General features: G+C 36.4%; 42 protein-coding genes, 3 tRNA genes and 1 pseudogene (2 of these 46 cut by a window edge). 27 read left to right on the top strand and 19 right to left on the bottom strand.

Annotated features, from left to right (window positions below; genetic code table 11):
* The 4 genes and pseudogenes from nusG to rplS form a co-directional block, all read right to left on the bottom strand.
* Window positions 1-29, bottom strand: partial view of a transcription termination/antitermination protein NusG gene (gene nusG / locus BC008_RS14520; RefSeq protein ID WP_027841815.1) — the start only. It extends 610 nt beyond the left edge of the window; only the first 29 of its 639 coding nucleotides appear in the window; the start codon lies at window positions 27-29; its stop codon lies beyond the left edge, outside the window.
* A 74-nt stretch (window positions 30-103) separates the two neighbouring features.
* Window positions 104-322 (bottom strand): annotated as a pseudogene (secE, locus tag BC008_RS14515) (preprotein translocase subunit SecE); the annotation flags it as partial.
* 198 nt (window positions 323-520) lie between these two features.
* Window positions 521-593: transfer RNA gene (locus tag BC008_RS14510), tRNA-Trp, on the bottom strand.
* A 179-nt stretch (window positions 594-772) separates the two neighbouring features.
* On the bottom strand, window positions 773-1135 hold the full coding sequence (gene rplS / locus BC008_RS14505) for a 50S ribosomal protein L19 (RefSeq protein WP_027841816.1): 363 nt from the start codon (window positions 1133-1135) through the stop codon (window positions 773-775).
* A gap of 171 nt (window positions 1136-1306) precedes the next feature.
* On the opposite strand from rplS, the gene BC008_RS14500 reads away from it, so the two are divergent.
* On the top strand, window positions 1307-2287 hold the full coding sequence (locus BC008_RS14500; RefSeq protein ID WP_027841817.1) for a glycosyltransferase family 2 protein: 981 nt from the start codon (window positions 1307-1309) through the stop codon (window positions 2285-2287).
* Between the two features lie 702 nt (window positions 2288-2989).
* Window positions 2990-4360, top strand: coding sequence for a PrsW family glutamic-type intramembrane protease (locus tag BC008_RS14495; RefSeq protein WP_027841818.1), 1371 nt, complete (start codon window positions 2990-2992; stop codon window positions 4358-4360).
* An 18-nt stretch (window positions 4361-4378) separates the two neighbouring features.
* Here the strand turns inward: BC008_RS14495 and BC008_RS14490 are convergent, their stop codons facing one another.
* Together BC008_RS14490 and BC008_RS14485 are read right to left on the bottom strand one after the other, a co-directional pair.
* On the bottom strand, window positions 4379-7606 hold the full coding sequence (locus BC008_RS14490; RefSeq protein ID WP_027841819.1) for an efflux RND transporter permease subunit: 3228 nt from the start codon (window positions 7604-7606) through the stop codon (window positions 4379-4381).
* Entirely contained in the window at window positions 7603-9129 is a 1527-nt protein-coding gene (locus tag BC008_RS14485) for an efflux RND transporter periplasmic adaptor subunit (protein WP_235595865.1), read from the bottom strand. The genes BC008_RS14490 and BC008_RS14485 overlap by 4 nt, the downstream gene beginning before the upstream one ends.
* A gap of 1092 nt (window positions 9130-10221) precedes the next feature.
* Between BC008_RS14485 and BC008_RS14480 the strand changes: the two genes are divergently transcribed.
* The 8 genes from BC008_RS14480 to BC008_RS14440 all read left to right on the top strand — a co-directional run bounded on the left by BC008_RS14480 (window position 10222) and on the right by BC008_RS14440 (window position 24065).
* Entirely contained in the window at window positions 10222-11577 is a 1356-nt protein-coding gene (locus tag BC008_RS14480) for a P-loop NTPase family protein (protein WP_058183627.1), read from the top strand.
* A 1852-nt stretch (window positions 11578-13429) separates the two neighbouring features.
* The gene (locus BC008_RS14470) at window positions 13430-13912 is read left to right on the top strand and encodes a HetP family heterocyst commitment protein (RefSeq protein WP_027841821.1); all 483 of its coding nucleotides are present in this window, start codon (window positions 13430-13432) and stop codon (window positions 13910-13912) included.
* Between the two features lie 1909 nt (window positions 13913-15821).
* Window positions 15822-16037, top strand: coding sequence for a hypothetical protein (locus BC008_RS48350; RefSeq protein WP_153009589.1), 216 nt, complete (start codon window positions 15822-15824; stop codon window positions 16035-16037).
* 947 nt (window positions 16038-16984) lie between these two features.
* The gene (locus BC008_RS14460; protein ID WP_027841823.1) at window positions 16985-20062 is read left to right on the top strand and encodes an ABC transporter transmembrane domain-containing protein; all 3078 of its coding nucleotides are present in this window, start codon (window positions 16985-16987) and stop codon (window positions 20060-20062) included.
* A 195-nt stretch (window positions 20063-20257) separates the two neighbouring features.
* Window positions 20258-21850 (top strand): HlyD family efflux transporter periplasmic adaptor subunit, encoded by a 1593-nt coding sequence (locus BC008_RS14455; RefSeq protein WP_082650555.1) that lies wholly within the window; start codon window positions 20258-20260, stop codon window positions 21848-21850.
* A 52-nt stretch (window positions 21851-21902) separates the two neighbouring features.
* Window positions 21903-22685, top strand: coding sequence for a peptidylprolyl isomerase (locus BC008_RS14450; RefSeq protein ID WP_027841825.1), 783 nt, complete (start codon window positions 21903-21905; stop codon window positions 22683-22685).
* A 430-nt stretch (window positions 22686-23115) separates the two neighbouring features.
* Window positions 23116-23412, top strand: coding sequence for a hypothetical protein (locus BC008_RS14445; RefSeq protein WP_036264874.1), 297 nt, complete (start codon window positions 23116-23118; stop codon window positions 23410-23412).
* A gap of 341 nt (window positions 23413-23753) precedes the next feature.
* Complete coding sequence (locus tag BC008_RS14440) at window positions 23754-24065, top strand: hypothetical protein (protein WP_027841826.1); 312 nt, start codon at window positions 23754-23756, stop codon at window positions 24063-24065.
* 534 nt (window positions 24066-24599) lie between these two features.
* Here BC008_RS14440 and BC008_RS14435 read toward each other — a convergent pair.
* Window positions 24600-24905 carry a hypothetical protein gene (locus tag BC008_RS14435; protein WP_058183626.1) on the bottom strand — a complete coding sequence of 102 codons (306 nt, stop codon included), beginning with the start codon at window positions 24903-24905 and terminating at the stop codon, window positions 24600-24602.
* Between the two features lie 1338 nt (window positions 24906-26243).
* Between BC008_RS14435 and BC008_RS14430 the strand changes: the two genes are divergently transcribed.
* A complete protein-coding gene (locus BC008_RS14430) occupies window positions 26244-26528 on the top strand; it encodes a hypothetical protein (protein WP_036264875.1) in 285 nt (94 codons plus the stop codon).
* A gap of 169 nt (window positions 26529-26697) precedes the next feature.
* On the opposite strand, the gene BC008_RS14425 is transcribed toward BC008_RS14430, so the two are convergent.
* Together BC008_RS14425 and BC008_RS14420 are read right to left on the bottom strand one after the other, a co-directional pair.
* The gene (locus BC008_RS14425) at window positions 26698-28194 is read right to left on the bottom strand and encodes a M16 family metallopeptidase (RefSeq protein ID WP_027841827.1); all 1497 of its coding nucleotides are present in this window, start codon (window positions 28192-28194) and stop codon (window positions 26698-26700) included.
* Window positions 28195-28263: 69 nt separating this feature from the next.
* Complete coding sequence (locus tag BC008_RS14420) at window positions 28264-29844, bottom strand: M16 family metallopeptidase (RefSeq protein WP_027841828.1); 1581 nt, start codon at window positions 29842-29844, stop codon at window positions 28264-28266.
* A 228-nt stretch (window positions 29845-30072) separates the two neighbouring features.
* On the opposite strand from BC008_RS14420, the gene BC008_RS14415 reads away from it, so the two are divergent.
* On the top strand, window positions 30073-30687 hold the full coding sequence (locus BC008_RS14415; RefSeq protein WP_027841829.1) for a TetR/AcrR family transcriptional regulator: 615 nt from the start codon (window positions 30073-30075) through the stop codon (window positions 30685-30687).
* Window positions 30688-30819: 132 nt separating this feature from the next.
* Here BC008_RS14415 and BC008_RS14410 read toward each other — a convergent pair whose 3' ends face one another.
* Complete coding sequence (locus tag BC008_RS14410; protein WP_027841830.1) at window positions 30820-31269, bottom strand: DUF4332 domain-containing protein; 450 nt, start codon at window positions 31267-31269, stop codon at window positions 30820-30822.
* A gap of 218 nt (window positions 31270-31487) precedes the next feature.
* Here BC008_RS14410 and BC008_RS14405 point away from each other — a divergent pair, with 218 nt between their 5' ends.
* Window positions 31488-31856, top strand: a complete 369-nt coding sequence (locus BC008_RS14405) for a hypothetical protein (protein ID WP_058183625.1) — start codon at window positions 31488-31490, stop codon at window positions 31854-31856.
* A gap of 35 nt (window positions 31857-31891) precedes the next feature.
* Window positions 31892-33280, top strand: a complete 1389-nt coding sequence (locus BC008_RS14400) for an aminopeptidase P family protein (protein ID WP_027841831.1) — start codon at window positions 31892-31894, stop codon at window positions 33278-33280.
* Between the two features lie 542 nt (window positions 33281-33822).
* Here the strand turns inward: BC008_RS14400 and BC008_RS14390 are convergent.
* The gene (locus BC008_RS14390) at window positions 33823-34962 is read right to left on the bottom strand and encodes a pentapeptide repeat-containing protein (protein WP_058183623.1); all 1140 of its coding nucleotides are present in this window, start codon (window positions 34960-34962) and stop codon (window positions 33823-33825) included.
* Window positions 34963-35484: 522 nt separating this feature from the next.
* Between BC008_RS14390 and BC008_RS49490 the strand changes: the two genes are divergently transcribed.
* From BC008_RS49490 to BC008_RS14365, 6 genes are all read left to right on the top strand, one after another.
* On the top strand, window positions 35485-35640 hold the full coding sequence (locus tag BC008_RS49490) for a hypothetical protein (protein ID WP_161938119.1): 156 nt from the start codon (window positions 35485-35487) through the stop codon (window positions 35638-35640).
* A gap of 762 nt (window positions 35641-36402) precedes the next feature.
* On the top strand, window positions 36403-37860 hold the full coding sequence (gene ffh, locus BC008_RS14385) for a signal recognition particle protein (RefSeq protein WP_027846070.1): 1458 nt from the start codon (window positions 36403-36405) through the stop codon (window positions 37858-37860).
* A 298-nt stretch (window positions 37861-38158) separates the two neighbouring features.
* Complete coding sequence (gene rpsP, locus BC008_RS14380; RefSeq protein ID WP_027846071.1) at window positions 38159-38419, top strand: 30S ribosomal protein S16; 261 nt, start codon at window positions 38159-38161, stop codon at window positions 38417-38419.
* The gene (locus BC008_RS14375) at window positions 38382-38822 is read left to right on the top strand and encodes a KH domain-containing protein (protein WP_153009588.1); all 441 of its coding nucleotides are present in this window, start codon (window positions 38382-38384) and stop codon (window positions 38820-38822) included. The genes rpsP and BC008_RS14375 overlap by 38 nt, the downstream gene beginning before the upstream one ends.
* A gap of 526 nt (window positions 38823-39348) precedes the next feature.
* Window positions 39349-40305, top strand: coding sequence for a PhoH family protein (locus BC008_RS14370; RefSeq protein ID WP_027846072.1), 957 nt, complete (start codon window positions 39349-39351; stop codon window positions 40303-40305).
* A gap of 25 nt (window positions 40306-40330) precedes the next feature.
* The gene (locus tag BC008_RS14365; RefSeq protein WP_027846073.1) at window positions 40331-40735 is read left to right on the top strand and encodes a ChuX/HutX family heme-like substrate-binding protein; all 405 of its coding nucleotides are present in this window, start codon (window positions 40331-40333) and stop codon (window positions 40733-40735) included.
* Window positions 40736-41202: 467 nt separating this feature from the next.
* Here the strand turns inward: BC008_RS14365 and BC008_RS52715 are convergent, their stop codons facing one another.
* Together BC008_RS52715 and BC008_RS14355 are read right to left on the bottom strand one after the other, a co-directional pair.
* Window positions 41203-41649 (bottom strand): roadblock/LC7 domain-containing protein, encoded by a 447-nt coding sequence (locus BC008_RS52715; protein ID WP_407657059.1) that lies wholly within the window; start codon window positions 41647-41649, stop codon window positions 41203-41205.
* Window positions 41650-42506: 857 nt separating this feature from the next.
* Window positions 42507-43058, bottom strand: coding sequence for a GTP-binding protein (locus BC008_RS14355; RefSeq protein ID WP_027845798.1), 552 nt, complete (start codon window positions 43056-43058; stop codon window positions 42507-42509).
* A gap of 563 nt (window positions 43059-43621) precedes the next feature.
* Between BC008_RS14355 and BC008_RS14350 the strand changes: the two genes are divergently transcribed.
* From BC008_RS14350 to BC008_RS14330, 4 genes are all read left to right on the top strand, one after another.
* Window positions 43622-44485: a DUF6816 family protein gene (locus BC008_RS14350; RefSeq protein WP_036267544.1), complete on the top strand. Its 864-nt coding sequence runs from the start codon at window positions 43622-43624 to the stop codon at window positions 44483-44485.
* Between the two features lie 799 nt (window positions 44486-45284).
* A complete protein-coding gene (locus BC008_RS14340) occupies window positions 45285-47105 on the top strand; it encodes an ABC transporter ATP-binding protein (protein WP_027845801.1) in 1821 nt (606 codons plus the stop codon).
* A gap of 202 nt (window positions 47106-47307) precedes the next feature.
* Window positions 47308-47389: transfer RNA gene (locus BC008_RS14335), tRNA-Tyr, on the top strand.
* A 190-nt stretch (window positions 47390-47579) separates the two neighbouring features.
* Window positions 47580-47651: transfer RNA gene (locus BC008_RS14330), tRNA-Thr, on the top strand.
* A 91-nt stretch (window positions 47652-47742) separates the two neighbouring features.
* Here BC008_RS14330 and BC008_RS14325 read toward each other — a convergent pair.
* Window positions 47743-50904 carry a tetratricopeptide repeat protein gene (locus BC008_RS14325; protein ID WP_058183621.1) on the bottom strand — a complete coding sequence of 1054 codons (3162 nt, stop codon included), beginning with the start codon at window positions 50902-50904 and terminating at the stop codon, window positions 47743-47745.
* Window positions 50905-50908: 4 nt separating this feature from the next.
* On the opposite strand from BC008_RS14325, the gene BC008_RS51335 reads away from it, so the two are divergent.
* Window positions 50909-51088 (top strand): hypothetical protein, encoded by a 180-nt coding sequence (locus BC008_RS51335; RefSeq protein ID WP_027845656.1) that lies wholly within the window; start codon window positions 50909-50911, stop codon window positions 51086-51088.
* Window positions 51089-51110: 22 nt separating this feature from the next.
* Here BC008_RS51335 and BC008_RS14315 read toward each other — a convergent pair whose 3' ends face one another.
* The 3 genes from BC008_RS14315 to BC008_RS49485 all read right to left on the bottom strand — a co-directional run bounded on the left by BC008_RS14315 (window position 51111) and on the right by BC008_RS49485 (window position 53886).
* The gene (locus tag BC008_RS14315) at window positions 51111-52193 is read right to left on the bottom strand and encodes a tetratricopeptide repeat protein (RefSeq protein ID WP_027845657.1); all 1083 of its coding nucleotides are present in this window, start codon (window positions 52191-52193) and stop codon (window positions 51111-51113) included.
* Between the two features lies 1 nt (window position 52194).
* A complete protein-coding gene (locus BC008_RS14310) occupies window positions 52195-53472 on the bottom strand; it encodes a tetratricopeptide repeat protein (RefSeq protein ID WP_027845658.1) in 1278 nt (425 codons plus the stop codon).
* 237 nt (window positions 53473-53709) lie between these two features.
* Entirely contained in the window at window positions 53710-53886 is a 177-nt protein-coding gene (locus tag BC008_RS49485; protein ID WP_161938118.1) for a hypothetical protein, read from the bottom strand.
* Between the two features lie 622 nt (window positions 53887-54508).
* On the opposite strand from BC008_RS49485, the gene BC008_RS14305 reads away from it, so the two are divergent.
* Window positions 54509-56011, top strand: a complete 1503-nt coding sequence (locus BC008_RS14305) for a hypothetical protein (protein ID WP_027845659.1) — start codon at window positions 54509-54511, stop codon at window positions 56009-56011.
* 235 nt (window positions 56012-56246) lie between these two features.
* Here BC008_RS14305 and BC008_RS14300 read toward each other — a convergent pair whose 3' ends face one another.
* Together BC008_RS14300 and BC008_RS14295 are read right to left on the bottom strand one after the other, a co-directional pair.
* Complete coding sequence (locus BC008_RS14300; RefSeq protein WP_027845660.1) at window positions 56247-56639, bottom strand: type II toxin-antitoxin system VapC family toxin; 393 nt, start codon at window positions 56637-56639, stop codon at window positions 56247-56249.
* Window positions 56636-56866 (bottom strand): type II toxin-antitoxin system Phd/YefM family antitoxin, encoded by a 231-nt coding sequence (locus BC008_RS14295; RefSeq protein WP_027845661.1) that lies wholly within the window; start codon window positions 56864-56866, stop codon window positions 56636-56638. Before BC008_RS14295 ends, BC008_RS14300 begins: the two co-directional genes overlap by 4 nt.
* A 352-nt stretch (window positions 56867-57218) precedes the next feature.
* Between BC008_RS14295 and BC008_RS14290 the strand changes: the two genes are divergently transcribed.
* Window positions 57219-57671, top strand: the start of a protein-coding gene (locus tag BC008_RS14290) for a hypothetical protein (protein ID WP_027845662.1). It continues 1806 nt past the right edge of the window; the window shows 453 of its 2259 coding nt (coding positions 1-453); its start codon is at window positions 57219-57221; the stop codon falls past the right edge of the window.

The following is a 57671-nucleotide window of genomic DNA, read 5'->3' as shown; positions in this document are numbered from 1 at the left end:
TTGCGACTTTCATCTGTTGAAGAAGTCATCAGAACACCTTACCCACTGCCCAAGCAAACAATCCGTCAATGAGATTAATCGAAACTGCCTGATTGGTTGATTCAAATACCACTGTACTTAATTTACTGAACAACCAATCAACTACGTAAATTAAAGAAGCGGAGAGTGTAACCATTAACAACACAGCAGCTGACTCACTTACTAGTTGCTTGCGTGTTGGCCAAACTACTTTATCCAGTTCTTCTTTAGTCCCTTTAAAAAAGTTGGCAATGCTGAATTCGCTAGTGGTGTTGCGCATTTCCGCCTCGCTTTTTTTGGCCACGGTTTTTAGTCTCCCCCATTCTTGTACAGCTATCTCATTATTTTATAAAGCAATAGATGCTTCAACCAAGGCTTCAAGTAACAAGCCTTGAAGCAAATAGCTGTAAACATCATAATATAGCCCGATACGAGTATTTGTTACTGCTATATTAACAGTTATTCTACTTGTTTCGGACTAAGTTTTCTTAAAATAAGAGAGCGCGCCCTGGAGGACTCGAACCCCCGACATCAGGTTTTGGAGACCTGCGTTCTACCAACTGAACTAAGAGCGCACAAAAACCTAAGCTAAATCGTCATGAATAACCTTATCACCTAGCAGAAATAGCTTAGCACAATGTTGGGTAACACTATAACTTATTTTTATTGGAAAAGGCAAGCTGTTAGGAAAAAAACAAGATAGCGGCGAGAGCCGCTTTACAGTAGAGCTTTCTCCCATATGGATACTTGAAGTTTACAAGGGACGGTCAAAACGTTGTTTGATCCGGGTCGCCTTACCAACTCGATTGCGTAAATAATAAAGTTTTGCTCGGCGAACTTTACCTCGACGTATCACTTTAATACTATCAATTCGGGGAGAATGCAGCAGAAATACTCGTTCTACTCCAATACCCTGAAATATTTTGCGTACTGTAATGGTTTCATTAATTCCGCCATTACGCTTAGCAATTACAACTCCTTCGTAGGGCTGAACGCGGTATTTTTCACCTTCTTTAATCTTTACTCCTACTTTGACGGTGTCGCCAACATAGATGACGGGAAGATTAGTTTTTAATTGTTCCGCTTCAATGGAACGGATAACTTCTTGAACATTCATAATTTCTGAAAAAACTCACGATCAACAATCATAAATCCATAAATGTCTTTAGTCTAGATGAAACTGATGAATTATAACGATAGTTTTATGACGATTTTAATGATTTTTTGGGTAAGGGCAGATTAAGCTAGAAATTTCAAGAATAAGGATTGTGTAGCGAGTTTTGCAATTATGGAATTTAGCGTGGTGATTACCACCCACAATCGGTTAAATTTGCTGCAAAGGGCAATCAATTCTGCTCTCAATCAAACACTTGAATGTGAAGTGGTTGTTGTGGATGATTGCTCGTCTGATGGGACCAAAGAATATGTGGAGAATCTGATCGCAGAACTCGAAGAAAGTCATGGTTCTCGCCTAGTTTATCTCCGCAACCAGAAAAATATGGGTCATGCAGTTTCGGTAAATGTGGGAGTGCAAAAAGCTAAAGGAGACTGGGTAAAGTTTTTGGATGATGATGATTATCTTGCAGCTAATTGTTTAGCACAGATGTTAAAAGCCATATCACTACGTGCCGAGGAGGCAGTAATCTGTTCTTGTATTGCAACTCAGGTGGACAGTGAAGGGGTTGAAATTAGTCGTACGCCACAGCTAGGTCCAGGTTTAGCTTTTTATGTTCCCCAAGTTGATGTTCATTACGGAATGCTTTTGGAGTTAATCCCTTTTGGGACGCCCGTACAAGTCGCTTGTAAGCGAGATGCATTCTTAAAAACTGGAGGTTGGGATCCCGGTTTAGATACTAACTGTGATGATATTGATTCTTGGATTCAAGTCGCTCGGTTTGGTGATGCAATTTTTCTCAATCAGTGCCTTGCCTATCGTACAATTTGGCCGGGTGCGTACAATCAAAAGTTTTCCTTCTCTCAAAGATTGGCTACGAATATATTAATGAAGGAAAAGATTTATGCTTTAGTAGATCGAAAGCACCATCAACATGTTCCTAAGCTTGATGATGTGAAAAATTATTTGAAGCTTCACTGGATTTTGGTTGCGCTCAAACAAAAAAATATTAAAGGTTCGCTCGACATGCTTGAAGCATCTATCCTTTTCCCTGCAACATGGCAGCTTTTTTTAAAGGTTATATGTTCGCGCAAAATCAAAATAGATCGGGGAATAATTCGTAAATTAGTATTAATTGAAAAACCTGAAAATTGATTTCGTCAATAAATTTAAGCTTACGATTTCATCAAGTTATTATTAAAAAATTATTGATGGGAAATCCTATATCTGGAAATTTCTAGATTTAGATACGCCCATTCAAGAATTAAATATATACAAACGATCGCCTTTTAAGTCTGGGGTTATTGAAATCATATGGTTTATGAATAAAGAATTATGCGGGATTAGATAACAGATTAAATCTCGTTACAAGAGCTTATATATAAAAATTAAATTATAAATATTAAGTTTTAAACATTAAGTTTTAAGCATTAAAACATGGATACTAAGATATTGATGTCTTTGTCTCTATTAATATGCTTATATTTCATATATTAAATCTAGAACAGCTGCCAAACTGGACTATCACAACTTAAACATAAATCATCGTCTGCAATAATCAAGATTATATTTACTTTTTTATGCTTGTATGCACATTATTGATTTTTGTTTATGTTGTTTTTATGAAATTATTTAGTTTGTAGTAAAGACTTTTTACGCTTTCTAAAAAATTAAACCCCTAAGAAATTAAACCCCTAAAAAATTAAACCCCTAAAAAATTAAACCCCTAAAAAATTAAACCCCTAAAAAATTAAACCTCTAAAAAATTAAAGTTAAATGTCAGACAAGTTACGGATCATATTAGACATAAATTCTTCCAAAAAAAATTACAAAGAAAATATCTAATAAGTTAGCAAAATGAGTAACGGCTTGCTGCGGCTGATTTCCGGTGAAAGTGACACCCTCAAACAAACATGCTCTTACTTGCTATCTGATAACAGTGAGACACTAGTAGGGCGCGAACCGACTTGCCAAATAGTCTTCAAATCAGAGGAGTATGCAATGGTATCGCGTCGTCATGCAGCAATTGCTCCATCTTTTTCGCCTGAAGGAAAAATTTGTTTTACAATCTGCGACCTAAATAGCTCTAATGGTACCTATTTGAATGGTAGACGTTTGAGTGGTTGTCAGGAGTTACAAGTAGGCGATCACATTATTTTTGGTAACAATGGACCGGAATTTGTCTTTGAGTATGAACATGATTTACCAAATACGGAAGCATCAGCATATCCTAAATCTGTAATAAATTTCGCAAAACCAGGGTCATTTGTTTATTTTGAAAAAAATTCAGACCACATAGAAAAAGAAGTAGATGCAGCAAGTTTATCGCAGTTAATTCCAATACTTTCTACTGGAAAAGATTTGCGTCACAAAGCTTATTTAATACCGGGGATTATCACAGTAATCGTTGTTGTATTAATGTTTGCGGCTCAAGGTTCTACTTCATTTTTTGTTATCTTAGCAACTTACTTAGCCGGAGCGGGCTTTTACTTTATTTATCGCTTATGTGGCAAGAAAAAGCCTTGGTGGGTTCTCCTTGCTTCAACTCTTTGTTGTATCGTCATTTTAGTTACACCACTTTCTATCCCGTTTTTCTATATATTTCGTGCGATTCTACCTGGTGATATATCCTTTCTTAGAACCGGGGAGAGTAATATAGGCTTTCTCGAATTTTTTATTCGAATGTTTTTTGGGGCAGGTTTACTAGAGGAGTTTCTCAAGTCTATACCTATATTTGCTTTTTATTTTCTTGGAAAAATATTAACATCGCCACAAAACAAACGTGTTGGTGTTTGGGAACCCCTAGACGGTATCTTAATTGGAAGTGCTTCAGCAGTTGGTTTTACTTTATTTGAAACTCTACTTGATTATGTACCGCGTACTTTAGCTTCTCGCGGTGCTTTGGCGGGTCTGCAACTACTCATCCCGCGAATTTTGGGAGAAGTTGCAGGACATATGGCTTATAGTGGCTACTTTGGTTACTTTATTGGCTTAAGTGTTTTAAAACCAGGTAATGCAAAGAGAACTTTAGCCATCGGTTATTTTACAGCATCAACTATCCATGCTTTGTGGAATTCAATGACTTATTTTGGCAGTTTGGGAATTTTGCTGTTGGTACTAATTGGGATAACATCCTATGCTTTTTTAGCAGCCGCAATTTTGAAGGCGCGGGCTTTATCTCCTTCACGAAGGGACAATTTTGCTACACGACTTAAACTTGAGGAGTAGTTATTCGAGTTCTAATTCTTACCTCAAATACCGCTTCATCATTAACTGTATTCGCTTTATTTTCTTGTCATCCCAGCTAAAAATCTCGTGGAGTAAGGTATAAAAACAAGGAATAATAAACAGAGTTAATAAAGTTGCTAGAGATAAACCGGAAAAAACTACTATCCCCAAAGGTTGTAAAAATTCTGAACCTTCACCAATTCCCAAAGCTAAGGGAAACATTCCCAACACTGTGGTGATCGTAGTCATAAGAATCGGGCGCAGGCGTTGGGGTGCTGCTTGTAAAATAGCTGTCTGACGATCTACACCATCGCGTTCTCGGATTTGGTTTGCTAGTTCCACCATAATAATGGCGTTATTTACCACAATCCCTACTAGCAATACAGCGCCGACGATAACCGTAGCTCCAATTGCTGTTTGGGTAATATACAAGCCAAAAATCCCTCCAGCTAGTGCTAAGGGCATGGTAAACATAATAACTAGCGGGTCAATAAGGGAATTGTATTGCACTGCCATAACAACAAAAACCAAGAATGCTGCTAGTCCACCTAAGAAAATAAAAGAATTTTGCAGTTCCTGATTAGATGTAACCGTAGAACTGGGTATAACTGCAACTCCTGGAGGTAAATCAAGATTATCTAAAACCCGATCTACCTGACTAGCAGCTTCGCTGAGACTAGCACCTTCACTTAAGGTTCCGGCGATGAGAAAAACTTGACGCTGATTAATGCGTTTAATTTCTGTCGGCGCTTGGGCTTTAATAATTTTTGCTACGTCGCTGAGGCGAATTAAATGTTTATCTGGAGTAAATAAGGGTAAACTTTCTAGTTCAGATGCTGCTTGAATTGAGATTTCATTGAGTTGAACCCTTATATCCACTAGGCGATTTGCACGTTGCAAGCGGGTGGGGACGCTACCGGTAATTGCGGTTTGAATTGTTTCGCCAATATTTCGGGCTGTTAAACCATATGCTGCAACCCTTTCCCAGTCGGGGCGAATTTGAACTTCTGGTTCGGGGACATCAGCATCGGGACGAAATTTTGCTAGGGTGACCTGTTCGTCTAAGGCGCTCAGGGCTTTTCGTCCGGCTTGAGCTAAACTTTTGGTATCGTTACCCTGAAGGATAATATCAATATCTGCTCCCCGTACTGGTGTATTACTAAGAATTAAACCGCGTACGCGTCTGGGAAATAAACGTAGGCGAATTCCAGCTAAATTAAGTTTGTCAAATTCTTTCGATACTCTGTCGCTATAAGTTTCAATATCCGTACCGGGTTTAAGGGTAATGTTAACAAAACCCCGTTGGGGGTTAGCAATGGTTGTTGTACCAAATAAAAAACCACCGACGGTAGAAAAAACATATTCTGTTTCTGGTTGACTCAGTAAAATTTCATCTACTGCAGTCATAACTTTTTGATTGATTTCCAAAGATGTCCCGGAAGGAAATCGGGCAAATAAAGCTGCTTGTCCAGTATTAATTCGTGGCAAAATTTCCTGGGGAATTTGTTTCGCCATCCAAAAACTACCACTACCCAGGAAAATTAATATTAGCAGTAGGGTTAATAATCTTTGTCGGAGTATTTTCGCTAGAACTTTAGTGTATGTTTTCGTGGCAGTGTCAAAGCGATTATTAAATTTTTTCAGCAACCAAAAACTACTCAAATTACTGGAAAATTGCCATGCTAACATCCTCGATGCCAACATTGGTACAACAGTTATAGCTACTACAATTGAAGCGCCGACAGCAAAACTAATAGTCAGAATTAATTCATTAAATATCAGTGATATAAATCCACCAATAAGTAAAAAAGGTAATACTGTCACTAGGTTTGTGCTAGTGGAAGCAACTAAAGCCGATTCAACTTCCTGACTGCTAGCCTGAGCTTGTTGAATAATTGTTTGCGAGTCAATCCGCGAGTAATTTGGGAAATGACCTTCTAACCTGGCTTTAAACCCTTGGGTAATATTTTCTAGCATGACGATGGAGTTATCCACCACAATTCCCACACCCAAAGCTAAACCACCCAAGCTAAAAATATTTAGGGATAGGTGAAACAACCCCATTAAAATCATTGCTGCTAAAGTCGCAAGGGGAATTGCTAAAACAATGATGAAGGTTTGTCGCCAAGAACCAAGAAAAAGTAAAACCGCGATCGCTGCAAGTGTGGTACCAATTAATCCCGATGTTGTTAAGTTCGCAATAGAATTACGGATAAACTGCGACTCATCTAAAGTTGTTGTAATTAAAGCTTCCGGAGGAATAATACCTGATGCTTGGAGTTGTTTGAGGCGGGCTTTGACTCCATCAACAACAGTAATAGTATTGGCTTCAGGCTGCTTTTGAATACTTATTTTGACTGCGGATTTGCCATTGAGAAGAACAAAAACTCGTTGATTTTCCGTTCCGTCAATAATTTCGGCAAAATCGCGCAAATAAACCCGATTATTCAAAGCAGAAGCTGTGCTGCTGGAAGCTGAAGCAAGATTAAAAGAAAGATTTCTGATTTCATCCGCACTACGAAAACGTCCAACCGTACGACTCAATGGCTCGGAATTTTCTCCTAAAATTCTTCCCCCAGAAATATCTTGATTGCGGTTTTCTAATTTATCTAGTACATCATTTAAACCAACACCAAAAGCTTGCAGGCGTTGTAAATCGATATTAACTCTAATTTCTTCTTCAACTCCTCCCGATACATCCGCTCCCGCTACACCATTTACCACACCCAGTTCCCGAGCAATTTCTTCTTCGGCAAAAATCCGTAAGTCAACTCCTTGTAATGTGGGAGAAGTTAAGGCAAACTCATAAACTGGTGACTGAGAAGGATCGAATTTAAAAATCCGGGGTGCTTCAATAGTTTCTGGAAGCCTACCTCTAGCTCTGTTAAATGCAGCAGTCGCATCATTAAGAGCTTGGTCAATATCACTTCCTGCTTGAAAAAATAAATCTAGACTGATGCGTCCTTCACGGGTGCGAGAATATACTTGTTCTACACCTTCTGTGGCTGCAAAAGCTTCCTCTAAAGGTTTAGTAATTTCATCGATCGCGACTTCTGGAGATACTCCTGGTGCTTCCACACGAATTCCAATGCGAGGATAGGTAATTGATGGCAGCAAATCAACTGGAATTTGAGTAATTGAGAAAACGCCAAGTACAATTGCAGCTAGGGTAAGGATAAATGTGGCAATGTGGCGACTAATAGAAATTTTACTGATACTAAACCGACTATTTGAGTCATGTTTCATCGCCTTTCTTCTGCCCGTTCGGTTTCGGAAATAATCGACATTCGCACGATATCTCCATCCTGTAAAGGTTTGCCACCACTATTCACCACAAATCTTTCTCCGGCTTTTAAACCCGATAAAACTTCAACTTTGCCATCTGCTTTTTCCCCTAGTGTAACAGTTCTGGCTGTAACTTTTGTTTTACCATCGTTTTGTATTACTACATACACAGTACTCCTATTACCTGGAGACGTAAAAGTAGTTTCCTTGAATGAAGAAGTAATATTTTCCTTACTCTTACCTTGAGATTTATCTTGAGAACTATCCTGAATATTTTTGGTTTGAATCGCTTTTTGGGGTATTACTACTCGAGGTTTTGTTGCAGGAGCAAAATTAACTCGTGCGATTAAACCACTACCAATTCTTTGATAACTGTTGGCAATAACGACTTCTACAGGTATTAGGCGATTATTCGTCGCCGGAAAAATCCGCTTCACTTGTCCTGGATATACTTTATTGGGAAAAGCATCTAATCTTAATTGGACTAACTGCCCAACCTTAACTTTTCTCAGATCGAGCCCTGAAATTGGTACCTCAACTTTGACTCGACTTAAATCGGCTATTTTTAAGATTTCATTACCTGACTGCAAAAAATTTCCCGGCTCTGCCAATTTTTCAATCACGATCCCGGCGATGGGAGAAATAATCCTTGCTTGGGTGCGTCGTTCTCGAGCTTGAGCTACTACTGCTTGTTGAGCGATAACTCTGCCTTTGGCTGCTGCAACTGCTTGTTTTTCAGTTGCTATTTCTTCTTCTGCAGCGCGCACAGCTTTTGCTGTTGTTTTGGCTCTGGTGTCAGCTTGTTCTGCTGCTTGTTTGGCGATCGCTCCAGATTCTAAAAGTTTCTGTTGTCTCTGAGCTTCTATCCGAGCTTGTAATAGTTCTAATCGTCTTTGCTCTAATTGAACTCGAGCATTTCTGACTTGATTTACCGCTCTACCAACTTCAGATTGACGCGCAGCAAGTTCTGCTTCGGCTTGATTTAAATTAGTTTTGAGGATCGCATCATCTACTTGTCCAATTACTTGCTGTTGTCTGACGGTATCTCCCACCTCTATATTCATTGCCAACAACTTACCTTCGACTTGAGAACGCATCGTAATAATTCGAAATGGCTTGGTTGTACCTACATATTCTCGAGGTTCTCGTAAAGGTTGCACCCTAGCGATTACAACATCAACAGCAGTACTTATATTTCTACCGCCTGCGCGTTTTTCAACTTTTCCTCGCACCCCTTTTCTCTGCAACCGCTCAGATTGATTTTTTTGAAAATCACAACCGGTGGCGATGGTTGTCATACTCAATACCCAAGCAATAAAGATTAACTTGAACAAAAATCCTGAGTACTGGTTTTGGGGATTGCCAGCAGAGTATCTAAATCTTATCCTACATTTTTTCATGCCCGTGGATTTAAATTTTGTAGGTAAGCGGGGATCGCTATCTCGAGTTTCACATATCTGGCTGGTGTGAAAGAAATGCAGCATTTTGCTCTGTTCTTAAGAGATAACGGGATCACAGCTATTCTTAATTAACAAATTAGATCTTTTTACTCCGAGTAGGGTCTCAAGAACATTTTAGTTTAAAAAAGTTGCTCTCATAATTCTTTAGTTATAATTTTCCTGTCAGGGTACATAAAACACATCCTTTACTTAGAAAATCTTGGAATATAAATTAATCTGTCTGTAAGCATTAAATAAGTTAAACACTAGTTAAACAAACAAAATATTAATTCTCTAAAAAAAATTTTTTTTAAACTAGTGTTGGCAATTCAAGCAAAGAAATATTAAGTAACCTTGATTTTTCTCGTTAAGTTAATACTCTATCAATTTGCTTTCAAATAACTCTTCTGCACCAACTGGTGGAGGTTTCATCAAGAGTTTTTTTGGCAAAAACTAGTACCTGCGGAAAAAAAAAATCTAAAAATAAAAATTCAAATGTTTTCCCGTGAAAATATAACTAAAAATTATATTACAAGAAAAATGTTCTTCTTTAACAAATTTATTGTATTAAAAAATGTTTTTATCGCTTAATAAATAGTGAAAATACTCACGTATGTTTATTGTTTTACAAACCTTTCAAGAGAAAAGACTCATTAAAATAAAATAATTTCATTTAGTTTAATGTATTCAGAGATACAGTTTTTTGATAATTTAATCAATAGGTACTCATTAATAGATGCATCAAACTTTGCTAAAGTAATGATTATCCAATTGGGATACTGGTTAAAGTTTTATATCAACAGATCGGAAAACTGTTGTTAATCCGGTCAGAAAAACGGTATGAAGCCAGTGTCTAATTTTGTTAATTAAAACTTCACTGCAAGGAAAGCCCCTGAGAAATGATAGAAGAGCAATCAGTACATCAAAATACAAAGAATTGCATTTTCCAGAGGCTATTGGAGTGAAATAAAACCTATAGTTATAGGCTTGTATAGCTTTGGTGCTATTGGTACTTTCCCTAAAAGTGCCAATTTTAGGTTTTATTAATTGAAATGTAGATAATATAAAGCAATGGACTCATGCTTGTTTTCAGGAGTTCAGACAATTTTTGGTTATACAAATAGCTGTCTGTCTTCAATGACATTGAAACCTATTATCAAATCATTAAGGAGAATCATAAAAACTATAACTACTGAGGAAAGTAAGCCAAGCTCAAAAATATTATCTTCCGGGAAGCATCACCTAGAAAATTATAAAACTAGATATATGCATCTCTCAAAAGATACAAATTTTAGAAGTTGTCTTGGTTCAATTTCCCAGAAGCTTAGATGTCAGGAACTGAGAGATAAATATCAGAGGAAAAAAAAATTATGGCAACAAAAAATTCCAACTAAGAAAATAAATCCTGGAGGGATGATTATTAACGATTATCTTTGTGCTTTTTTATCTTTTATCTACTTAACTCTAGGTGTTACGGGATTAAAAATGCTAATGATAATCAATGATCAAGAAAAATGGTTGCAGCGATTACCAAAACTTAAAGATTGTATTTCTCAATTAGCCCAGACAAAACGGATATTGATTTCGTTAAAAACCAAAATCTACAGAATCAGGTACAACAAACTGGAGTTTCTCACTACAGGTAAATTAGATGGAATATTATCAAATTTGACCCAAAACTGGATAAAATTAGGATTTCCTCCCTTAATAATAAGAAATAATTACACGTCAGAATGCAAATATAGGATTCAGCCTATTCTTGGGGGGTATACATCCCTTAGTCTTTACCTAGGAAAAATAGCTAGCGAAGTAGATATATCCATCCACAAATACATAAATAATAACTTGCGAATGTTGAGATTAGTGTCAACAAATTCGTATGACGAAATAAGTCGGATTAAGGCATGCCAAGACTATCGACCAGGGGACTATAAATATAGCAATCTTGCTGTTTTAAATCAAGTATCTCGGCTTCAAATATGTCTTCAGATAGATTCTGGTGAATTGGAAAAGAAAAATAGAATAATTTACTCGGGATTTACTGCATTACTGTCTTGTTACCCTAATTTGCAACAGAGAAGACTGAGTGATGAGTTGGGAAAAATAGTGAATACATACAATTATTCCCATCGTATTTCAACACCATTTAGTAAGGAATATATAAGAAAGTCTTGGAATGTCTTAACAAGGATTAGTACTAGAAAAGTATTAGGGAATATTTCCTTTGTCTTTTATCCTGATTTAGTAGCCAACACATTGAAAAATGTTTTATTCAATATCAGAGCTAGGCAAACTATTAGAACTGTTGGTGCAAGCGGCTCTGAGCAAAAGACTAGTATTAATCTCCCAATCGGATTGTACCGTCTTAAAAGTGGCAGAATCATTATTGACGGATATGACATTTACCTATTTTTTTTAAAGTTCTTGCAAAAGCAGTTAAGGGTGATACTGCAAGAATTTTTCTCCTCTCTAGTACTATTTTCAACCGCATAAGTTTATACAATTATAATCTTAACCTCGAGCCAAAATTTATAGTCTTTAAGCTCGTCGGATGATATATGTTTCATGCTGACATACATTTTGGGGTTATTGCACACTCTCAAGAGAATCGAAATCGTCTTGTATGCGGGAAAAACAGGAAAAAATAGTAATTCCTAGAGCCTTAATGACAAATCTTATGATTCTGATTTTAGATGAGGTTACTAGTTGTTTAGATACTAATTATCTCCACCTACCGCAACAGAATATATTTCGTTTTTTACTCACCTTAGTTGGCGTAGATAATACCTTTAGCAAGTTCATTGTGAGCTAAAGTTTACCTGCTCTGTGCAAAACTATTTTCGTCTTTTCGACATAATTGCAATTATTGCTCTGCTTCAGAAACAAATAACTGACAAAAGATTGATGACAACTAGTGACTTTTTCTTCAAGTCTAATTAGTATCAATCAATGACTATATGGCTTTGACTATCATAGGTATTTGAGTATCAAATGAAATAGATTTTCCTAACGATACATTGGTTACAGAAATTAGCTCTAGTGTTTATTAACTAATTAACAATAGAACTTAATGAAGATGATTTTTACTATTTTTGACTAAGTTAAAAACACTTATGTTGACATTTATTGTATTTATATGCAGAAAGAATCATTTGAATAAGTTTAGATGAAGTAATTATGGAGAAAAATCACTGAAATATAAAAAATATCCAATATTTATGACACCATTGTGATGGTATGATGAATAAATCAAGTTTGCGCCAATTTTATATAGAAAAATTATGATGTTCTAATGAAATTGTGCAGCAAATGAAAAAAGTTATCTACTAATTTAATTAATGCTGATTCATCAAGTATGAACCTGATATGTGAAGTAAATGATTATTTTTTACGACGCATAAATAGAGTAAAATTCCTCATTTTAGAGTCTTCATAATGAAAAAATGAATGTTAGATAAAAGTTAACTAAGGAAGGGACAAAAATTAAAGTTGCACAACGAACTAGTAGGTATATAAGCACAGTTAGTACATTTAATTAGGAGTATAAATAAGGTATATAAATGACACCACTAGAAGGACTAAATGACAAAAAATGAGGAAAATATACAATTGTATTTATGATTTATTTGAGATTCAAGAGCTAAAACAAATAACAGTATTATGAAGCTATGGATTATGTCACTACACAATTAGGATAAACTCGAACGATTATAAATTACTCAACATCTTGAACGTAAAATAGGATTAATTAGTAAGTTAATGAACTGTTCATCAAATGTTTTATATAGGTATGTTAATAAATTTAGCTATACTTCAATTATTTTTCTACTCAAGAGGTGAAGCTTTTGAAATTAGATAAAAGAGAAGTACTGCCCTCAAAATAGCAAGAATATACTATTTATAAATGCACAATTCCCAATAGTAAGAAAGATAGACCCAAGCATGTTGTAAATATCAAGTTGCTCGGAGGAAGTTAAGATGACGTAACAGAGAAATAGCTATCCTTGAAGTTCAAATAATTTTACTTGACTGTAGGATTAATATTTAACGGAGATATTGCTCTGCCAAAAGTGCTGAAAACAGGAAATAGCATGACTTATAGGAGCAAGTTTATAAGTGGTAATACTACTGAAATATCGAGTGTCTTGCAAATATTTCTAAATAACTCACATAACCATTCACAGAGTATTTTTTTGCTATCATAGATTTTTTGTAATTGTTTTAACTTGGGTGTAAATCACAAGAGAAAAAGCAAAAAATGTAGTACAATTCACAATTCCGGTCAGATATTAGTCGCAAATAAACTCATACATTTTTTAACCCCATAACTGAAGACTACAAAACTATGAATCAAGATATTGCTGGCAGTAGTAGTAATAATTTAGGAAAAACACTTAATTCTGAACAATTTGATCGAGTCATAGAAGCAATTCTGGCTGGAAAGTATTCTTGGGCTTGTGTCTTGATGCTACGTTTTACAGGTTATAACCCACTACATTACATTCCTTACCGAACTTACAATCGGTTACTCAAAGAAAACACTCCTGGGAAAAAGAGTAAGAATCAGCAGCAAAATAATAACGTTAAGGTTGCTCGAGAAAATTCTACAAAGAATAACCAAAGAAATGTCACACCCAGTTGCTTAAATCAAATAAAGGACTTACCTTATCTTGAAGTCGTGGGGAAGCAAAAAACTCAAATTAATGGTGCAAAACTCGAGCACTGGTTAGGAAAGAAAATCAATGAGTACCAATCAAAAAAATCAGAAGTTAAGTCAGCTACAGGTAGTAGTACTAACCCTTCCTTGAAGTTGTGTAATTTGAATTGAAGTCTCAACTAATTGCATAGATACAATAGTTGTGTATCATTTTTTGAAACATGTCATGCTGACAACAAAATAGCAGCATGACTTGTGCATGTAATGGAGTATATAATTTTATTCTTAAATACTGAATAATTAATAATTTATAGTCTATCAAAAATAATTTGCCATTTTGGCAATTAATTTTCATCGTCTTATTCTAAATTAGGCATAGTATTGTCAAGCTTGATATTTGCAAAACGATCAATTTTGAGAGGTAAATTTCGTATCTGGAGATGCGCAATGAAGATAAGTAAATATAGAAGTTAAAGATAATAGAAGTTTCTCATGATTCACTAAGCTATCTTCACTATTTATGGTGGTTCATTTTCTGAATATCAATATATTGGTAGGAAAGATTATACGTCTTATCTTTTCAATTATTGCTGCAGAAGTTGAAAAGTGGTGATTAATCCTAGTGATTTAATATAAACCTTCTATCTTTGTTTCTTAAATTCTTATGTTTACAACCTCTATCCTCCTAATAAAACAAATCGCTACTTATATGTGTAAGAAGTGATTATATTTTCTCTGGAAGCTATTGTATATAGTTTCCAGATTTTTTACTAAGACAAAGTAGGGATTGCGAACATCCTTACGACAAATATTATAAAGGTTTATCCTGCTTGCAAAAGTACTGCACATTCCAAAAAAATATTGTTGGATTTACATGTTTAATGAATTCCAACATCACTACTGTCTTATTTTTTGAGTTACTTACTATACTGCAACTATGTGAACTAGAAAATAATACAAATAAACTTGTTTAATACTTGATGAGTGTATAGATAAATAAATATATTACTTAAATGACAAAAATCTATATAGATAAAATGAAACTTCACCTTAAGATTGCATTGAGTTGTAATGAAGTATATTGCTCTTTTCCAACAAAATTATGCCTGAAAGCATAAGTTGAATCCTATACATTAAAGCCTCGAACACTACATAGCTGGTTTTTCTCAATTTCAGTTCCGTTCAAATAAATCTAAATTTTAGAACGCAGAGGTGGATTCTGTAGAAGAAATTTAATTCGTCACAATAAATACTTTACGATATACTCCTTCCAGACAATCATAAAGCAGATATTAGATCCATATATAATGAGATTTCAGTTAATGTATGCGACCCAGATAAATAGAGAACGATGTAAATTAGAATAAGTCTGAGCAGATAAGTCTATCTTTGTAGTATTTTTGATTACATTTTTATCTAAGAATTAAACTTATTACGTATTATTGTATGTGTTTATATTTTAGATTTATACTTTGAAAAAAAATATTTATTTTGTTTTTGTGATTGCCTAAAAACTAAATCTTTAGAGCCTTAGTGATAATTACTTAACGCTCTTAAATATTAAGATATTTTATTACACTAAGTTAAGTTTTTAAAGTTTCTGACAATTAATAGTAAAATTTAGGTGAAAACTTGATTTAAATTTAAAAAAAACTTGACTAAGTGTAGATATTTTTACTAAAAAGATGATTAAAGGTAATTTTTATTTACCACAAGCTATATAATGTAGTGGTTTTGTAAAAATAGCCACTTTTGTGTGACAATAACTTCATAATTTATTAACTGTCCTGTGCTGTGTGCTAGTCCGCTTTCCTAAAGCGGAAAAAAATCAAAAATTTTATCAAAAAAGTCAATCTTCTAGGATACTTAGAAGTTAGAGACTTACCCCTAATGACAAAGTTCAGTCACTCTGTTGAAGCTAAAGATAAGAACTGTTGAAAATTTTTATCTTAGTTAAGTAGATCTGCCCTAATTGGGATTAGACTATAGGTGTTCCAAAACATATATCTAGTATCAACTCTGAGATCATTTAATTTTGAAGGTGGAAAATTAAATGGTCGTAAGTAGGATTACTTATTGCATGTCAATCAAGCTAATAGGACGCTATTGGCTGGTACGATGTTTAAGTATGATGTATACTATGCTTGTAGCAATTCCTACTATCTCCTCTAAGGTACTGCTTTATAAAGGAAGATGCAAAGCCTACTTGAGTAAGAGTACTGAGGAAGATATGTCTCGTTTGAGTGCAGTTGGTCAAAATAAAGTCTATAGCAATGGAGTAGATTTATTCAGGTGAGGTGCATCATTAGGATCTTATTTTGAGTTTTAAAAGTCCGTAACAATAAAGATGAAGATTATGCCAAAGAATTATTAAGCTCCAGGACAATTCTTTTTAGACTTCTAAAATACTTAGCTAAGATACTAAGGCTTCTAGAATCCTTAGATCTCTAAAATACTAAGAGAATCTTGCCATCAGACGAATAAAACAAAATTTAAAATAGCGAATAACCGAGGACATGACCCCCAGACTACCAAAATCCTAGGGGTGTATCCAACGGTTGGTTGCATAATGTCAGATTGACTGCACATTTGGTGACAGTCAAGACAAAGTACAGCTGTCAAGCCTGGGTCAGAGGTTTATTTAACAGCTGTGATGGATTCATTTGTCTGTTTTGACGTTCTATTACAACTGAGAAGAATTATGACACATCACTTCAGTCAGCTACAAGTGTTTGTAGCCGGTCAAGCATTTTCGTTGAAAAATTTTCTTTATCTTTACAAATTTGTAAAGCGTGAGTTTTTTGGCTTGAAAAAAACTTATAATTTCCAACATAAGTATCATCTCAATACTTATTTCTTTTCAAGAACTGTTTTAATTGATGTCTATTCCGACAGATTCTTTGATATTGACATTAAACTTGGGGTCTGAGAATTCCAACTGGTATAGGAATATTGGTTGATTTGCGAACAAATAAATCCTGTAAAGATGCGACATGGTCACCTTAAGGTCATGCTAAGAATACCGCGTATCTACAATATTGTTTCTTACCTACGGTACGCTTACGCGTTTGGACGCACTACGTGTTAGAACGCGCTTACAGCGTTTGTTGACGCACTCCGTGAACATCTCCGGTGCCCCTCACAGCTTGCTGCGTGCAAACATCTTTGATGCGGCTAACGTGAATGATTCAGGATTTGTATAGCTAAAATATTGCTCAATTAAATAGAATACTTTTATTAAAGATGCCGTCAGTATTTTCACAAGTAGAACTGGGCGAATATATAACAAAGGTACTGGGTAAAGTACTTTCAAAAGAAGAGATACAAAAATGCCTGCAAACAGTAGAAATTATTGAACCAGTCGCAGCAATGCAGATCTGGCAATCAACACTTGCAGAACCGGGGATATATATAGTTATTGGAGGAAAAGTTCGGCTGCTTGATGGGGCAGATAATTTAGTTGCAACTCTCAAAAGTGGTTCATCATTTGGAGAAGCAACTTTATTTGGCGAAAATGAGTTTCAACCTTATGCTGCAAGGTCATCAACAAATTTGAAACTTTGTTATTTGAAGCAAGGAGAAATTAAAAGTCTAATAAGTAAGTATCCCGAAATATGTGATCGCTTGAGGAAAAGGGCTGAAAGTTGGGATTTACTGATGTTATGTCGCCAAAATTCTCAACTTTTAGGGAGTAAATCAACAGAAGCAACTATTCAAGCTTTATCGTTATTCAAGTCCCATTCTTTGAAGACTTCAGATGAAATATCTTTTCCCAAAAATGCTAAATTATCGGTTGTTCGACAAGGAGAGCTAATTAATCCTGAGGGGAAGAAATTAAATCCTGGAATTATTTGGAAATCTTCTCTTATTGAAGATAGTCTCTGGAAAGCAACAGGAACTACAGTGGCTTATAGTCTAAGTAATTCCGATTGGAATGAAGCCTTGAAATATTGTCCGGCGTTAAAAAACTTTATCGAATCTGAAACGCCAAATGAATCCATAGCAGAGCAAGGAAATATTCAACTGAAACCTTTGTCGGAAAGATTTCATAGAAGCAATAATGTAATTCCTTTTCGTTCACCAACTGCTAAGCGAAATAAAAAGCCGGAAAAACAACTTTTATTTCCTACTCCAAAGGTAAAAGTGAAGCATTGGTGGGAACGCTTCACTCAGCAATATCCATTTTATGCTCAGCAAAGTGCATCTGACTGTGGTGCTGCTTGTCTAGTAATGATTAGTCGCCATTGGGGTAAGCGTTTGAGTGTCAGTCGCCTACGAGATTTAGCAAATATCAATAGGAATGGAGCATCGTTACAGAGTTTAGCTGCTGCTGCAGAAAATATTGGTTTTGTGACCAGACCTGTTCGGGCTAGCTTCGACCGATTGGTGCAACAAACTTTACCTTTAATTGCTCACTGGGAGGGAAAACATTATATTGTCGTATTTGAAATTAATCCCAAACAGGTAATAGTTTGCGACCCGGCGATCGGTCAACGTGTTCTGACTCATAAGCAGTTTCAGGCTGGATGGACTGGTTATGCTTTATTGCTCCAACCAACAGTCCAATTTAAAGAAACTCAAGAAGAAACTAGCTCTATATGGCAATTCTTCGAATTGCTCAAGCCTCACACTAAAGTAATATTCGAAATTTTCGTTGCTTCTTTATTACTTCAGGTTTTTGGACTAATTACACCAATATTTACCCAATTATTACTAGATAGGGTCATTTTACAGGGTAGTAACGTCACCTTAACAGCCATCAGTTTGGGGTTAATTATTTTTGGTTTATTCCAAATCGTAATTAATGGTTTACGACAGTATCTGTTAGCTCACACCGCTAACCGTGTGAGTGTGGCTTTACTGGTGGGTTTTATTAAACATACTTTCCGATTACCGTTGGGCTATTTTGAGTCTCGTTATGTTGGAGATATAGTCTCGCGCATCCAGGAAAATAAAAAAATCCAGCGTTTTCTCACTGGTGAGACCCTATCAATTTTACTGGATCTACTGACAGTATGTATTTATCTTGCAGTCATGTTCTGGTACAACTGGTCTATGACGCTCCTGGTTTTGCTGATTGTACCCCCATTTTTCATTTTGGCTTTTGCAAGCACTAGTATTTTACGCCGGATGTCAAGGGAAATTTTTAGTGCTGGAGCCGCACAAAGCAGTTATTTGATCCAATCTCTGACAGGAATTCGATCCATTCGGTCAATGGCTATCGAGCAAACTGTAAGATGGCATTGGGAAGAACTGCTTAATGACTCTGTTAAAAAAAGCTTTCGGGCTGAAGTTGTTAGCAACCGCATACAAATAATTAGTGGTAGCATTGATACTTTAATGACTACTGGTTTGTTATGGTATGGTGCATCTTTAGTTATTAATAATCAACTAACTATTGGGCAATTGATTGCCTTCAATATGTTAATGGGCAATGTTATCAGTCCTTTTAAACGACTTTCGGTAGTCTGGAATCAATTACAGGAAATATTTATTTCTGTAGAGCGGATTAATGATGTTTTGGAGGCGCAACCTGAAGAGGATTTAATGTCCTCACCGCGAAAAAATTTACCCGCTCTTCAAGGTCATATTCGCTTCGATAATATTACTTTTCGCTATCATAGCGAAAGTGAAATTAATATCCTAGAAAATATTAGTTTTGAAATTCAGCCCGAACAAATGGTTGCAGTTGTTGGGCGTAGTGGTTCGGGTAAAACTACTTTATCGAAACTAATTTTGGGTTTATATCCTCCCAGTGACGGTAAAGTTTTAATTGACGGTAATGACATTACTGATATTTCTCTCAAATCTTTGCGATCGCAAATTGGTGTTGTCGATCAGGAAAGCTTTTTGTTTGGCGGTACAATTCGGGAAAATATCAGTATTGCTCATCGAGATGCACCTTTAGAAGACATTGTCGAAGCGGCTTCTCTAGCTGGAGCACACGAGTTTATTCAACAATTACCAATGGGATATGAAACCGAAATTGGTGAAGGTGGGGGAATGTTATCTGGAGGACAACGTCAACGTTTAACTATTGCTCGTGCGTTACTCGGTAACCCTCAACTATTAATTTTTGATGAAGCAACTAGCAGTCTGGATGCAGAGTCAGAACGCATCATTCAGAATAACCTCAAGACAATATTAAAAGGTCGTACTAGCCTGATAATTGCCCATCGTCTATCAACTGTCCGTAACGCCGATAAAATCCTAGTTTTAGATCGTGGCGTACTAGTTGAAAGTGGTACTCATGAAGAGCTAATTAATCGAAAAGGTCATTACTACTATCTCAACCAACAACAATTAGCACAGGCTGGTTAAAAATATTTATATTTGATGCTGAATATTTAAGTTTAAAAGTACGAACTTGAAAATATAGTTCTAAAAATATAGTCCTAAAAATATGGTCTTAAAAATATAGGCTTAAAAATATAGGCTTAAAAATATAAATCTAATGACCAATGACAATATTTATCTTTTAGTATCATTTGCTTATTTGATGAAACAAAATATCTTATGCCACAATCATCACACCATCAATATAATAATGCTGTTGTAAAGTCAGAAGAAGAAAATCCCTCTTCTGCTCACTCTAATAAATTTGAAGGGATTGCAGAAAGTACAGTTAAAAAAAATACAGACACAAAAACTAACTTAACTAGCCAAGAGCCTTTAGAAAGTAATGATTTACATTATGGAACAGAAGAACTATTAGATGCTTTACCGCGAGTCTGGAGTCGTTCTTTACTCTATTTGTTAGTAGGTTTTACCGCAGTTATTTTACCTTGGACAATGTTTTCAAAAGTTGATGAGACAGGTAGTGCTAGAGGACGTATTGAACCTCAAGGTGCAACACAAAAGCTAGATACTCCAACAGGTGGTAGTGTTAGTGCGGTGAAAGTCAAGGAAGGAGATGTTGTTAGAACTGGTCAAGTATTATTGGAATTGGATTCGGATGTCCTGAAAAACAATCTCGAAGAGATACAAGCAAGACTATCTGGATATAGAAACCAACTGGCACAATTGAAATTATTAAAGAATCAACTTCAATTGATAATCAGCACTCAAGAACAACAGAACCAATCACAACAATCGGAAAAAATAGCCCAGATTCATCAAGCACAGCAAAATTTAGACTCAAAGCAAAGTCTGTACAACATAAAAAAATTAGAAAGACAAGCTTTACTTGAACAAGCAAAACATAATGCTCAATCTAGCCATACAACACATCACATAGTTAAAAACCGTTTACGGCGAAATCAAGCAGAAGTCCAACGCTATCAAAAACTTTTGAAAGCAGGAGCTGTTGCACCAATTAAAATTGTTGAACTTGAAGATAAAGCTGAAGAAAGTCAACAATTGCATCACAAATCTTTGTCTGAAGTTAAACAAACCAAACTGCGTCTAAAAGAAGAAGAAAATCGTTACCAAGTAGTCATTGAGCAAGCAGCTTCTGAAATTAAACAAGCTCAACTTCGTTTGGTCGAACAACAAAATAGTCACAAAAGTTTGAGAGATAGCGGAAAATTATCATTACTGCGTACTCAAGAACAACTTAAAGAAATAGAACGCCAAATCATTCACGTACGATCGCAAATTGCGCAAGTTCAAAGTCAAAGTACTTCTTTAAAAATTAGATTGCAGCAACATGTAGTTCGCTCTCCAATTGATGGAGTAGTTTTTGAATTACCTGTATCTAAACCGGGAGAAGTATTACAAGCAGGTCAACGAATTGCCCAAATTGCCCCAAAAAATGCCGATTTTGTCCTTAAAGCTCATATCGCAAGTCACGAAAGTGGTTTTACGAAGGTAGGAATGCCGGTCAAAATCAAGTTCGATGCTTATCCCTACCAAGAATATGGAGTAATGGAAGGTCGTGTGAAATGGATTTCACCAGACTCAAAAGCTAAACAAACTCCAAAAGGTAGTATGGAAAGCTACGAATTAGAAATAGGTTTGAACAAACAGTTTATTAAAAATGGAAATAAAAAAATCAATTTAACTCCCGGTCAAACAGGAACAGCTGAAATTGTGGTTCGCCAGCGTCGGGTAATTGACTTTATTCTTGATCCTTTCAAGAAGCTACAAAAAGGTTCTTTAGAGCTTTAACTGTCAAACGGTTTAGAAATCCAAACACTAGTTACAAGCAATGCTGTGAGATATGAACAACTCTTTATCAATTTCTAGTCGTGATATTATCCATTACATAAAAATTTCGTGTCAAATTCCAGTTGTTGTTGAAGCGATCGCTTCTGACAGAATAATAACTGATACTGCCGAAAAATTAGGTATCACAGTTGAAGAGTCACAGATCCAACAAGAGGGTGACCTATTTAGGGCAAATAAAAAACTTGTCAGAGCTAAGGATACATTAGCTTGGTTACAACAGCACCATTTATCTGTAGATGACTTTGAGGAATTAATTTATAAAAAAATATTATCCAAAAAGCTGGCAAATCATTTATTCGGGAAAAAAGTTGAAAGCTTCTTTTTTCAGCATCGGCTTAATTATCTTGCAGCAGTGACTTATGAGATTATTCTCGATGATAAAGATTTAGCCTTGGAATTTTTTTACGCGCTACAAGAAGGCGAAACTACCTTCGCGGATATAGCCCGAGAGCATATTTCCGATCCAGATACGCGTCGCAATGGAGGATACCGAGGAATTAGACGCCGTGCAGATTTCCGACCAGAAGTTGCATCTGCTGTATTTGCTGCTAAACCTCCACAACCACTTAAGCCAATAAGTACTAATAAAGGAGTTTATCTAATTTGGGTAGAAGAAATTATCCAACCAGAATTAGATGAAAAGCTACGTTCACAAATAATTTCCGAACTATTTAATAGTTGGTTAAAGCAAGAATTATCTGAGATGCAAATATCAGATCGGTTTGATTCAACAACAAATATTCAGAATTCACCTGATTTATTGATGCAGGCTTAATATTTAAAGAATGATATTGTTTTACTTGAATATATTGAAAACACAAAATCAGTGATTTGACGTAGTTAAAATCATTATATTCTTGTGACATAAGATAGCATTCTTTATTTTTTAAAGACAAAAATAATTAAAACATTACTAAGAATATATATTTACGGATAATTGGAAATAATATTTTCCTATATAGAGCATGCTTTAAAATATAGTATGTTCATTCTTTTGCTGCTTATTTAAGAGTAAAGATAACTGTTTTTCAAAACATATAAAATGAATTAGATAATAATTGATTAAAAGTATTTTTAATACAAAAAAAACTAGATTTACTATTGTATTTTTTTGGTTGTTGTTCTATATTTAAAGAGTAAGAGAAACGAATTCTTCTTACTTTATATATTCCCAGAGAAACAGTTTAATTCCCAGGAGAAACCTAATGAATATTTCTGATTTAAATCATTTAGAAGTAGTTGAAGATGCTAATGTTGTTGGTGGTACTAGCTATGGCTATACTACTTATGACAATGAATATATCAACGTTGATGTTAATTTTGACTTTTTTAACAAATTCAAAAGCTTAGTCGATCTAGATGGTAACACTGCTTCCTCTAAATCAGTTGCTGATGCATTTGGTCCTTACACTAAGACCGATACCTATAACCAAACTAAGACAGTAGCTGGTTATGGTTCTTCATCTGTTGGTATTTCCGGTTCTGCATCCAGCTTCCACTAAGGAAAACACTAAGCTTTAATTCTTTAAGCTACATCTGATGAATAAACTAGATGGCAATTTTATAATAATTGCCTCTAGTAAATTCTTCTATTTCATAATGATTTATCTATCAATTTAATTTCAAGTTTAGATTGATAGATTGTAGAGATGTGGTAATACTACATCTCTATTGAATATGAATCTTATATTTATATTCTTGACATTAAAGCTAATCAGTCTCTTAATATCCTTGGATTATTAATTCATGGATTATAGATCGCGTTAAACGCAGTTATATAATTAATCGCTAAAATACAGCAAATATATGGCGATTTCTCTTTAGTAAATAGAGGTCAGGATGTATGGGTAAGTTAAAGATTAACGATCTTGAACAATATCAAATAGAAGATATTGGTAGTGAAAAAGTTCAAGGTGGATTTACATATGTTTTTGATTATAGTTATTTCGCTTTTACCACTGCTTATCCTGTTCCTCCAACTTTCGGATTGGAAGGGGTTTACTACTTAGAGGAAATTAATTACTCGGAATCAATACCTAATGAATATCAAGTTGCAATTTCAAGTCCGGAAGGTAATAGTTTGGCTAGCTTAGCCGTAAGTAAAACTGGAGATAGTCATTACATTGCGTCTGTAAGTATGAGTAGTGTATCTTAGTTTTATTTATATATCCAAAGTTGATTTTGAAAGATTCTCTTCAAATTTTAAGTAAATCTAGATTAAGTTGACCTGGATATTGTTGTAAATAAAGATTTACACACTTTCTATTCTAAATTTTCTATTTAAAATTACATATCAAGCTTCATAAGAGTCAAAGGGTTAGATACTGAAAATATTATCAGTAAATCCTTTGATTTTTGATTAAATATATTATTTATAAATGAGTTTTTTAAGGAAGTATTAGTTATTTTTTGTATTGACTAATTATAATAAAAAGTATTTTTGTTTTTTAGTATTAAAATACTATTTTAGTAAACCTATCTACTAATCAATTAATAATGTGAAAGAATGAAAAACTATTTTAATTATCATATGATAGTGCAAATCCCTCACTTTACAAAGTAAGGGATTTTAAATAGATAAAATTAACAAAATTATTACTTGGCAAATTACTATTATAATCTGCATAATTAATGCAATTTTTCTTGTACATATACAAGAAAACCTATCTTTATTATTACCAGTAAGCTTTTACCATTTTGAAGTAAAGTTAGAAGAGATACTAGTACTTGAAGAGAAAGAAGAGCTACTATCACTCTTTCCTCCTGCTTCTGCATCTGCGAAAGCAAAAGTGTTTGAAGAAAATTTACTCTTATCTATACTAGTACTTGTTCTAGTATTTGCAAAAACTTGATCTCCAAAAGCTACTCCTAAAGCTGAGCCATAACCAAACTCTGAAGATGCAAAAGTTTGAGCATTTGTAATGGCATAACTACCTCCAATTACAATATGATTTACTTCCATTAATTCGGAAATTTCTAAATCAGAAATAATCATTTTATAAAATTAAACTACAGGTTATTCTGATAAAATTTTATCAGAATAATAATAATGACGCAATGTTTTAAAAGTTATTTAGTAGTAGATATTACTGATTTTTATCTAAGGTTTAATTTAATAAAAAATATTGTAATTAATTCTAATTAATACTTTGCGAGGTAAATAAATAAGATTAATTAGTAATACTATTTTCAGTAGATATTTTATCCATCAATTTTGTTTGTATTTTTAAAATAAAAATAAAAAATGAATAGATGTTTATCATACGTTGTTTTCATTAATTATTTATATTGACAATAGAGATATATTTTGGTTTATATCTGATATTAATTATGAAATTTATAATCACTTATTAAAATCTATAATTCACTCCTATATCTATCGTTCAATGGAAAATAATAACAAGAGAAAAATAAATATTAGTTCTATTTTGGGGAAATTACTAAATAACATTGAGCATTCTGTGTTTAAGTGTTTATACTTGCAGCCTTTTTGTGAAGGTGTAGTTTTAGAGTGACAATATAAATAAGCCTTTATTCACCTCTTATTTTATCTAAGATAAATCTTGGAACAGTGAGTATAAAAATAAGTACGTGGTTTTCACTGAGGATTTTGTTAAGGATTGTAAAACGCAATGTGCAATTTAATCTTTTCTAGTTCTTGACTTTTCATCGCTATAATTTGGAGCTTAAGAACATTTAAGGCTTAAAAAGCAAACAAAGATGATTAATGGTTGGAAAATATTCAGAGGACTTGATTAAGTTGGCACATTTTTATGTTGTTTGATTTATGACCCTCTCTTCTCTTGTCCACCTAAGACGTTCTTTACGTCAATCGTCTTTGTTTTTCTTTGCTTATCCCTTCATTTCAGGTTTAATCAAGTAAGACTTATCAACAAACAATTAATCGTGGCGATTTCCCTCGCTAAATGCTTCTGTAGGAACAGTAATTCTTACCGAACTATTACATATGGATGAATATAGTCAAAATGACATATTCAAGATTAAATTCAAAATTAAATTCAAAAGCTTATTAGAGTGATGAATTTTATTATCTCTACCTATAAATAAATTTATTTGTATTTTCAAGTCATACAACTTTATTTTGAATCTTTCCTACTTCTTTACTTTTTATAATTATCATTTTGCTTAGTACTTAAAACCTTGCATAAATAAGGTAAAGGTAAATGCTTAGTAGCAAGCCTGAGTGTTACTGTCACTCTCCAGTCACTATTTACAATATAGTGTGTGAAACGTACCATTTACCTTTACTTTATTTTTACTCATATAAATTCTCGAACGATAATTTAAGTGTTTAAAACAGAGTTGATTCTGTATGAATAAACGGAAATTACGTAAATGGCATCGTTTGCTAGCACCAATTATTTTTTTACCACTATTTGCAACTGCTTTTACTGGTGTAGCTTATAGAGTGGGTAGAACTTGGTTTAATGCACCACCAGAGGTAGGAAAATTTTTACTATATATTCACCAAGGAACATTTTTAGGTCAAGACCTAAGGGTGTTTTATGTTCTATTGAATGGATTAGGAGTTATTGCGATGCTAATAAGTGGGATCGTAATGACTGGTATATTTCGCAGCAAACGTATTCAGGACTAATATTGAATTATAATCGCTACATTTGCCATACCAAATAATAAAAAAACTACAAACAATAAATAAAATATAAAACCATGAAAAACCCGGCTTTTCTGAGAAGCCGGGTAGTCGTATCTTTAACTGCAAAAATCTAATTATTCACAATGCTTTAATGAAAATTGTCAAGCAACTAACTTTTAGCTTGTGATGGTGCACCAGGAATAGTGATATCTATTGGTGTGACTTGTGTTGAAAGTTGCTTGAGTGGTGGTTGGATATTGTTTTGACTTCCAACTACCAATGTCACCATATTTTCTGGTTGAAGATATTTCTGTGCAACTCTTTGTACGTCAGCTGCTGTGGTTGCTTCTACAGCTTTTTGATAGCGAGATAAGAAATCTTGAGGATAACCGTAGTACTCATAACGCATCAAGCGCGATAAAGTTTGAGCGGGATCTTGAAAGTTAAATACAAAAGAGTTGAGAGTGGACTCTTTCGCAAACGCTAGCTCTTCAGGGGTTATTGGTTTAGCTTTAATGCGTTTGATTTCTGCACTAACTGACTTAATGAATTGTACAGTCGCATCAGAACGAGTTTGTCCTCCAGCAATAAACATTCCCGGATAATCGTAACGAGGACTCCAGTAACCGTATACTGAATATGCTAAGCCTTGACGCGATCGCACCTCATTAAACAATCTACCACCAAAGCCATTTAATACCCCATTCATCACATCAAGAGCTGGATAGTCAGGGCTATTAAATTCACCCCCCAAATGTCCGATGAGAACGTTACTTTGTGTTAGCTGTGGTTGATCTACAAAAAAGATTCCACTTTCTCTTGCTTGCTCAACTTGGGGTAGTGCAGGTTTAGTTAATTTGGGGTTAGCCTCCCAATTACCAAAATTCTTTTCGATCAGGGATTTCATTTTCTGAGGGTCGAAATCCCCTTCGATACCTAAAATTATGTTGTTGGGATAGTAGTACTGTTGGTAAAAATTAACCAAGTCGGAACGAGAAATATTATCAAGAGTTGCATACTCCACCGTGCGACCGTAGGGACTGCTATTTCCATAAATTAACTTTCTGAATTCTCGACTGGCGATGCTACCGGGATCGTCATTGCGTCGGGCGATACTACCACGCAATTGGGTTTTTGCCAGATCGAGTTTTTCCTGGAGAAATGCAGGTTGTTGTAGTACTTCCGCAAATAACTCAAATACAGTTTCCGTGTCTTCTGTTAGGGAGTTAAAAGATGCACTTCCTGATGTCCCACCAATACCGGTCTCTACTGATGCTGCCCGTTGTTCTAGAATTTCATTGAGTCGATCGGGGGTATGTTTTTTAGTCCCGCCACTCCGCATTACAGTTCCTACTAACCGGGCTAAGCCAACTTCATCACCTGGTTCAAAGCGATCGCCAGTACGAACGAGTGCCGTACCACTGACCAAAGGCAACTCACTATCTGGCATTAAGTATACAACCATACCATTTTTGAGTTCGTAGCGCTCATATTTTGGCAATTGGATTTCACCTAAGGGCGCAAACTCTAAATTCGTATAATGTTTTGCTTCGGTTGCTAATGCTGACAAGTTAAATGCAAACAGTAAAAAGGCAAAGGTTGCAGCCAGCACGGAACAAAATTTTAAACCGCGACTAATTTTAAATTTCCAAATGTGGTTTCCCATCCGCCTTTTTCTTTGATATCCGTACATGTTTTTTACTCCTTATTCCCAATTGTGAGGGTATCCACCGTTTTATTTAGTTGTTTGTTTAGGTAATAGTTTGCCGACGGTGCGATTTTCTGGGGTAAACGTTTGTTTTGCAACACGTTGGATATCAGCAGCACTTACAGCTTCAATCTCATCCAACTGCTTAAACAAATTGCGCCAGGAGCCAGTTTTGACCTCATATTCCAATAATTGTTGTGCCATTCCCATATTTGAATCAAGCGAACGAATTAATCCCGCTCTTGCTTGGGTTTTTACTCGCTCGAGTTCTTTTGCAAGTACTGGCTGAGTTTGTAATTTTTCAATTTCTGTTCGCAAACCTTGGGCGACTTCATCTACTGTATGACCGGGAGCAGTCAAAGCATAAAACAACATCATGTTGGGATACTTTTCCCCCGGAAATCCGCTAAAACCCTGGGCTGTAAGTGCCAAACGTTGTGTTTCCACTAAAGATTTATACAACCGAGACGTACGTCCGTCGCTCAGTACTCTAGAGATAATCTCGTAAACAGCATGATCTGGGTGTTTAATGTCTGGACGGTGATAACCTTCCAAATACCAAGGTTGAGAAGGAAACTCAACAGTAACTTCTCGAGTTTTATTTTGATCTGGTTCAACAGGAATATTCGCTTTGCCTTTTGGTCGCGACTCATACCTGCCAAAATAAGTCTGTGCGAGTTTTTTCACTTCAGCAGGATTGACATCACCAACGACTGCGATCGTGATATTACTGGGCACATAGTAAGACTCAAAGAATTTCTGGACATCATCTGGTGTCAGATTGCGAATATCTTCGTCATAACCAATTACCGGACGTCTATAGGGATGAGTGGTGAAAGCTGTATCAATAAACTTTTCAATCATCATTCCGATGGGAGAGTTTTCCACCCTTAGCCGTCTTTCTTCCAAGATTACATCTTTTTCTTTGTAAAATTCACGACGAATTACCGGGTCGAGAAATCTTTCCGACTCCAATGACATCCAAAGTTCTAGTTTGTTGCTAGGAAAGCTGTAGAAATATCGAGTGGCTTCAGTAGATGTGGTAGCGTTTAAACCGACACCACCAGCTTGCTCAACAATTCTTCCCAACTCATTTTGGATTACAAACTCAGAAGCATTTTTTTCCTGTTTTTTAAATTCTGCTTCTAGTTTTGCAACTAGTTCTTTATTTCCAGCCTTCTTTGCTGCTTGCTTTTTAGTTGCAATTTCATCCAATTTGTCAAGAATTTTCTTTTCTTGTTCAAAGTTTTTGGTCCCAATCTTGCTTGTCCCCTTAAATGCCAAATGTTCTAGAAAGTGGGCAACACCCGTTTTTCCATCAGGCTCATCTACACCACCAACATCAGCATAAGTTAAAAAAGACACCACGGGAGCTTGATGGCGTTCTAAAACAATGAACTTCATACCATTTTCTAGGCGAAATTCTGTGAGGTTCTCAATCACCTTTTGTAAATAAGGTTGAATTGAGCTGTTATTGTTGGAAGAAGTTGCGGTTCTGGCAAAAGCAGACCCGGGGAACAACCCCCAGCAAAGAATATTCACTACCAAAAAGCCAACCAATATTTTGTGGAAGGCACAAGAAACCTTTCTTAAACCCAAAGTATTCATTCTCACACTCAATCCACCTTCAAACTCTTTATACAGTTGGAATGTACTAGGTTGATTCATTAACAACCATTAAAAACCATTAAGGTAAAGCTAATGGTCTGTAAAATACGAATAAATTTACACACAAAGTATTAATCTTGTATTAAGCTTAAGCTTTCTGTGTTTTTTGTCTTTGACATTAGACAATAACGCTACATATCCTGTTCCGGAAATTTCATCATAACTATTATGCGAGTTTTCAATACCTCCCCGCCTTCAGAGGCACAGACACGCAACCGGATTTTGGAAGCAGCGAGGCGATTATTTGCCAAACAAGGGTTTGATGGTACTACAACGCGCGATTTAGCCCAAGCCGCAGGTGTAGCCGAAGGAACCTTATTTCGTCACTTTGTCAACAAAAAAGCTATTTTAGTCGAAGTTGCGACTCAAGGGTGGGTAGAAATTCTCACCGACTTACTGACAGAATTGAGCGAAATGGGCAGCTATAAGGCTGTTGCTCAGGTCATGCGTAACCGGATGTGGAACTTGCAGAAAAATTCTGATTTGATGCGAGTATGTTTCATGGAAGCGCAATTTCACCCGGATCTACGCGATCGCGTCCAGTCAGAAGTCATTGATAAAATGACCGATGTAGCCGAAGCATTCTTCCAAACAGCGATGGAAAAAGGTATATATCGGCAGATGGATCCCAAGTTAGTCGCCAGAGTTTTTCTGGGAATGTTCGCAGTTGCTGGTTTTTCTTACAATACCCTAATTGAGCCAGAGGCTTCCCCCCAACAAATGCAAGACATGGCAGAAGGTCTTGCTGATATATTTCTTAATGGAGTTCTGAACAAAGAATAATCATCGCTAAATACATCCACAGTTAACCGTAAATTAAAAAATACTACTAATAACTTATAACTGTGGTTTTTACAAGTTATACATTTCGTTTATTACTGCGCTTAAGTGTAGTAATTAGAACTCACTGCTGCTTTATCTCACTTGACCCATAAAAGTTTTCGCTTGCTGTATCCATTGTTGAACTTCCTCCACCGCAGGACATAAATCTCGTCGCTGCATTGTGGCTACTTGCAAGCGCAAAATTTGTTTGTGCAAGCGATATGGGGGAATTGTTGCTAAATGAGCAGCAGAAACAACACCAGCATGGAGTAGTAATCCACAATATTGCAGACCAACGCTAGGAATACGAGCTAAATCGGCTAGAGCTACCCATTTATTCACGTGCTGGAGGTGAATGTGTAACTTATGAGCCAGCATCAATCTATCTTGTGGCGTTTTTCCTTGTTGAACTAGGGTTAATGTATTCGCAATACCACAGCTTTGTAATTGCGATCGCTCCTGCTCGCTCAATCCTGGTAATTTTTCAATTGACCAGTTACAAAATTTCATATTGCTGGTTCTCGATTTGTGTGGGGAAGACATTTTTTGAATGAACTTTAATTTTGAATGAACTTTGATTTTGAATGAACTTCGAATTAACAAAAACTCTGCGAAAACCTTTACTGAAAGAAAATACTGAAAAGTCAATAATTCATCATCAATTATTAATTACTCATTCCAATTACCAAAATAATTTTTCCCATAACTTCTGCTAGCAGTACCGTAGAGATAAGAACTGTCGCCTCCAACAGGTGAAGAAAATGTCATACGAAAGCCAGAACACAGGCAAAATCCGCATCAAGAACATCTTTGCTGTTGTTAGCTTAATCGTAATATCCTCTTTATTGGCTAGTTGCAGACTGAGACAAAACAGCTTATCTCAACCCACCCCAACCCGAGATTCTCAAACTACTAGCCCCACAAATAGATCTACGATTTCCCCCCGCAGCAGTAGAACTCAAACAACCTTCCCCAATAACAATAGTAGGGGTGAGGATCGATTTGAAAGGGAACGCAGACAAAATAATAATAGTAGACGGGATAATAATAGACAGGACAATAGGGGTAACAATAATACACAACAAAACAGGGATCGGAGAAATCGTAGATCCCACCCCTGTCGCTTGTAAATATTTTCTTCTACTAGTCTTTTAGTACCCAATCTATGCTGATACAAGATACCTCTAACTCTTTAGCCCATACTTTACATCTCCGACGACAAAGTCTGGCAAAATTAATTGATTTTCCTGCAATCCTGTGGTCGGGAAGTCCTAGTCCGCGTAATTTTGCAGCAAATACCTTTCCTTTCCGTGCTAGCAGTCACTTTATTTATTTTGCCGGGTTATCTTTACCTAATGCTGCAATTCGTCTTGCTGCAGGAGAACTGGAGTTATTTATGGACGATCCAAAGTCAGGTAGTGCTTTGTGGTACGGAGAAACACCCGGTCGCGAACAAATTGCGGTTACTATTGGAGCCGATCGCGCGTATCCAATGTCAGAGTTAGAGTTATATCTTGAGGGTGCAGCTACCATTCCCGTCCAAGATGCTGCTACTTGGACCCAACAGTCACAGTTATTAGACCGGTGGATTTTACCCCAACAACCACCCCAAGGTATTGATTTACAATTGGCTGAAGCAATTATTCAGTTACGATTGGTTCATGATGAAGCTGCTTTGAGTGAATTACGTAAAGCTGCTGCTGTTACTGTAGCAGCCCATAAAGCTGGAATGTCAGCAGTTTTAAAGGCTAAAACAGAAGCTGAAGTTCGGGGAGCAATGGAGCAAGTAATTATTGCCCATAATATGACTTGTTCCTATAACAGTATTGTTACCATTCGCGGGGAAGTTCTCCACAACGAACATTATCATCATCCCCTGCGATCAGGTGACTTACTGCTTGCTGATGTCGGTGCAGAAACTCAAACGGGTTGGGCTGCAGATGTTACCCGCACCTATCCGGTTTCTGGTAAGTTCTCATCTACTCAGTGTGATATTTATGACGTTGTGCTTGCAGCTCATGATGCTTGTATCGACAAGATAGTCCCCGGTGTAGAGTATGAGGATATACACTTACTAGCTTGCACAACTATTGCTGAAGGTTTAATCGATTTGGGAATTTTGCAGGGTAAAGCAGAGGAACTGGTAGCAAGAGATGTTCACGCTTTATTTTTCCCCCATGGTGTCGGTCATCTACTTGGTTTAGACGTCCACGATATGGAAGACTTAGGTGACTTAGCAGGATATGAAGAAGGTAAGCAAAGAAGTTCTCGTTTCGGTTTGGGTTATTTGCGCTTAAATCGTCCTTTACGTCCCGGGATGTTGGTCACAATTGAACCTGGTTTTTATCAAGTTCCATTCATTTTAAATAACGAACAAGTACGCTCAGAATATCAGGATGTAGTGAATTGGGAACGTTTATCACAATTTGCTGATGTCCGAGGTATTCGGATTGAAGATGATGTTTTAGTGACAACACAGGGACATGAAGTTTTAACTGCTGCATTACCAAATACTGCTGATTCTGTTGAGGGATTGGTAATGGGTAATTGGTAATTGATAGTGTAATCCTGAGTTTTAGTATCTATCTAAATTACCTTTATAGTGAAGACGACCCGATGGGTCGTCTCTATTTTATTTACTTGTAAAAGTAAAAGTAAAAATCTATTTATGCTTTTTAGCTTGTGTTCTAAATAAAATTAATCTCAAGTTTTCAGTTAAGTTGCAATTAGATTTACCAAAGTATAAAACTATGGTTGCTTAGCTGGTAATTTCCATATTTATTATAAATACTTAATATTCAACTCAAAGTAAAAACAAAATTTTTTTTATACTATGAAATATTTTTTCATACTGCATTGTCATACCAAATCCGATTTTTAAAACCCCTTTATATTCTTTGGGATTTCCCCCCATACTTCCCACACCTCCCACACTTCCCTCTCTCATTCTAAAAGGGGTAATTAACCCGGACTTAGTATTACTTAGTGCTATGTTTAGGAGTCTAAAATCAGACGAGTGCAGACATAGTAAAAAGCCTGAAATCATTTATTTGCATTGATTTCAGGCAAATAATAAATTTTAAGTTGTTCTGTAAATTATCTATTTGTTTCTTGAACTTCTAAATTATTAGCTTTTTCCCAAACTGATAACCATTTAGGATCGATTTCTTTTACACCATCAATCTTGACAAATCTTAGGTCAGCGCCTTTAAAATTAACTCCAGTTAAATTCGCACCCTCAAAATTAGCATTTCTCAGATTTGCATTCTCAAAATTAGCGTTTTCTAAGTCAGCATTCTTGAAGTTTGCACCAATCAATTCTGAACCGCTAAAGTTAGCATTTTTAAGTTCGCTATCCTTGAATTTAGCGCAACTGAGTTGGGAATTTTTCAAATTTGCATCGCTCAAGTTCGCATTTCTAAATTGACCACTACTAATATACGCATTACTTAAATCAGCACCGACTAATTGAGCATCTCTGAGATCACCATTCCACAAATAAACACCACTAAGATTTGCATAGTTAAGTTTAGCACCGACTAAATTTATTCCAGTAAGATTTGCTTCGCTTAGGTTTGCACCTATTAACTGAGCGTGATTAAGTGTAGCGCTACTGATGTTACTGTTTTTTAAATTTGCGTGACGGAGATTCGCTCTGGTGCAATTCACACTACTCAAGTTAGCCCCAGTTAATTTTGCATCACTCAGATTTGCATTAACTAATTGAGCATCGCTAAGGTTAGCAGATTCTAACCGGGTATATTTTAGGTTTGCTCCATCAAGATTGCTACCACTCAAATAGGCGCGACTAAAATTGACACTTGTTAATTCAAGATTACTTAGATCCACAAGAACTAGACTAGAGTCGCTCAAGTCTAAGTTTTTCTTTTCCTGTGGAGCCATTTTCTCTATCCAATTTCGCTCGCGCTCTGCACTTTTACTTTCTTCAGAAACTTGATTTTCTTGAAAGCTATTTTCTGGGAAACTATTTTCTGGAAAGTTTACCTGATCGCTATTATTTTTTACTTTCAAAGTATAAAATTGCTTTTGTTGGGCTCGAAGTAAAAATAAACTCAATAAACAAAAAGTAAAACCTGAGATAAATCCGAGTAGATGAGTTCCCGCAAACAGCATGACTATCAAACCCACACTCATCAAGATTAGTGGCTTAATTAAAAAAAATATTTCTGCGGTAATAAAGCCAAAATTATTGTTTTTACGGTTTACTATAGTCATGCCACTATAACTCCTTTACACTACTCAGGTTCTCTTCAGTCGCCACTCAAAGCAATAAAATACTGCGGTTGACAAAATACACTACTTAGTTGATTAGCAGTTAAAATCTAACAGATAGTTCCGATTCTGAGTGTAAAAATTCACTCGTTTTTACATTTGCTACTCAATATACTTTTAAATCCAAGATTGAATTATCTAATTCCTGAAAAATAAAAAATTATGAGCGTAAAACAAAAGTGCATAAATAACAATTGTGTGATGCTCACCTTCATTAAATGAAGCTGTTTATAGTTGGAAAAATTGTCAAGATCGATTCATCAATATGAACTTATTATTTATGAATTAATCAAGATAAATTCATCTACACAATTCATCTACATATAATGTTCTGGGATATAGACAAGTTAGTCTAATTTATTCTAGATACCGCAGATTCGGGCAAAACATCTGGGTATATAAAAAAATACTTCAATAACTTGTAGCTAAGTAAATCACAGATAAATGTGCAAATCACACATAAATATGTACTTACAGCAACAGACACCTGGTTTAGGACATCATAGCTTTGGTTTAATTTGTCTAAAGGGAACAGCGGTCAGACTCGGCGCAGCCACCCCGCAGGGTGGGAATGCTAACCAAAACAGGGAACAAGGAACAGGGAACAGAAAAATGTCCTAAAAATTATAGCGACTGCTATACTAAAATCCAACTAAACTTTTGTCTGCAAAAATACTCGTACTTGGGATATGGAACTATACATTTTATTTGAGTCAGAAAAGTAGGTCAGTACAATTAGACAGGGAAATTCAGCTCTGAATTAGAACTTTCTTATTCAAACTCAAAATTCTTATTCAAAATAAACGATTACCCACATTTACTATTGCAAAAAGTTTCCCGTACTATATTAATTTTCACTGCTCAGGGTTTATGCTAATCAAAAACTTACTCGAAAGTTTAGTATTTAAGCTTTGTAGTACGTAACTTAACTCATGCACCGCAGATAGTATAATACCATCAAACAGCCCTGGTATCTACAGCAAATTATTTATCAACGTATACAAATAACAGATATTATTTACTTCACCAAGTGAAATCATATAAAAAATATTAATTATTTAAATATCATGTCCAGTTACAAATCATATACTATTTTCGACGAGCAAAGAAAAACTACAGATTAGAATAAGTAATCTTCAATGAAAATACGGCTGTTTTCAAGCATCATCTAAAGTCGTGATGAAAAGGATTAAGCTGGTAAATAGCGTACTAAAGATGCGAAAAAAACAACTGCTAAATAGGAGCGCGAGCGCCAAGGGTACTTTTAAATCTGTAATTGGAAAAGATAATTGCATTTCCCAATTATATTGATATATAAAGTTCAAAAAGCAAACGAATCCTATAAACACTCCTTAATGCTGCCTAAGTACTTGTAGAGAAATTATGTTTGATGCACTTGCTGACCGCTTAGAAGGTGCCTGGAAGAAACTACGGGGACAAGACAAAATTAGCCAATCCAATATTCAAGATGCTTTGCGCGAAGTTCGCCGCGCTTTGTTGGAAGCTGATGTTAATCTCCAGGTAGTTAAAGATTTTGTTTCTGAAGTTGAAACTAAAGCCCTAGGTGCTGAGGTAATTTCTGGGGTTCGACCAGACCAGCAGTTTGTGAAAATTGTTCACGAACAATTAATAGAGGTGATGGGAGATGTTAATGTCCCCTTAGCGGAAGCTGAAACATCACCAACGGTTGTGTTGATGGCTGGGTTGCAGGGTACGGGTAAAACTACTGCCACAGCAAAGCTAGCTTTACACTTACGAAAACTAGAGCGCAGTTGCTTAATGGTCGCGACAGACGTTTATCGTCCAGCGGCTATTGACCAGTTAATAACTCTGGGTAAGCAAATAGAAGTACCTGTGTTCGAATTAGGAAGTGACGCAAATCCCGTAGAAATTGCCCGACAGGGTGTAGAACGTGCCAAAGCAGATGGAATTGATACAGTAATTATTGATACTGCTGGGCGACTACAAATTGATACGGATATGATGGCGGAGTTAGCCACCATTAAGGAAACCGTTCAACCCAATGAGGTTTTACTGGTTGTAGATTCCATGACTGGTCAAGAAGCTGCAACTCTGACCCATACTTTCCACGAGCAAATTGGGATTACCGGGGCAATACTCACCAAAATGGATGGTGATAGTAGGGGTGGTGCTGCTTTATCTGTCCGAAAAATTTCTGGACAACCAATTAAGTTTGTTGGTGTTGGAGAAAAAGTCGAAGCGCTCCAACCATTTTATCCCGAGCGGATTGCATCGCGAATTTTGGGCATGGGGGATGTTTTAACCCTGGTGGAAAAAGCCCAGGAAGAAATGGATCTCGCCGATGCGGAAAAAATGCAGGAGAAAATCCTGGAAGCGAAGTTTGACTTCACTGATTTTCTCAAGCAGCTAAAACTATTAAAGAATATGGGTTCTCTGGGCGGTATCATGAAAATGATTCCCGGGATGAACAAACTTACCAACGATCAACTCGAAAAAGGAGAAACCCAACTAAAACGTTGTGAATCTATGATTCGGTCCATGACCGTACAGGAAAGAAAAAATCCAGATTTACTTTCCAGTTCTCCTAGTCGTAGGCGCAGAATTGCCAGAGGAAGTGGTTATAAAGAATCTGACGTTGGCAAATTGGTAAGCGACTTTCAAAGAATGCGTAGTATGATGCAGCAAATGGGACAAGGTCGCTTTCCTGGAATGGACGGAATGTTTGGCGGTGGTGGAGGAAATCCATTAGCTGCACAAGGTCGTCCTTCAGCCCCTGGATGGCGAGGTCATCCCGGGGGAGGTGGAACCAAGAAGAAGTCCAAGAAAGTCAAAAAGAAAAAAGGTTTCGGTACCCTGTAGGTATCGCTTACGGATCGGCGATCGCTATCAGTTATTAACAAATGGTTATTAACGAATGGTTATTAATAAATGATTGATGATTTGCTCAATCAGAAATGGCAGATCGCCCCATAATTGGCTTTGCTGTTGGTGCATTATATCGTTTAGGCTTAATACAGCCCATAAGTAAGCTCACAAGGTAAAGACGAATAGCAGTTCATGCTGGCAGGTGCTAGAATTAGCATTCTAGTATCATATTTCTGGATATGTATTTCTAAAGAGTTGATACTTTAAGAACAGGAGTAATGTTTTCTCAACCATGATTAAATTGCGTTTGAAGCGATATGGTAAAAAACGAGAAGTAAGTTACCGCATTATCGCGATTAACAGTCTTGCTCGTCGTGATGGTCGCCCGCTAGAGGAATTGGGATTTTATAACCCCAGAACCGACGAAGTTAAATTAGATGTACCCAATATAGTCAAGCGATTGCAGCAAGGGGCTCAACCAACTGATACCGTGCGTCGCATCTTGGAAAAACAGAATGTTTTCGAACAGGTCAGTGCAACATCCGTATCCTAAGAATGAAATTAAATACCCCAGAAAAAATCCTGACTACGTAGGATTGGTACGTTATTTGATGCAGCCATTTTTAGACTCAGCAGAATCTTTGAGTGTAGATTGTGAACTTTCTGGCAGCCGCAGAAAGCGGGCATGGATTCGTATCGCCTTTGATAATACAGATAAAGGTAAAATTTTCGGTCGTGGGGGACGGAATATTCAGGCAATTCGCACTGTAGTCGCAGCTGCAGCAGAAGCCGCTGGACATTCTGTATATTTCGACATCTACGGTAGTACAATTGGGGATCGAGATAGTTTATCCGGAAATGAAGAAGGAAATGGGCGGATGAGATTACCTCCGCCAAAGTCAAGGGAAAGACGTGGAAATGTCTCGCGACCGGTTTCTAGAACACGCTTCCGCTAGCTTTCCAAATTGAATGGATAACTACTGTTAACTTATAAGGGCAGTTCCTAATGGTACGGAACTGCCCACTTTGGTTTATTACTCCTGATAAGATATTTTTTTGTAAGAAAGGAACAGGGGTTAGCAGCAGTTAATTAAAAGAATGGGTTGTTTGTTCTTATTTCTTTTACCACTTTTCCTGGGAGAAACTTAAAAGTCCTTTACATCTATACTACACACACATTACAATATATTACATTAGTACTAGAAGATGTTTTTTGTCTTTTGCTTATGTGTTGTTTGCTTATGATTTAAACAAATGCTTATGATTTAAACAAAGTAAAACATATGGGTCGTCTTGGCACTGCAGCGAGTAAAATGCGATAGTCACTACTCAAAAAACATTTGGTTGACTGTGTTGGTAGCTGGTTTAATATACTGAAAACAGCTATATTTAGAGCGAAAAAAGTTTAAACACTGGCAATCTCTCTATCTATTACTATTTTTTACAGTTAAGTTAAAATTTTACTAATCAAGTAAGTATACGATGGCAAATGCCATAAAACAAATTGAACTACCAGATATTTCCAGCGCCATAGCTTTATCGGGAAGTCAGGACGCAAATCTCAAGCTTTTATCCCAACAAACAGGGGCTAGCTTGGTATTACGTGGTAAAGATTTGCATATTAGCGGTACTGAAAAGCAAACAGATCTGGCTTATCGATTAGTGCGATCGCTTGAAGAACTTTGGAGCAAGGGGGATAACATTTCCAGTTCCGATATTTTAACGGCTCGTCAAGCTCTGGATACCAATCGGGAAGATGATTTACAACAGCTCCAGAAGGATATATTAGCGAAGACCCGTAGGGGCGAACAGGTTCGAGCAAAAACTTTTCGTCAGCGAAAATACATCGAAGCTATGCGAAAGCAAGATCTAACATTTTGTGTTGGTCCTGCTGGAACCGGGAAAACCTTTTTAGCGGTAGTTGTTGCTGTTCAAGCATTACTCAAAAATGAATACGAGAAAATTATTTTAACTCGTCCTGCAGTAGAAGCAGGGGAAAAACTAGGATTTTTACCAGGGGACTTACAAGAGAAAATCAACCCCTATCTTCGTCCGTTGTACGATGCAATCAACGAATTCATTGGAGCAGATAAATTACCTTCTTTGATGGAGAGAGGTGTAATTGAGGTTGCTCCCTTAGCTTACATGCGCGGACGTACCCTAAGTAATGCTTTTGTTATTGTTGACGAAGCTCAGAATACAACTCCGTCCCAAATGAAAATGGTTTTGACCCGTTTGGGTTTCCGTTCCCGGATGGTAGTTACAGGTGACATGACACAAACCGATCTACCCATGCATCAGGAATCGGGGTTGATGACCGCAGTAAGAATCTTAAAAAATGTAGAAGGAATTAGCTTTTGCGAATTTTCTCAAAAAGATGTTGTACGCCATCCCCTTGTTCAGCGTATTGTGGCAGCATACGAAAGACACGAAAAATAATTATTACTCAATAATTGCGATCGTAATGACTACACTCAAAGATTTTCTTGAAGCTTGTGATAAGCTGGGTACTCTGCGTCTGATTGTTACTAGTAGTGCTGCTGTTTTAGAAGCACGGGGTAAATTAGAAAAAATCTTTTATGCCGAACTACCCAAGGGTAAATATGCGAATATGCATACGGAAGGTTTCGAATTTCACTTGAATATGGACAAAATTGTTAAAGTGAAGTTTGAAACGGGTGAAGCAAAACGGGGTAACTTTACCACTTATGCAATCCGTTTTCTGAATGATAAAGAAGAACCTGCTTTGAGTGCATTTTTGCAATGGGGTAAACCAGGTGAATATGAACCGGGTCAAGTTGAAGCTTGGGAAAGTTTACGCAAGAAGTATGGTGAAGTTTGGGAACCAATACCTTTGGTTGCGATTTAGTAATTTCTCAACAAATTTTCCAAGTAATTTTCCAAGTAATTTCCAATGATATCATGTCCGCTTAATTACTTATGAAAAAATATGTTTGTTTGTAGTAGCGCTTTAGCGCCATAGTAAAGATATTGGCGCTCAAGCGCCACTACGAACCTTATCGTAAGTGTTTTACCGGACATGATATGATTTAATTTTTCAATAATATTGGGTGTGTTATTGGTTTTATCAATAACGCACCACATTTAAATTCAAAAGTTAAAAGTCAAAAGTCAAAAGTCAAAAGAGTTCGCGCCTATGTCTACAACATGACGTTAGCATTGCGGGGTATAAGCACAGCAGAATTCACAATATGTCCCACTGATAGACGAACGCTATCTTTACAACAGACAGATCCACTAGGCGTTAACAAAATTGAAAATTAAAATTTTACTTTTGGGTTAACTAACAAAATTCCCCAATTAACTCTCTTCCCGTTAACTTATTAATTGAACAATTTGGGTCACAACTCTTTTGGTCTCTAAGAATAGTAGACCTTTTTTTGCACTCGAATTAGCTAAAACTAATAAAACTGCTTCCGAACCACACCCAACTAACATGCTGTAGCCTTTTTCACCTTCCACAACAATTCGCTCCACATTTCCACGGGCTAATTCACCACCAATACGTTCTCCCAATGAAAGAATTGATGCAGACATTGCTGCAGTTCTTTCCTCATCCATTCGTGATGGTAAAACAGAAGATAATGATAAACCATCAGGGCTAACCAAAGCTACTCCCTGGACATCGGGGGTAGAGCTAACAAAATTCTGCAAAGTATCTTGCAACATCGAAATATTAATCATGTTTTTCTCCCGTAAAATTATTGTTTGTTCATCCTGCTGATTTTCAGTTTTTAAAGACTCAGTAAGAGAATGATTTATTTTTTCTAAATTTACTGCTTCAGAATCTGCTCGGTCTGGATTTATTTGCTCTTTATTTGTTTGCTCTTGCTCTTGATTCGTTTGTCCTGAATTCGTTTGTTCTGAATTTATTTGTTCTGAATTTATTTGTTCCGATTCTGAGTCTTCATAATTAACTGTTTGATGATTGATTGCTTCAGAATTGATTTGTTTGGAATTAGAATTAAATAAGTTGAGTAATTTTCCCCACCATGTGAAAATTTTGCTACATATTCTTTTTAATAAGGAGACAATTTTAGATAAAAGCATAAAGTGCTTAAATATTTAACACTATAACTATTAGCTTTATCACAGGAGTATCCGTTTATTCTTGGAATTAGGCAAGCATTATTATTCATAGATACGAGGCATTTAGTCAAATTTGTCACTCAAAACCCAGGTTACTTTAAATCACTTGAATCAATTATTTTTTTGGGATTATTTGATGTGTATTATTTTAGTGCTTTATGTTAGTAATCTAATGTACCAGATTTAGGAACCTATTTAAATTTTCTAGATTTAAATTTTTGAAAACTTATTTTTTAATTTCAACCTTTTAAACTTCAAGCTTTCCAAGTTAAATTTTTAATTTTTTAGTGTTTTAATTATTTTATTTTTATAGTATTTTAAGATTTTTAATTGTTTGAAGTTTAAAGCTTAAATCAGCCTCTAAAAAACTTGATTTCAAGCGTGCATTCTATTTAATATCCAGAGGTGAATAAAATTATATTTTTATATAAAATATGTCGTAACACACAGTACTTTGTTTACGACATAATTTATACGTATTATTTTGTCTAAAATCCTGTTTGAATTCAGATTTATATAGATCCAATAAATCAGATTAATGAGTATTCACTGTAGGATTTGGATAATTGACCGAGCAAAGTAGTGAGAACGGGAAAGATAGAAGCCTTGTCTGTCGCATTGACAAACATCATTGGTGGTTGTGTATTTTTTGAATTAAAGCCTAAGGCTAGAGCTATATCTTCAAGCTTACAAGCATCAGAACAATCACTATGGGTAACCCCAATTAAGTAAGGAACTTCCACTTTTTGATTCATAAAATTAAGAATTCGGCGACTGTAGGGAAAATCTTGAGGACGGTGAGCATCTACAAGAAAGATATAAGCTTGGGCTTTCTGGATCAACATATCCCAAATAAAATCAAATCTCAATTGTCCGGGAGTACCATATAAATGAATGGCTCGCTCTGGATTTATACTTAAACGCCCAAAGTCAAGTGCGACAGTAGTTGTTTCTTTCCAGGTTGCGATTTCATCTGTACTAATTTTGTCAGTATTAACAACGTCAATCTCGCTAATGGTGCGAATAAAACTAGTTTTTCCAGCACCTACACTTCCTGTAACCATAAGGCGCAAGATTTCCATCAAAACTAACTCCGTTAAAAAACAATGACATTTAAAAAATGAGCTGCTAATGTCAAGCGACTCAAATTTTCTGATAATTTCAAACGAGCAAGCTGCAACTTAAAATTAACGATAAATCACGCAATTAGGATTTTTTCACTGACTCAACTAGAAGCATAATATATGCTTTATCTGCCTTGGTAAACAATTATTAAACTGGCAATAAAAATAACAATAATAATCTCGTTCTTAATACTTAGATAGATAGTTTTTTAAAGTTATAAATGTCGACGGGCAATAAGAATAATACTTCATCTATAGTATTTTTAATAACATCAACTTTAAGATAAAAACAAAAAAAATCTTACTTTTTGTTCCAATCTTTAAAATGACAGTATTTATAGTTGCAAAGAAAGACTTTCTTGAAATGATTCAAGGTTTTAAATAAACAAGTTATGAGTTCAGATTTATTTTAATTACTGAGTATATAAAATTTTGTTAAGCAATGCATGCAAATAGAAATATAATCTTAGTATTCACTCAAATAAATTTGAAGTATTGTAATAATCACTCAAATAAATATAATGAGGCTTATTGGGGTTGTACTGTTAATATTATGCTGTTTGATTGGAAGTTGTTTAATTGGAAGTCAAGAAGCAAACGCTGGAGAGTTGGAGCTAAGAATAGCTAATTTTCCTCAATGGGAAAAAATCAAGGCTGTGAAGTCAGCAGAAGGTGAGTTAGTCTATCCGGATTGGATGGAAGGTAATTGGCAATTAAAGAGTACCTTAGTAGATTTAGCTGCACCTTTAGCACCCGATATTATTACACCAGGATTTGAAGGAAATCGTCGATATCTTCAAGAACCCATCAGTTTTCCTGTAAAGTTTGTACCTCAACAATTACTCAACCTGAGTTTACAGACTACCGCTGGGAAGGAAAGTAAGGTTTCGGAAATAGTCGCAGATAGGGCTTTCAATTCTTTAAGTTTAGCTCGAGCTTATCTAGGCGAGCGCACAGTATTATCAGTCAAAGTAGATCCAGATTCTTCGCTGCGTCAGGTTACCTTTTTGCGAGGTAAATGTCCGAATAATAACTACGGACAAAGGAGGTGCGATCGCCAGTTAGTTTCTGTCGTTAAGTCCAGGGCTACAGAATATACAGGAGATGGTCAGTTTATTACTTGCGAGGTTTTTCAACAGTTTTTTAAAGGTACAGATCGTCCTTATTTCAACACGGTAGAATCAACAACTGCTTATCGTCAGTTACCGAAAATTCAACCATCAAAAATTCAACCATCAAAAACCCAGCAACTGAAAACAAATCAGCCAGTAATATCAGCGGAGCAAGTCACAGCAGTTTATTTATCTCCCCAAGACCCAAATTATTTCAAAGCAGGTTCGCGTCCTGTAGCGCTGTATAAATACCATTTGGACTTTTATCGTTGAAATATAATTTTTTAGCAAAATTCAAGTCTACTGGATTTTGCTCCCCTAAGGCGTGTTTTCAAAATACTTATTTAAGCTATTTGTGATTCTAAGATCGATCCCCCTAAATCCCCCTTGGAAAGGGGTACTTTGAGAAGGTCTTGTCCCTTAATAAAGTGGAAAATTAGATCGAAGTTTATCTTTTCAAGGGGTATTTTAGAGAATCTAATAGAATCTAAAAATTTGCGCTTGTAACTAGCAACTTAACTTAGTATTTAAGTTTCTCTTGGTATTAGGGAAAACAAACATGTATTCGCCATTATTTATCGAAAAGCTGGGATTAACTTGTAATTTCTCCCTTCACCAACGTTAGAAATGGTTGTAGATTTCTGTTAAATTTCTTTACAGGGTATATGGCGCTACGCGCAAGTCATTATTATGTATTGCTATAAATTCTGAAAACAAAAAACAACTGCGCCAAAATTTTTCACGGAGAACTATTTTTCTGCAAAGCTACTTCATAAGGATGATTTATTAGTCAAGTGATTGACATTAATGTAATACGGTTGTAGTATTAAATTCTTAAAGTAATAACTCAAGTTGCTAGTTGTTTAGTGAAATACGATGAGACTTCTCTAGATCTATCCCCTGAAGAAATAAGGGGATTTTGAGTAATTTGTATGGTTTTTTGAGGGCTGTACGAGTTGCGCACATAAAATACCGGTACGTAAAAATCTGATTTTTGTCACTAGCAAATTGCGTTAAGAGAATTTCAATAACCCATTTAGGGTCGTACAAAACGAACGCCCAACGGTGCATCATGGCAAATTTTCGAGATGTTGTTAATTATTTTCGTCCCTACTGGAAGCTGAGTGTTTTTAGTATTGCAGCAAGCAGTATCTACGAAATTTTTGATTTAGTTGTACCATATGCCATTGGACAAATTTTAAATATCCTTTCCAATCAACCTATAGATAGACCACTGACAAATCTTATTGCTGGGGTTGGAAGTACCATCAATTACCCAGTAAATAAAACGTTGTCATTTGGGGTTTTGCTAGGTTTAATCTTTTTAGTGACGGTAGTTCGAGCGCCGACTCAACCTTGGTTATCAAACTGGTTCCACTGGGATATCGCTTTAAAAGCGCGTCGCGATCAAAACAAAAAAGCAATTGAAAAAATTCTGACTCTACCTTTAGAGTTTTATGACGAAAATAACCCTGGAAGAATTTCAGCTAGGGTCGCGAAAGGAATCACCAACCATACATGGACCTATCCGGAAATTACTGGACAACTTATTCCCAAACTATTTCGGGTTTTAGGGATTTTTGTCTTTATTTGCTTAGTAGAGTGGCGAATTGCTGTTCTATTCTTAATTTCTTTTGTGGTTATTCTCAGCTTTACTTTAAAAAAGTTACGCAAGCTGATATGGCATGAAAGTCGTTTGGATAAATATGCTGAAGATACGGAAAGTCGTACTTCTGAGCTTATTACCAACATTAAGACAGTAAAAGCTTTTGCAACAGAAAGCAAAGAACTCAAACGTCAGAATAGTCGTTTACAGAGGGAACTAACTGTAGTTGAATATCGCATTCATAAAGGCTACGTCCAACTTGCAACTTGGCAAAGAAGTTTAATTCAGTTTTGCGTTTTTGTGGTACTGGGATTGACCCTAGCAGCCACTATTAACGGAAGAATTACTTTAGGTCACTTTGTTATGACCTTGACGTTGTCGAGTATGGCTTATGCGGAGTTAGAACCAATTAGTATCCTCGCAGAAATCTTTGCTCGTCGTTATAGTTCGATGTTGCGCTTTCATGAGTTTCTCCAAGAACCATCAGGAATTGATTCCGTTGGTATTTTAGGTAAACCGAAGTCTGGGGAAGGTGAATATCAATTTACTGGGAAATTAGAATTTTCCCATGTTGATTTTGGTTATGAACCGGATCGTAAGGTACTGCATGACATTAATTTCTTGATTGAACCATATCAAACTGTAGCGTTGGTAGGGCGCAGTGGTTCGGGAAAATCCACTCTAGTTAAACTGCTATTTCGTTATTTTGAACCACAAACAGGTCAAATTCTGATTGATGGGGAAGATATTCGGATTTTGGATATTGGAGCTTATCGTCGGAGACTAGCGATCGTTCACCAAGAAGTAGATGTTTTTAACGGTACTGTTTTAGATAACCTTACCTACGGTAAAACTGAAGCGACCTTAGAACAAGTCGATGAGGCTTGTCGAATTTCGAGACTTGATGAAGTAATCGATCAACTTTCCGATGGTTACTACACTGTTGTCGGCGAACGGGGTGTGAGACTTTCGGGAGGACAAAGACAACGTTTGGGGATTGCGAGAGCTTTACTTGTCAAACCAGATGTGTTGATTTTTGACGAAGCAACATCAAGCTTGGATTATGAGTCGGAGCGTTCGATTCAGCTAGCAATGCGCGACCTTCAAGGAACTTGTACCACCATTGTGATTGCTCACCGCCTTTCTACAGTACGCGAGGCAGATAAAATCGTAGTTCTGGAGCAAGGAAGAATTGCAGAAATTGGTAATCACCAAGAACTGTTACGTCATGAAGGTATTTATCAAAGGTTACATTCCTTGCAGGAAACTGGAGAATTGTTGAGATAGTCAGGTATCAGTTATCAGTTATCAGTTAACAGTTGTCAGTCTTCTGGTTACCGGGCTCAGCCTGGTAATCAAGGCTTGGAGCCTCCTGGCTCCTGTCTTCTGTCTCCTGATTTCTACCTTTGATTCCTTCCAAAAAATTTTTTTTGAATAATTGTTGGCTTTTTTGAAATGTTATGCTACGATTCATAATCGTGAGACGCAAGGGTCGATGTCCGAGTGGTTAATGGAGGCGGACTGTAAATCCGCTGGCTACGCCTACGCTGGTTCGAATCCAGCTCGGCCCACCTTTCAGGATTTCTCTTCAAGAGTTAAGAGTGATGGGTTTTGAATAAATTAGTTATAATTAACTTCAAAACTCAAACTTATACTCAAATCACTTCTCACTACTCTATAGATGAATATGTGATTTTAAATCTTGTTTTTAGATTTGACTATATATCATCTTGATACTTGATAAACTTTAAGTTTATTTGTGCCGATGTAGCTCAGTGGTAGAGCACACCCTTGGTAAGGGTGAGGTCACGAGTTCAAATCTCGTCATCGGCTTTTTTGTTTTTTATATTAATTTTTGTTTCTATACATTAACTAATTATTTGTCACTGTTAACAAATTAATGTCCTCATTGACAAATTTGTATTTACTTTAAGATAGTAAAATAATTTTGTTTACCTAAAACTTTCTCATAATAAGCGATCGTCAAGTCTTTGCTTGCAGTATCATCTACTTTCCATAAGCTCATGACCTGACTTTCGGAACCTGCGATTACTAAAGCGCGACGAAAACTATAGAGACCTTCACCTGTTTGATCTTGACCTAAACTAGTATCGCAGGCGGAAAGGACAACAAGTTTTGTCCCAGTGAGGTTGAGTGCAGTTGTTTCCAAAGCTGTGAGAATACCATCTTCATTTCCTCCACCTTGGCGATTTTTGTAACCAGAAAGCACTAAGCCAGAAAGTAGCAGAGGATTATCTCGATAAGTATCTTGATGTTCTGGTTTTTTGGGCGAACTTTCAAAGAAACCATGTGTAGCTATATGCAAAATTTTCGGGTTTTGCAGTTCTTTAATTACATTTTCACTAGCTTGACTTCCAAGGAAAGGTTTAACTTCTAACATGGTCGCGATTGATTTTGCTTCTTCTCGTGTACCAATCAAAGGAGGAAAATTTATTTTTGATAGATCGATAAAGCGGGTATTGTTGGGTTGATTGGATTTAACTGCTACGGTTTCCCCTTGTTTATGAAATAACGGGTCACCCATAATTACTGGCTGTTGTTTGCTGGGAGATTGTTTGCTGGGAGATTCATTTTGCAGTCGTAGCAAGTCCCGTCCAGAGGTGAGATAAGTGAAGGAATAATTTTCTATGAGGTAGCGGTTGTTTTCGTCTACTAAAGCTTCAAAGGGAATCAAGTTTAGTGCACCATCGGGAGCAATCAGGATTTTGCGTTTATTCCCTAGGAGTTTACGGATCGGTTCCATGACAAGTTTATCAACACCACGCGCCGATTGTTTAACTTGCTCAGTGGGGGTTATGTTGGGATCTTGTAAGGAGTTACGGAATAATTCTAAAGATTTTTCTATTTTCTCTGTTTCCCCTAAGTCAATGGCTTGGGGTTCGCCTGTGGAGTTAAGGACGTAGGCTGCATAGTGGGGTTTACCAAAGCTTTGATTTTGTTGCTTTGCTTTGGAGTTGAATGGTCTGTAACGCACTATTTCCACTAAAGCCGCATCATCAGGGATTAATTTTTGAATATCTTCTAATTTAACTAGTTGGGATTTAACTTCTTGGGATAAGTTTGCAAATTCAGCACTGCGACGACTTAATTGGTCTTCAAGGTCTTTTGTTTTCTTTTCTAAATCCGTAACTTGTTGGCGATATTTCTCTAGGGAGATGTTTTCGGGACGATTATAAATTAGGTTTGCAATTTGACTGTAATTATCAGAAAGTTCATCTATTAACTTCAGGCTATTTTTATCATTTACACGCTGGCGAAGAATTTGTAAGTTATTTGTCAGGACATCTAAAATTCTTCCTTTGCGTCGGAAGATGGTTGTTAGGGCTAAATTTGCAGCTTGGGAATTATTGGGTGCAGAATTCAGGTGTAGGGAGATAGTCGCATATGTAGTCCCGGAGATAGTGCGAGTGTAGTCGCGTTTTTGGCGTTCAAACCCTGCGGATAGGTTGATACTTAGGTTTTGTTCTTCTACTTTTAATCCCTGTGTTAGAAATTCAAGAGTCTTGGTAATATTTTCTTGAGCGTTGTTCAATGCTGCTAAACTATTCAAGCTAATTGCCACTAGGGGATGTTGATTGCCTAAAAGACGTTTTCTCATCTGGAGGGCTTGTTTATAAAGGGGTTCGGCTTCTTTATAACGTCCTTGACTTTTATACAACCCAGCCAAATTATTCAAGCTAGTTGCCACCAGGGGATGTTGATTACCTAACAGGCGTTTGTGCATCTGGAGGGCTTGTTTATAAAGGGGTTCGGCTTCTTTTAAACGTCCTTGATCTAAATACAATCCGGCTAAATTATTTAAGCTAATTGCCACCAGGGGATGTTGGTTGCCTAAAAGACGTTTTCTCATCTGGAGGGCTTGTTTATAAAGGGGTTCGGCTTCTTTTAAACGTCCTTGATCTAGATACAATCCAGCTAAATTATTCAAGCTGGTTGCTACATCAGGATGCTGATTACCTAAAAGGCGTTTGTACATCTGGAGGGCTTGCTTATGAAGAGGTTCGGCTTCTTTTAAACGTCCTTGATTTTCATACAACACAGCCAAATTATTCAAGCTATGTGCCACATGGGGATGTTGATTACCTAACAGGTCTTTGTACATCTGGAGGGCTTGTTTATAGAGGGGTTCGGCTTCTTTTAAACGTCCTTGATCTAAATACAATCCAGCTAAATTATTCAAGCTTTGTGCCACATTGGGATGTTGATTACCTAACAGGCGTTTTCCGATCTGTAAGGCTTGTTTATAAAGGGGTTCGGCTTCTTTTAAACGCCCTTGACTTCGATACAAGTTAGCCAAACTATTCAAGCTTTGTGCGACTTCGGGATGTTGATTACCTAACAGACGTTTTCTAATCTGTAGGGCTTGTTTAAAAAGGGATTCGGCTTCTTTTAAACGTCCTTGACTTTCATAGGATGCAGCCAGATTATTCAAACTTTGTGCGACTTCGGGGTGTTGATTACCTAACAAGCGTTTTCTGATTTCGAGGGCTTGTTTAAAAAGGGGTTCGGCTTCTTGATAATTTCCTTGATATAAATATAATGTAGCTAACTCATTCAAGCTTTGTGCGACTTCGGGATGTTGATTACCTAACAGGCGTTTTCTGATTTCGAAAGCTTGTTTAAAAAGGGGTTCGGCTTCTTGATAATTTCCTTGATATGAATACAATGTAGCTAAGTTATTCAAGCTTTGTACTACATCGGGATGTTGATTACCTAACAGGCGTTTTCCGATCTCAAGGGCTTGTTTAAAAAGGGGTTCGGCTTCTTGATAATTTCCTTGATATAAATACAATACAGCTAAATTGTTCAAGCTTTGTGCGACTTCGGGATGTTCCCCTAAGATTTTCTGACGGATAGCTAAAGCTTTTTGTGCAAGAGGAATACCTTCACGGTATTTACCAGCTTCTAAAAGTTGTGAAGCTTGTTGATTAAGTCTTGCTGCTTCTGCTAATTTTAGATCTCGCGGTAACGCTGCACGCCGATCCAACTTTTGAATTTGAGGAGAATTTACCTCTCCAACTGCGACTTCTGAAACAAGTAGGGAAAATCCCAGCAGTGTAAACAAACTGATGGAACTTAGTGCATATTTGAAAAGGGAACGGGGAACAGGGAATGGGGAACAAGAAAAGAGTGATGAGTTTGGGATTGCTATCTCCCGTGAGGGAGATGCTATAGCTGCGCTACGTACCGAGCCGCTAACCCTGCACTTTGTGCACTTTGTTGCGGTCGCAATGACAGTTGAGTTTTGAGTTTTTTCTAAGTTTCTCATTTTTAAACTCTCCCCTTGAGTTGATTAACTTTTTGTTGCAACTCGTCCGCTTTCGTGCGATCGCCTAACTCCTGATAACCAACCTGCGCTGCTTGATACCACCGCAAAGCATCCTGCAATTTGTTGAAAGAAAAATCTATCTCCCCCAAACTCCCTTGAATTATTGCTTGTGCTTCTAAATTCTTCTCAGTCCGTGCTAATTCCAATGCAGTTAAATACTGTTGGCGCGATAGCAAATTTAACCCTACCTGCTGATAAGTATTAGCTAAAAGCTGATGAACTGCACTTTTTTGAATAGATTTACTTTTTTGAATAAATTCTGACAATAAATCAATCGCATCTGCGTGCAAATCATTACTGCGGTATAAATGGGCTAAGGCTAAAACATTCCCCTCACCTTTCAAACCTTGCTGCTGTAACTTGGCTATTTCGGCTTTTACCCGTTGACTATCCGCTTCACTCATGACAGTGAAACCATTGTCTTGATTTTTCGTAGTTACACCATTATTAGTAGCTACAGTTAACCAGTAACGAGAACCAGGTTTGAGGGGTTGTTCCTTATCGTTATAAACCACCCACGGCTGATTTACACTAGTTTCCCAATCTACATCAGGTCCAAATAGCCGCACTTGATATTTAGTTACTCCCGCGACCGGATTCCAACGCAGTTTTGGTTGACCTGTCAAAATCTTAGTATTGCGCGGAATAATCGGATAAGGTACCGTCGAGTCATTTCCTCCACGGGTAAAAGTGGTCTTGCTATTTGGTCTTCTTAAAACAGGTCTACTAGAGGGACAAGCTTGGGAAATAGGAAACTCACCGGGAGAACCGAGATCCCAAACATCTAAATTAGTGCACTGTACCTTTACAGACGCGCCTTTGGTTAAGCGTAATTTATCCGAGGGATTAACTAAAGTGCCGATGGACACAGGTTTATATTCAGTCCATTGAGGGCGCTTGATTTGCACGTTCCCAGCGATCGCCACAATAATATTTAAAGGATTTAGATTACTCAAAGCTGGTTTTGCAAACGCGATTAAACCTAAAGTAATAAGTGTAGTAATGGTGACAAGATTTTTCTTCATCTTATTTCTTCGTCCCACGTAATTTTTGACGAGCAAGATGTAACCATTCATCCTCTTCTGGATTAGTTCTAGAACCCAAACGAACACATTTTCCCCACTGAGATAAAGCCTTTTGGCTTGATTCTTTTTGCTTCTCTAACACCTGTGCAAACAAACAATGTGCAGCACTAGGGTTCCTTATATACTGGCTAGCTTCAGGATTTTCACTAATACCAATAGCAGCTGTTAAATTTAAACTTGCTTCTTCATATCTTGCTTGCTTAAATCGCACCCAACCGAGATTTTTAAATAAGCTATATTTAAGTTCCGGCTTATCAAAACCTTCTTGAGCAGCTAATTGCAAACCTTTAGTTAATAAAGTAGCAGCTTGTGGATATTTTTTATCTTTGATATATAAACGCCCTAAATTGTTATGAGCTTGTGGTAAATTCCCACCAATCGCAATTTGATATTGCAGCTTGGCTTTTTCTATTTGGTCCCACTCCTCATAAAGATTACCAAGGTTATAATGTGCAAATTTATTATCAGCATTTAAAGAAATCGCCCTTTGAAAATTCTGTTCTGCTGAACTGAAATTTCCCCGATCGAAATTATCTGAACCATTACTGTTATATATATCAGAAAATATCGGCAAACAAGACCAAAAACCAATCAGAAACCCTGACATTAAAAGCGTCGAACCTAGCTTAATCTCTTGGTGATATTCCTTAGAAATCTTCTTACCAAGTATAGGAATCTTCTTATCTAGTAATTTTGCAAATCCTTCCTCACCAAATTTTGTGAGTTGACTACTTGCTTGTAATAAAGTCAGGATACTTGGTAAAGCCACAGCCCCAACACCAATCAATCCCACTCCCCCACCAGCAAGAAAGCGAGTAGCAATATTTACCAGCAAACTAATATTTATAGTCCAACCAGCAACGGAGAGTAATTTCCACAACCAATCCCAATCATCCCAGGGATGGGGTGCAATACTTTCTAACCTCCACCACCAAGCTTCAGCAGGAGGATGAACGCTACTGCGCCAATTTTCCCATTCCTCGGCTTTAATAACTTGGGTAATCGCTCCTGCTTTATCCCTAAGTTCAGCATCTGCTAGGATTAACCTCTTCAAGATACTGCTATTAGAACTGTGTTTTGCTTGCTTGAAAGCATCTTGTACTGCATCTCGTGCATGTAAGATGTTCAAAACATGCTCAATTTCAATCTTTGAGCAATTTAAATCCTCAATAGCTGCTTCATAATACTCAAGTATGCTATCCAGTTTGGTTGTCATCATTCTTAATGATGGAAAGGTAAATATTGACCTGATATTTAATTCATCAAGAGCGCATGTTAAATTTCCGGTGAAGATTGTAAATTTTTCTTTTAGTTAGAAGATTTGCCACTTGCATTAATTGCGTAAATATACATATGAAAATAAAAAAAATAGTATATATTATGTCGCAAAACTGAGGAATAAATTTTTATTTAAACCAAATTGATCGCAGAGTAAAGTTTCCTAATTGGCGTTGCGTTAATTTTGAAATGATTTTAGCCCCCTAGCCACCAATAATGGGGGTAAGAGAATTCTCAAAGTCCCCCAATATTGGGGATTTAGAGGTCTAAGCTGTGCTGTAAATTTTAAAGATTCATCCCTCATTTCTGCAACGCCTCCTAATTCAGGATTTCCTAATTCAGCAATGGCGTACATTTATTTAACATAAATATATTTGCAGCACAAAATTTATTCGCTACAATTTTTATTTATCCATATATTATAATTACCAGTAATTTCACATAAATTTCATTTGATATTTATTTTTAAGCCCTATATTTTTGCTACAAATAGCTAATAGTATTATTTATGTTTTTATAGAAACTGCCTAAATAAAGAAAATATCTACGGTATTTTCCCTAAGGGTAACTTTACTATCTAGTAACTTATCTGAATAGTTGTAATCTTGACGACAATTATTGCTGGCGGAGATTCAGTTTCTAGTCAAGTGTTGCATTTAGTTACAAAATTTATTTCTTATTTTTGTTCCCTACTTTCTGTTCCGTAAAACTCAAAAAGCTAGAAACTCACATAATTGAGAAACATCTGTGTGAGAAATAATTCTAGCTACGGAAGACTCTGCACACTAAAAAAGCACACTAAAAAAGAAAGTATAGGGGACTTTCCTCATAAGGCTTACCACTACAGTATTAATTTACTGTCTAAATGAGCTTTATTTATTTTTGCTCAAATCAATTTTCATATTTCGCTTTCTCAAGCCATTTTTTCCTTGATTCATTATTAATTAATTTTCTAAGCTCTAGATGAGGAGATTTTCATGACACCCTTAAACTTAAGTAAAGTCTATTTTTCTAACAAGGCTGATAAAGTCTACTCAGATAGAGGAATTTTTAACCCCTGGTATTCTCATGTCAATACATTAAAGGGTGCAGATGAAATTATTGGTGATAAATATATTGATAGTGATTTTGGTTTGGGAGTTTTTGCAGGGGTCGGGACAAAAAATGTTAGTGCGATTGCAGCAGCAGATCTTAGTCGTAAAGCAAGTATCTATGCTAATGGGATTGATAATCAAGGGAGTATTTATACAAATAGAGGACGTGACATTGTCAGAGGTACTGCAACCGCAAAAATAGCAGCTACTGTCCAAACAGTCTCTAAAGCTATTGCTTACGCGGATCGTTTAAATGCTAATGCAATTGCAAAAACCTTTGCATCTATTGATATAAATGTGGTTGCTAATGGTATTAATAATTCCGGCGAAATCCGGACTGGTAGGGGTAGTGATACCCTTGATGGAAGAATTACAGGTTCTGTTGCAGCAGTTGCAACAGCGACCGCAGATGCTAGAGCTATTGTCCAAGCTATTGCTCAAGCCCCTATGTCTGATAGTTTGACAGCTTTTGCTGGAGCAATAGCCAAAAGTTTAGCGAATGCAACCATCACTGCAACAGGTATTAAAAATGTTGGTGGTCAAATTATTACTGCAAAGGGTGCAGATGTTATAAGTGCAATTGCAACTTCTGATTCTGCGACTTTTACAGATACTCCTACTTATAGTGTTACTAATGCAGCAACTCCGGAAACCAAAGCTTTAGCGGAAGCTGTTGCTGAAGCTACTGCTACTGCTCAAGATAAGGCGATCGCAATCGATAATACCCAAGGCTATATTAATCTTGGTAAGGGGAACGATGGAATAAAAGTAACTGCTGATGCTCTTAGCAAAGCGATCGCGATCAATAATACTAGAGGCGATATTGCTTTTGGTAAAGGACGCGACACTATTGAAGCGAATGCTACTGCTTTAAGAGAGGCGATCGCAGTTGATAACGATGGAGGGTATATTAGCTTCGGTAAAGGACGGGATACTATTGAAGCAACTGCTGATGCTTCAGAACAAGCGATCGCTATTGATAATCATCGAGGAAGCATAAAAACAGGTCAAGGTTCTGATATTGTCAAAGCTTATGCAACTGGAAGCGATTCCTACGGTATTTTTGGCGGAACCATTAATATGGGAGATGGTAGAGATGAGTTAACTGCTTCCAGTTTTGGCGGTGATGTCAAGATTAAAATGGGTGACGGTAAAGACTTTGTTGAAGGTTTTGGTGATGCAAAAATCAATGGTGGTAGAGGTTTTGATACCCTTAGTCTTGGTTCCTATAAAATTGATGATTTTGATATCAGTTTAGGTGCGAATAATAATAAGGTCATTTTTGAGTTAGATGACACTGTCATGACTGCTACTAAATTTGAGCAATTTAATTTTGATAATGGAAGTTTAAGTTTGAGCTATGACGATTTAGTCGCGACCCTGTAAAGGGCTTTTCGACCAGAAATATATAATCCTTCAGAGTGTAGCAATACATTCTGATAGGGTAATAACTCAAGTTCAGTTGCAAGTAAGAATCATGACATCTCCATAAATCCCCCCTAAAAAGGGGAAATTTGACTATTTCCCTCCAACTTATAAATTCTTCCTATTCTATTTATAGATATGTTTTCTGCAAATGTGTCTAAGCTTCCACTTTAAGACGAAGTTTGATTTTTTCAATCTACCAAATAACGTCTGAGTAAAAATTTCTGATTTCTCGATCTGCTGTGATAATTGGAGCTTGATTACTTTTTGCTAAAGCTACAACCACTCGATCAGCTTGGTCTCGATGTTCCCATTCTAATTTGACGCTGTCTAACCACATATCTTCATTAACGGGAACAATACTGACAACACTGGATTTTTTCAAGGAAGTGACGTAATCGTTAAGATCGACTCCCAAATCTAGTTTTTTGTTTTTGATTTTGATGGCGATTTCCCAAATACTAATGGATGGAACTAGACCATTTTCTTCTTTTTCCATCTGCTTACATACATTTACAGCAGTTTGAGAAAGTTTATCCGGATCCAAACTCCACCAAATTAAAGCGCAGGTATCAAGGACTATTGTCATAGTTCGCCCCATTCTTCTGTTGTGGGAGTTGTTAAATCTTCGAAGTACTTTACTTTTCCGCGCATTTGTCCAAATAACTGCTCTGTTGACGGTGAATTTCCGTATTTAGAAATTTTCACCACTGGTTTTCCCCGATCAGTTACTATAATTTCTTCTCCTTCTGACTCTACAAGGCGCAAGAATTCTAACAGTTTACTTTTAAGTTTGCTTTTAGAGATACTTTTCATTATAGCCCTGGTCATGACTATGGTCATATTCCAAAGATATCACATATTCCAAAACATTGTTTTAGAAAAGTTTTTTATATTAATTGTCTGATTTTGGGTCATTATTGTTTTTTAAGATTGACATGTGCGGAATTTGAATCTTAATCGGGTAGTTAGTATTGCTGCAACAATAGCAAAGTAATTAAAAGCCGTAAATCGACTTTGTTTTTCTATTTAGGATTTATAGAGATATTCGCTGAAATGTCTCTAGAAAATCAATGAAAAATTGTTGTAGTTGAGTAATACCAATCTCAAGCTAATTACTAATCCTAAATTCTATCTGCCAAGTTCTACCACAACAAGTTTGCCTATTATGTCTCTTATCGATCAAGTTAAACAGGTTTGCGATCGCCTAGCTCCTCACGGTTGGCGAAATCTATTTTTACAGCATGGTTTGGATATTGCTGCTACGGATTTAAAGGCTGAATTAACAAAAGAGCTTCCTGGGATTAATCGTAATCTCAAAGGATTTGAAGATTTTGCTTTTGAAGGAATACGCGGTATTGAAGCAGGTAATCCGGCTCGAAGTTTGCTTTATCATGCGATCGCTTCACCCAATGTAACCGAGGTCGGTGGGAAAGAATTGGAAGTTTTTCCAACTTTGGCTGAAATTGAATCAATTGAAAATTATGTCTTTGGTGTGGAACCTCCTTCCTTAGCAGATTTAATTAATCGCGCTCAGGGAGATTTAATGGCGATAGTTGTTTTTGCTTCAGAATATCGTCCCGCACCAGAAACAGTTCACCGTAAACACGCTGATATGTGC

The sequence above is a fragment of the Mastigocoleus testarum BC008 genome, from assembly GCF_001456025.1.
GTDB lineage: Bacteria > Cyanobacteriota > Cyanobacteriia > Cyanobacteriales > Nostocaceae > Mastigocoleus > Mastigocoleus testarum.
The sequence above is the reverse complement of the archived record's forward strand: the minus strand, read 5'-3'. Positions and strand labels throughout refer to the sequence as shown.

Excerpts from the sequence above, each read along its gene's own strand:
- ffh (WP_027846070.1), top strand. The coding sequence starts at position 36,403 with ATGTTTGATGCACTTGCTGACCGCTTAGAAGGTGCCTGGAAGAAACTA.
- BC008_RS14355 (WP_027845798.1), bottom strand. The coding sequence starts at position 43,058 with ATGGAAATCTTGCGCCTTATGGTTACAGGAAGTGTAGGTGCTGGAAAA.
- BC008_RS14450 (WP_027841825.1), top strand. The coding sequence starts at position 21,903 with ATGAACAACTCTTTATCAATTTCTAGTCGTGATATTATCCATTACATA.
- BC008_RS14410 (WP_027841830.1), bottom strand. The coding sequence starts at position 31,269 with ATGTCTTCCCCACACAAATCGAGAACCAGCAATATGAAATTTTGTAAC.
- BC008_RS14485 (WP_235595865.1), bottom strand. The coding sequence starts at position 9,129 with ATGCTGCATTTCTTTCACACCAGCCAGATATGTGAAACTCGAGATAGC.
- BC008_RS14340 (WP_027845801.1), top strand. The coding sequence starts at position 45,285 with ATGGCAAATTTTCGAGATGTTGTTAATTATTTTCGTCCCTACTGGAAG.
- BC008_RS14305 (WP_027845659.1), top strand. The coding sequence starts at position 54,509 with ATGACACCCTTAAACTTAAGTAAAGTCTATTTTTCTAACAAGGCTGAT.
- BC008_RS14435 (WP_058183626.1), bottom strand. The coding sequence starts at position 24,905 with ATGATTATTTCTGATTTAGAAATTTCCGAATTAATGGAAGTAAATCAT.
- BC008_RS14420 (WP_027841828.1), bottom strand. The coding sequence starts at position 29,844 with ATGAATACTTTGGGTTTAAGAAAGGTTTCTTGTGCCTTCCACAAAATA.
- rplS (WP_027841816.1), bottom strand. The coding sequence starts at position 1,135 with ATGAATGTTCAAGAAGTTATCCGTTCCATTGAAGCGGAACAATTAAAA.
- BC008_RS14430 (WP_036264875.1), top strand. The coding sequence starts at position 26,244 with ATGAATAAACGGAAATTACGTAAATGGCATCGTTTGCTAGCACCAATT.
- BC008_RS49485 (WP_161938118.1), bottom strand. The coding sequence starts at position 53,886 with ATGTACGCCATTGCTGAATTAGGAAATCCTGAATTAGGAGGCGTTGCA.
- BC008_RS14405 (WP_058183625.1), top strand. The coding sequence starts at position 31,488 with ATGTCATACGAAAGCCAGAACACAGGCAAAATCCGCATCAAGAACATC.
- BC008_RS14375 (WP_153009588.1), top strand. The coding sequence starts at position 38,382 with ATGTTTTCGAACAGGTCAGTGCAACATCCGTATCCTAAGAATGAAATT.
- BC008_RS49490 (WP_161938119.1), top strand. The coding sequence starts at position 35,485 with ATGTACTTACAGCAACAGACACCTGGTTTAGGACATCATAGCTTTGGT.
- BC008_RS14500 (WP_027841817.1), top strand. The coding sequence starts at position 1,307 with ATGGAATTTAGCGTGGTGATTACCACCCACAATCGGTTAAATTTGCTG.
- BC008_RS14445 (WP_036264874.1), top strand. The coding sequence starts at position 23,116 with ATGAATATTTCTGATTTAAATCATTTAGAAGTAGTTGAAGATGCTAAT.
- BC008_RS14455 (WP_082650555.1), top strand. The coding sequence starts at position 20,258 with ATGCCACAATCATCACACCATCAATATAATAATGCTGTTGTAAAGTCA.
- BC008_RS14400 (WP_027841831.1), top strand. The coding sequence starts at position 31,892 with ATGCTGATACAAGATACCTCTAACTCTTTAGCCCATACTTTACATCTC.
- BC008_RS14315 (WP_027845657.1), bottom strand. The coding sequence starts at position 52,193 with ATGAAGAAAAATCTTGTCACCATTACTACACTTATTACTTTAGGTTTA.
- BC008_RS51335 (WP_027845656.1), top strand. The coding sequence starts at position 50,909 with ATGGAACTTAGTGCATATTTGAAAAGGGAACGGGGAACAGGGAATGGG.
- BC008_RS14350 (WP_036267544.1), top strand. The coding sequence starts at position 43,622 with ATGAGGCTTATTGGGGTTGTACTGTTAATATTATGCTGTTTGATTGGA.
- BC008_RS14495 (WP_027841818.1), top strand. The coding sequence starts at position 2,990 with ATGAGTAACGGCTTGCTGCGGCTGATTTCCGGTGAAAGTGACACCCTC.
- BC008_RS14470 (WP_027841821.1), top strand. The coding sequence starts at position 13,430 with ATGAATCAAGATATTGCTGGCAGTAGTAGTAATAATTTAGGAAAAACA.
- rpsP (WP_027846071.1), top strand. The coding sequence starts at position 38,159 with ATGATTAAATTGCGTTTGAAGCGATATGGTAAAAAACGAGAAGTAAGT.
- BC008_RS48350 (WP_153009589.1), top strand. The coding sequence starts at position 15,822 with ATGTCAATCAAGCTAATAGGACGCTATTGGCTGGTACGATGTTTAAGT.
- BC008_RS14425 (WP_027841827.1), bottom strand. The coding sequence starts at position 28,194 with ATGGGAAACCACATTTGGAAATTTAAAATTAGTCGCGGTTTAAAATTT.
- BC008_RS14460 (WP_027841823.1), top strand. The coding sequence starts at position 16,985 with ATGCCGTCAGTATTTTCACAAGTAGAACTGGGCGAATATATAACAAAG.
- BC008_RS14480 (WP_058183627.1), top strand. The coding sequence starts at position 10,222 with ATGACATTGAAACCTATTATCAAATCATTAAGGAGAATCATAAAAACT.
- BC008_RS14300 (WP_027845660.1), bottom strand. The coding sequence starts at position 56,639 with ATGACAATAGTCCTTGATACCTGCGCTTTAATTTGGTGGAGTTTGGAT.
- BC008_RS14440 (WP_027841826.1), top strand. The coding sequence starts at position 23,754 with ATGGGTAAGTTAAAGATTAACGATCTTGAACAATATCAAATAGAAGAT.
- BC008_RS14390 (WP_058183623.1), bottom strand. The coding sequence starts at position 34,962 with ATGACTATAGTAAACCGTAAAAACAATAATTTTGGCTTTATTACCGCA.
- BC008_RS14365 (WP_027846073.1), top strand. The coding sequence starts at position 40,331 with ATGACTACACTCAAAGATTTTCTTGAAGCTTGTGATAAGCTGGGTACT.
- BC008_RS14370 (WP_027846072.1), top strand. The coding sequence starts at position 39,349 with ATGGCAAATGCCATAAAACAAATTGAACTACCAGATATTTCCAGCGCC.
- BC008_RS14415 (WP_027841829.1), top strand. The coding sequence starts at position 30,073 with ATGCGAGTTTTCAATACCTCCCCGCCTTCAGAGGCACAGACACGCAAC.
- BC008_RS14295 (WP_027845661.1), bottom strand. The coding sequence starts at position 56,866 with ATGAAAAGTATCTCTAAAAGCAAACTTAAAAGTAAACTGTTAGAATTC.
- BC008_RS14490 (WP_027841819.1), bottom strand. The coding sequence starts at position 7,606 with ATGAAACATGACTCAAATAGTCGGTTTAGTATCAGTAAAATTTCTATT.
- BC008_RS14310 (WP_027845658.1), bottom strand. The coding sequence starts at position 53,472 with ATGATGACAACCAAACTGGATAGCATACTTGAGTATTATGAAGCAGCT.